This is a genomic window from Delftia tsuruhatensis NBRC 16741 (assembly GCF_001571325.1).
Taxonomy (GTDB): domain Bacteria; phylum Pseudomonadota; class Gammaproteobacteria; order Burkholderiales; family Burkholderiaceae_C; genus Comamonas; species Comamonas tsuruhatensis.
In genome coordinates, this window is the sequence record NZ_BCTO01000041.1 from 1 (window position 1) to 40,720 (window position 40,720).

Sequence of the window (40,720 nt, forward strand, 5' to 3'; positions counted from 1 at the left end):
CCAGGCTTCTTCGTCGCACCCGGATGCAACATCCGGCGCAGTTTCCTGCGGACAATTCCGCTAGCATTGACGTTAACGTCAACGTCGCATTCCCATGGCCGCCGGCTGTGGATGCCGGCGGACTCTCCAGCCATGTCGACCACCTACACCATCAGCGATCTTGCCAAGGAGTTCGATCTCACGACCCGGGCCATCCGCTTCTATGAGGACATGGGCCTGCTTGAGCCCGAGCGTGCCGGGCCTGGCGGACGCAATCGCGTCTACAGCGCGCGTGATCGCACACGTCTTCGCCTGACCTTGCGGGCCAAGCGGCTGGGACTGTCTCTGAACGAAGCCAAGGAGATCATCGATCTCTACGACAGCCCCCGTGACACGGGCGTGCAACTGCGCAAATTCCTGGAGGTGCTGGCTGTGCACCGCCGCCAGCTCGAGGACCGCCTGGCCGATCTGCAGGCCAACCTGGCCGAGGTGCGAGAGCAGGAATCCGAGGCCCGCACTTTGTTGAAACACCTGGATGGGAAAAATGCTTCATAATTGACGTTTACGTAAACGTAATTTGTGAGGCTTGCCTTGACCGTGCTCCGCCTGGAACCTGCCAACAGCGACTTTGCCCGCCGTGTGCAAGACAGTTTTGCACGCCAGGGCGCGATGCACACCCTGGGCGCCGAGCTGTCCTTGCTGGAGCCCGGTGCCGTCGATGTCTGCCTGGACTGGGCGCCCGGGCTGACGCAGCAGCATGGCTTTTTGCATGCCGGCATGGTTTCCACGGCGCTGGATTCCGCCTGCGGCTACGCAGGGCTGACCCTGATGCCGGCCGATGCTGCCGTGCTCACCATTGAATTCAAGATCAACTTGCTGGCCCCTGCCAAGGGCCAGCGCTTTCGCATGGAAGGCCGTGTGCTCAAGCCGGGCCGCACCATCACCGTGACCGAAGGGCGCGCCTACGCCATCGACGGAGGCCGCGAGAAGCTGATTGCCACCATGGGCTGCACGCTGATGTGCGTGCAGGGCCGCGATCTGGCCGATTGAGCCGGGCGGCGTTCTTTCCCCCAATTTCCACAGGAGACATGAGATGAGCCTTTCCAACCTGCCGGGCCTGAACTTCCAACTGGGCGAGGACATCGACGCGCTGCGCGATGCCGTGCGCGAGTTCGCACAGGCCGAGATTGCACCGCGCGCCGGCGAGATCGACCGCGACGACCAGTTCCCCATGGACCTGTGGCGCAAGTTCGGCGACCTGGGCGTGCTGGGCATCACCGTGTCCGAGCAGTACGGCGGTGCCGACATGGGCTACCTGGCCCACATGGTGGCGATGGAGGAAATCTCGCGTGCCAGCGCATCGGTGGGCCTGTCCTACGGCGCGCATAGCAATCTCTGCGTGAACCAGATCAACCGCAACGGCAATGAAGCGCAAAAGGCCAAGTACCTGCCCAAGCTGATCAGCGGCGAGCATGTGGGCGCGCTGGCCATGAGCGAGCCCGGCGCCGGCTCGGACGTGATCAGCATGAAGCTCAAGGCCGAGGACAAGGGCGGCTACTTCCTGCTCAACGGCACCAAGATGTGGATCACCAATGGTCCCGATGCCGACACCCTGGTGGTCTACGCCAAGACCGAGCCCGAGCTGAACGCCCGCGGCGTGACTGCCTTCCTGATCGAGAAGGGCATGAAGGGCTTTTCCATTGCCCAGAAGCTGGACAAGCTGGGCATGCGTGGCAGCCACACGGGCGAGCTGGTGTTCGAGAACGTCGAGGTGCCGGCCGAGAACGTGCTGGGCGGCTTGAACAACGGCGCCAAGGTGCTGATGAGCGGCCTGGACTATGAGCGCGCCGTGCTGACGGGCGGGCCGCTGGGCATCATGCAGTCGGTGATGGACAACGTAGTGCCCTACATCCATGACCGCAAGCAGTTCGGCCAGAGCATCGGCGAGTTCCAGCTCATCCAGGGCAAGGTGGCGGACATGTACACCGTGCTGCAAGCGGGCCGCTCCTTTGCCTATACGGTCGCCAAAAACCTCGATCTGCTGGGAACCGAGCATGTTCGCCAAGTTCGCAAGGATTGCGCCAGCGTCATCCTGTGGTGCGCCGAGAAGGCGACATGGATGGCCGGCGAAGGCGTTCAAATCTATGGGGGTAATGGGTATATCAACGAATACCCACTGGGTCGCCTCTGGCGGGATGCGAAACTCTATGAGATCGGCGCCGGCACCAGCGAGATCCGTCGCATGCTGATCGGCCGCGAGCTGTTCGCAGAGACCTGCTGATCTTTCGCCTGCCTGCTGCGCCGTTCTTGAGTTTGACCCCAACAAAAGGATTGTTTATGAGCACAACCTCCATCGAAGAGCTGTTTGTCCACAACCGCGAATGGGCCCAGCAGGTGGAGCGTGACCGGCCCGGTTTCTTCACTGGGCTGATGGCGCAGCAAAAACCCCGCTACATGTGGATCGGCTGTTCCGACAGCCGCGTGCCCGCGAACCAGATCACGGGCCTGGAGCCCGGCGAGGTGTTCGTGCACCGCAACGTGGCCAACGTGGTCGTGCCCAGCGACCTGAACTGCCTGTCCACCATCCAGTACGCGGTGGACCAGCTCAAGGTCGAGCACCTGATGGTCGTCGGCCACTATGGCTGCGGCGGCGTGCTGGCGGCACTGGAGGATGTGCGCGTGGGCCTGGCCGACAACTGGATCCGCCACGTGAAGGACGTGCGCGACAAGCACCAGGCGCTGCTGGCCAGCCTGTCGCCGCAATGGCGCCATGACGCGCTGTGCGAGCTCAATGCCATCGAGCAAGTGATCAATGTGGCGCAGAGCACGGTGATGCAGGATGCCTGGGCGCGCGGCCAGAAGGTCACGCTGCACGGCTGGTGCTATGGCCTGAAGGACGGCCTGATCACCAATCTGCAGATGACCGTGCCCGGTGTCGGCGGCATCGCCAACATCCATGCCGAGGCTGTCGAGCTGGTCGCCAGCCGCCAGCGCGACTGAGCGGCCATGGCAGGCGGGACCCCGGGAGACTTCATGCCGATGCCTGCCCAGGACACCCTGCTTGCCCATGACATCGCGCGGGCGATGATGGATGGCTTCAACCGCCATTACCGCCTGTTCCGCGCCGAATCGGCCCGCGCCAAGCACCGCTTCGAGACGGCCGACTGGCTGGGCCAGCAGCGCGCGCAGCGCGAGCGCATCGAGTTCTACGACCTGCGCGTGCGCGAATGCGTGCGCCGGCTTGAAAAGGAATTTGCGGCCGGCGCCCAGCCCATGCCGGTCTGGCAGCAGATCAAGCGCCACTACATCGGGCTCATGGTCAACCACCTGCAGCCGGAGCTGGCCGAGACCTTCTTCAACTCGGTCACCACCAAGATCCTGCACCGTACGCACTTCCACAACGACTTCATCTTCGTGCGGCCGGCCGTCAGTACGGAATACATAGAGAACCAGGAGCCGGCCGCACGCCCGGCCTACCTAGCCTTCTATCCCACGCGCGAGACACTGTCGCAGACGCTGCGCGAAGTCGTGGAGCAGTTCGCGCTGCAGCGCCCCTTTGAAGACCTGGAGCGCGACATCGCCCGCCTGGCCGAGCGCCTGGAGCCCCAGCTGCAGGCCATGCGCCTGTACGCCAACTTCCAGATCCAGGTGCTGTCCAGCCTGTTTTTCCGCAACAAAGGCGCCTACATCGTCGGCAAGATCATCAACGGCTTTGCCGAGCTGTCCTGGGCCGTGCCCATCCTGCATGGGGACAACGGCCGGCTGGTGCTGCATGCGGCCCTGTTCGGCGAGAAGGACCTGCACGGCCTCTTCAGCTTTGCGCGTGCCTACTTCATGGTCGATACCGACGTGCCCAGCGCCTACGTGCAGTTCCTGCGCAGCCTCATGCCGCGCAAGCCGCGCGCCGAGCTGTACAACGCCCTGGGCCTGGCCAAGCAGGGCAAGACGCTGTTCTACCGCGACTTCCTGCACCACCTGCGCCATTCGCGCGACCAGTTCCGCATCGCACCCGGCATCAAGGGCATGGTCATGCTGGTGTTCGACCTGCCCAGCTTTCCCTATGTGTTCAAGCTCATCAAGGACCGGTTCGCCGCGCCCAAGGAGATCACCCGCGAGCAGGTCAAGGCCAAGTACCGCCTGGTCAAGCAGCACGACCGCGTGGGGCGCATGGCCGACACGCTGGAGTACAGCCTGGTGGCCTTCCCGCGCGAGCGCTTCTCGGAGGCGCTGATCGCCGAGATCCTGGAGCACGCGCCCAGCCAGGTCGAGATCAGCGACCGCGACGGCGATGGCCGGCAGGAGGTCATCATCTCCCACCTCTACATAGAGCGGCGCATGGTGCCGCTGAACCTGCTGCTGCAGGAGTGCTTCGATGACGGGCTGGACCTGCCGGGACCGCGGCAGCGGCTGGAGAGCGCCGTGATCGAATACGGAAATGCCATCAAGGACCTGGTGGCCGCCAACATCTTCCCGGGCGACATGCTGTGGAAGAACTTCGGCATCACGCGCGGCGGCAAGGTGGTGTTCTACGACTACGACGAGATCGAATACCTGACCGACTGCCATTTCCGCCAGGTGCCTGCGCCGCGCAACGAGGAAGACGAGCTCAGCGGCGAGGTCTGGTATCCCGTGGGCCCGCGCGATGTGTTCCCGGAAACCTTCGCGCCCTTTTTGCTGGGCAATCCGGCCGTGCGCGAAGTTTTCATGCGCCACCATGCCGACCTGCTCGATCCCGCCTTCTGGCAGGGGCACCAGCAGCGCATCCGCGAAGGCCACGTGCACGACGTCTATCCCTACGAGCGCAGCCGCTGGCTGGCCTGACCCGTTTGTTTTCCCCTCACCATCACCACATCCAGGAGATAAGCATGCAAGACCCCATCGTCATCGTCGGCGCAGCCCGCACCCCCATGGGCGCATTCCAGGGCGACTTCGCCGATCTCGCGGCCCACGATCTGGGCGGCGCCGCCATCAAGGCCGCCGTGCAGCGTGCCGGCGTGGCGCCGGAGAAGGTGGACGAAGTGCTGTTCGGCAACTGCCTGATGGCGGGCCAGGGACAGGCGCCTGCGCGCCAGGCAGGCTTCAAGGGCGGCCTGCCGCGCAGCACGGGCGCCGTGACCCTGTCCAAGATGTGCGGCGCCGGCATGGAGGCCACCATCCTGGCCCATGACCAGCTGGTGGCGGGCAGCCGCGATGTGGTGGTCTCCGGCGGCATGGAGAGCATGACCAATGCGCCCTACCTGCTCAAGAAGGGCCGTGGCGGCTACCGCATGGGCCACGACAAGGTCTATGACCACATGATGCTCGACGGTCTGGAGGACGCCTACGAGCCGGGCCGCTCCATGGGCACCTTTGGCGAGGATTGCGCCGCCAAATACCACTTCACGCGCGAGCAGCAGGACGCCTACGCCATCGAAAGCGTCAAGCGCGCCCAGGCCGCCACGGAAAGCGGCGCCTTCGCGGCCGAGATCACGCCCGTCACCGTCTCCACGCGCAAGGGCGATGTCACGGTCAGCATCGACGAAGGCCCGGCCAAGGCCAAGCTGGACAAGATCGCCAGCCTCAAGCCCGCCTTCAAGAAGGACGGCACGATCACGGCGGCATCGAGCTCCAGCATCAACGACGGCGCCGCCGCCCTGGTGCTGATGCGCGAGTCCACGGCCAAGGAGCTGGGCTGCAAGCCGCTGGCGCGCATCGTCGCCCATGCCACGCATGCCCAGGAGCCCGAATGGTTCACCACGGCCCCCGTGGGCGCCACGCAGAAGGCCCTCAAGAAGGCCGGCTGGACGGCGGCGGATGTGGACCTGTGGGAAGTCAACGAAGCCTTTGCCGTCGTGCCCATGGCCCTGATGGCCGAACTGGGCGTGCCGCGCGACAAGGTCAACGTCAACGGCGGCGCCTGCGCGCTGGGCCACCCCATCGGCGCCAGCGGTGCGCGCATCCTGGTCACGCTGCTGCACGCCCTGCAGGCGCGTGGCGGCAAGCGCGGCCTGGCCACGCTGTGCATAGGCGGCGGCGAAGGAACAGCCATGGCGATAGAAATGGTCACCCCCTGAGGCGCTGCGCGCCCTCCCCCTGAAAGGGGGACGACACCCTCGGTGCGGGGCGGCGCGGCCGGCGTAGGCCCTTCCTCGGTGTCTCTGATTTGCATTGCGCCAGTTTTATGGGCAGCGCCACAGACGTCCAGAGAGCTAGACTTGGATCGGCCGATCCGCTATTACTTTGACCTCTCGACCATGATCACCAGCGAAGAACAGTTGCGCAGCCTGTATGCCATGCCGGCCGAAAGGGCCTTGCTCAAGCAGCAGGTGGACCTGGACCGGCATTGCCTGCGCTTCATCGCGCTGTCGCCGCTGTGCATCGTGGCCACGGGGGGCGCGGCGGGCTCGCTGATGGATGCCTCGCCGCGCGGCGGAAAGCCGGGCTTCATCAAGGCGCCCGACAACCAGACGCTGCTGATCCCCGACTCGGGCGGCAACAACCGCCTGGACAGCTTCAGCAACCTGATCGCCGATCCGCGCATCGGCCTGCTGTTCATGGTGCCGGGCTTCGACGAGACGCTGCGCGTCAACGGCGTGGCCAGGCTGCGTGACGAGGCCCACTACACGGCGCTGTTCGCCAACGAAGGCTTCCGGCCCAAGATCGTTCTGGAGATCCAGGTGCAGGAGGCCTATCTGCACTGCGCCAAGGCCCTCATGCGCGCCCGGCTCTGGAAGCCCGAGTCCCAGGTGCCGCGCAACGTCATGCCGTCGGTGAACCAGATGGTCCACCAGCAGATCGGCCTGCCTGCGCCCACCGAGACGCAGGAGGCCATGGTCGAGCGCTACGAAAAACAGATCGCGGGCGAGCAGGGCCGCTGACCGCATTCCATTTGAAAGGTCGAAAGACATGGCAGTCACTCTGGTGTTGGGAGCCTCGCGCGGGCTCGGTTTTGCCTTGGTAGAGGCCTATGCGGCCCAGGACCGCAGCGTGGTCGCCACGGTGCGCAGCGAGGCCGATCGCGAGCGCGTCGAAGCCACGGGCGCCAAGGTGCTGCTGGTGGATGTGGCCGACCCGGCCAGCGTCAGCGGCCTGGCCTGGCAGCTCGATGGCGAGAAGATCGAGCTGGCGCTGTACGTGGCCGGAGTGTGGGATGCCCACAGCTCGGCCACGCCGCCCACGCGCGAGCAGTTCGACCGCGTCATGCACACCAATGTGCTGGGCGCCATGCAGGTGCTGCCCCAGGTGGCGCCGATGGTCGAGGCGGCGGGCGGCGTGTTCGGCCTGTTCTCCAGCGAGATGTCGCTGCTGGCCGGCGCCGAATCCGACGCCTGGCTCTACCGCGTCAGCAAGGCCGCGCTCAACATGGTCGTGGCCAGCGCCCAGCCGCAATGGCCCGGCGCCACCGTGGTCGCGCTGGACCCGGGCTGGGTGCAGACCGACATGGGCGGCGAGTCCGCCACCTTCACCGTGGAGCAAAGCGTGCAGGGTCTGGTCCGCACCCTGGCCGGCGTCACGCCGGCTGATCGGGGCCGCATGCTGCGCCACGACGGACAGCGCATCGCCTGGTAGCTGCGGCCAGGACAACGAACAACGAAACAAGGAATCAGGAGACAAGACATGCTGCTCAACGCAGACCAGGAAATGATCCGTGACGCGGTGCGCGACTTCGTGCGCACCGAAATCACGCCCCATGCCGCACGCTGGGACAAGGAGCACCACTTTCCCAAGAACGTGCACCAGGGCCTGGCGGCGCTGGGTGCCTACGGCATCTGCGTGCCCGAGGAATACGGCGGCGCCGGCCTTGACTACCTGAGCCTGGCCCTGGTGCTGGAGGAAATCGCAGCCGGCGACGGCGGCACCAGCACGGTGATCAGCGTCACCAACTGCCCCGTCAACGCCATCCTCATGCGCTACGGCAGCGAGGCGCAAAAGCAGCAATGGCTGGCGCCGCTGGCGCGCGGCGAGATGCTGGGCGCCTTCTGCCTGACCGAGCCGCATGTGGGCTCGGACGCCTCGGCGCTGCGCACCACGGCCACCCGCGACGGCAACGACTACGTGATCAACGGCGTCAAGCAGTTCATCACCAGCGGCAAGAACGGCGACGTGGCCATCGTCATCGCCGTCACCGACAAGGCGGCCGGCAAGCGCGGCATGAGCGCCTTCATCGTGCCCACCTCCGCGCCCGGCTACCAGGTGCTGCGGCTGGAGGACAAGCTGGGCCAGCACAGCTCGGACACGGCCCAGATCCAGTTCGAGGGCTGCCGCATCCCCGCCGCCAACCTCATCGGTGCCGAGGGCGAGGGCTACAAGATTGCGCTGTCGGCGCTGGAGGGCGGGCGCATCGGCATTGCCGCGCAAAGCGTGGGCATGGCGCGTTCGGCCTTCGATTGCGCGCTGCAGTACTCCAAGGAGCGCGAGAGCTTCGGCCAGCCCATCTTCAACCACCAGGCCGTGGGCTTTCGCCTGGCCGACTGCGCCACGCAGATCGAGGCCGCGCGCCAGCTGATCTGGCATGCGGCCAGCCTGCGCGATGCCGGCCTGCCCTGCCTGAAGGAAGCGGCCATGGCCAAGCTGTTCGCCAGCGAAATGGCCGAGCGCGTGTGCAGCGCCGCCATCCAGACCCTGGGCGGCTATGGCGTGGTCAACGATTTTCCCGTCGAGCGCATCTACCGCGACGTGCGCGTGTGCCAGATCTACGAGGGAACGAGCGACGTGCAGAAAATTCTCATCCAGCGCGCCCTGGCCTGAGGCCCATCACTATGCTGCGGGTCGGGCCGGATGGCCCCGTCACCCGCAGGGCTTAGCATGGAGCGTCGCCGGGACGGCGCCCGGGAGAGGCGGGCACCGGACTCCGGCAGGTTTGTGACCACCTTCGCAGGAGATCCCGACATGCCCATTGCTTCCGTCAACGGCCAGAACCTTTACTACGAGGACACGGGCGGGCGCGGCCCGGTCCTGGTGTTTTCGCATGGACTGCTCATGGACCACACCATGTTCGCTCCCCAGGTCCAGGCGCTGCAGGATCGCTATCGCTGCATCAGCTGGGACGAGCGTGGCCATGGCCAGACGGCAGACCCCGAGCATTGCGCTCCCTTCGACTACTACGACTCGGCCGACGACCTGGCCGCCCTGCTCGAGCACCTGGGCGTGGGGCGCGCGGTGCTGGTGGGCATGTCGCAGGGCGGCTACCTGTCGCTGCGCTGCGCGCTCATCCACCCCGAGATCGTGCGCGCGCTGGTGCTGATCGACACCCAGGCCATGCTGGAAGACCCCGAGCAGATGCCCCACCACGAGGCGTTGCTGCGCGCCTGGATGGAGCATGGCCTCAGCGACGACATGGCGGCCACGGTGGAGCGCACCATCCTGGGCCAGGGCTGGAGCGGCGCGGCCGCCTGGCGCGCCAAATGGAAGAAGGCCACGCCCATCAACCTGGGGCAGAGCTTTCTGGCGCTGGCCCAGCGCGATGACATCAGCCCGCGACTGCCCGACATCCACGTACCGGCACTGGTCATCCATGGCACGGACGACATCGCCATCACGCTCGACCGTGCACGCGCCATGGCCAAGGCCTTGCCCAGGGCGCAGTGGGTGGAGGTGCCGGGGGCCGGCCATGCGGCCAACCTCACGCATCCGCAGCCCGTGAACCTGGCCATCGAGCGCTTCCTGGAGCAGCTCGACTAGGCTCAGACCGGCGGATCGCCGTCGTTCTCGCTGTCGCGGCGGCGCAGGACGACGGTGATGCTGCCGTCGGTCTCCAGCGTGGCGCGCTCCACCTCTCTGAGGTGCAGGCAGCCGCCCGCACGCAGCGCGGCCTCGATATCGTCGCGCGTGATGCGTTCCTCGCGCATCAGATCCTTGTTCAGGTGGCCGTCCGTGATCAGGGCCTGGGCCTTGCCGTCGATGAGCCGCTCCAGCGCGGGAAAACGGAAAGTCAGCCAGGACAGCAGCAGATGGCACAGGATCAGCGTGGAAGCCGAGATCATGCCGCCGATCAGCGAGTTGTCCCCGGCATTCATGGAGTTCTGAACGGCATTCGACAGGATGAGCAGCAGCACCAGGTCAAAGGGCGCGTACTGCCCCGTCTGGCGCCGCCCCGTCAGCCGAAGGAACACCAGCAAGAACAGGTAGACGGCCACGCCGCGCACCACGAACTCCCACCACGGGACCGACATTGAAAACATGGGCTCTCCTTACAGGCCCGAAGGCCCGCGGTCAGTATCATGGCCCGCCTGTCCTCCATCAAGAACCCGGTCGCAGCAAGGCGGCCGTGACTGACATGCACTCCTGCTCCCCCGCCGTCCTCTCCCAGGTTCCGCAAGTTCCGCAGGGCCAGCCGCTATGAGCGCTGCCGCCACCTCCCCGGCCTGTCCCTGTGGCCAGCACGATGCCAAGGGCCGGTCCCTGGCCTTTGATGCCTGCTGCGGCCGCTACCTGGACCATTTCGACGACTGCCCCGCACCCGATGCCCAGGCCTTGATGCGCTCGCGCTACAGCGCCTTCGTGCGTGAGGACGCCGCCTACCTGCTGGCCACCTGGCACGCCAGCCAGCGGCCCGCCACGCTGGACTTCGAGCCCTCGGCGCGCTGGCTGGGGCTGGCGGTCAGGGACTTCCGAAGCACCGGCGAGGACCGCGCCGAGGTGGAATTCGTCGCGCGCTACCGCGTGGCGGGCCGCGCCGTGCGCCTGCATGAGCGCAGCCGCTTCGTGCGCGAAGGCGGGCGCTGGTTCTACGTGGATGGCGACCAGTTCTGAACACGACGGCGGCCCTGCGGAGCCGCTGTGGAAGCTGCAGCAGCGCCAGCGGCTGCTGCTGTCCATCGCATCGCGGGGCTCGTCCGAGGCGGCGGCCCTCATCATCCCCGGCATCGTGGTCTGGCTGCAGCGGCACGAAACGGGTGCCTTCCAGGCGCCGCTGCTGCTGTGGTGGCTGGGCATGGCGCTCATGGCCTGCGTCTTCGTTGGTTTGCGGCGCCAGTTGCGTCGGGACCTGGGCGCTGCCGTGCCCTCGGCCGAGTTGCCAACGCGGCTGCAGCGCTGGGAGCGCGTGATGGGCCGCATGGCCTTGCTCAACGCCGGTTCCTGGGCGCTGGCCATACCGCTGACCCATGGCAGCGGCCATGAATTCCGGCTTTTCATCTACCTGGTGCTGTGCGGCGTCGTGGCCTCGGCCGCCACCTTCCTGGCGCCGGCGGCTGCCGTGTTCAAGCGCTTTTTCGGCGTGCTGTACGGCGCCATGCTGCTGGCCGTGGTCTGGTACTTCCCGAACAGGGGCCTGTACCTGCTGCCTCTGCTCATGCTGTATGGCGCCACCATCGCGCGCCATGCCTGGGGGGCGCGCCAGCTCATGCAGCAGCAATGGGCGCAGGAGCGTGACCGCCAGCTGCTGGCCGAGCGCTACCTGGCGGCCAAGGAGCAGGCCGAACAGGCGCTGGAGGCCAAGAGCCGCTTCCTGTCGGCCGCCAGCCATGACCTGCGCCAGCCCCTGCATGCCCTGGGCCTGCTGGTGGAGACCGCCCGCCAGCGCAATGCCGACGGCGCGCTGGCAGGCGTGCTTGACGATGCCCAGGCCTGTGCCCAGTCGCTGGGCACCATGTGCAACGACCTGCTGGACCTGTCGCGGCTGGAGAACGGCACCTGGGAGCTGCGCGCCCAGGTGATGGACCTGCGCATTCTGCTGGGCGATGCCACGCGCCTGTTTGCGGCCGAGGCCCGCCAGCGTGGGCTGGTGCTGCGCTGGCGCGTGGCGCGCGGCATGGATAGCCTGGTGCGTGCCGACGAGGCCCTGCTGCGCCAGATGGTGTTCAACCTGCTGCACAACGCCCTGCGCTACACCCAGCGCGGCGGCGTGCTGCTGGCCGCCCGCGTGCACGGCGGGGGCTGGCGCATCGAGGTCTGGGATACCGGCCTGGGCATTGCGGCCGAAGACCGGCCCCATGTCTTCGCACCGCACTTTCGCGCGCGTTCCGGCCAGGCGGCCCGGCGCGCGGCCCAGCCTGGGGCCGAGCACCTGCCCGGCGTGAGCAGCCAGGGCCTGGGCCTGGCCGTGGTGGCCGCAGCGGCGCGCCGCATGGGCGTGGAGCATGGTCTGCTGTCCACGCCGGGACGGGGTTCGTGCTTCTGGCTGCAGCTGTCGCCCAGCCTGAACGTGCAAGCGGACCTGCCTCTGGGGCACGCGCAGGCGCAGGCAGGGGCAGGGGCCGAGGCTGCCGCGAATCCGCCAGGCCGCCCCCTGCTGCAGGGCAGGTGCTGGGTGGTCGATGACGATGTGCAGGTGGCACAGGCCCTGGCCGGCCTGCTGCGCGGCTGGGGGCTGACCGTGGACGTGGCGGCTGCGGGCCGCGAGGCGCAAGCCTGGCTGGCGGCGGGGCAGCATCCCGATTTCGTGCTGTGCGACCACCAGCTGGCCCATGGCGAGAACGGCTTTGCGCTGCTGCAGAACGTGCTGGCGCAATCGCCGCAGGCGGCGGGCGCCCTGCTCAGCGGCGACCCTTCCGCTGCGCTGGAGCAGCAGGCGCAGGAACTGGGCTATCTGCTGCTGCGCAAGCCCGTGGATCCGCTGGCGCTGCGGGCCCTGCTTCAGCGCAGGCTGGCCGTGGCCGGCGCCTGAACCGTATCGGTCGGCGGTACGGAGGGCGGCAGCTCCAGCGCAATGCCCTGCATGCGCGTGATGGCGTCGATGCGGCTGTGCACGCCCAGGCGCTGCAGGGCGCCTGCCACATGCTCCTTGACCGTGTGCGGCGACAGGTGCAGCAACCGGGCAATGCTGGGATTGGGCAGGCCGCGCAGCACCAGGTCCAGCACCTGGGCCTGGCGCGGGGTGAGGCCCAGCTCGGCCGCCGTCATGCGGATGGCATGGGCGCCGCCCGGCGGCTGCGGCGCCAGCGGGGCGGCGGGGAACCAGGTCTCGCCGCGCAGCAGGGCCGCCACGGCCTGCTGCAGCACCTGCGGCGGCTGCGACTTGAGCACAAAGCCATGGGCCCCGGCCGCGCGTGCCTTCAGGGCAATCGCGCCATGCGTGTCGCCGCTGGTCATGAGCACGCGGCAGGCGGGCGCCAGCGTGCGGATTTCGCGCACCACGTCCGTGCCTGCGCTGGCACCCAGCCAGAAATCCACGATGGCCAGATGCGGCGATCCCCTGGCGGCCATGCACTGCAGGCCTTCGCCCGCATCGGCCACGGCATGGACTTCGGACAGGCCGAATTGTTTCAGGAACTCGGACACGCCCATGGCCGTCAGCGGGTGGTCGTCGATCACCAGGGCATAGCGCCCCGATTGGAGACAGGAGGAATCGGTCAGGAGGGAATGGCTGTGCATGGTCCGCGCGAAGGCATGTCGAAAGGGCTGGAGCGCCAGGGCGCGCCCGGATACACCTTGCGCACATCGTAACGATTACCCCCCGGCCGGGGGGTGACCGGATGTCGGCCAACTCCCCAAAATCGCCGCCGATGCCCTGAGATTCCGCATGGAACGGGCATGTATTCAACGAGAAGGGGAGATAGTCATGAAGATGGTACAGCTCACGCGCCGCAGCGCGGCATTGATGCTTCTGGGAACCCTGGCCGCCTGTGGCGGCGGCGGTGGTGGTGGATCGGGAGAACCGGGCGGCGGAGATCCCGGCAATGGCGGAAATCCTGGCAACCCCGGTACGCCCGGCAACCCCGGCGGCACGCCCACGCCGGTGACCGGCCAGTACCGCATGGAGACCGGTGCGGAGAACTTCGACGCGGCCCTTTCCGCCATGAACGCGCTGGGGGCGCAGGGCTATGCCTTCACCTACAGCCTGGCCTCGGGCGGTACCGCCTTCCCCGTTCCCATCGGTGACTTCTACGTCACCGACACGGCCCACACCGGCACGCGCCTGGACTACCGCATGGTGCCGGACGTGGCGGGCGTCTCGGCCCTGGTGGCCCAGCTCAACGCACAGGGTGCGCAAGGCTACCTGTACAAGTCGGGCATGGCGTTCCCCAGCAGCACGCAGGACCTGCGCAACCTCTATGTGCGCAGCAGCAGCGCCGCCGCCACCTACAGCTACGAGACGCGCCCCGCCGTGGGTGCGCTGGACACGTCCGGCTTCACGCAGCAACTGGCCGAGATGAGCGGCCGGGGTTTCCGCTACATGGGCCCGCTGATCTCGGGCAACGAGATGTTCAACCTCTACGTCAAGGACTCCAAGGCGCCGGCCTTCGAGTACGCGGTGTTCGCATTGGCCGCGCCCTTCGGCATGGCCAACGGCACGGCGCTGAAGCAGCGCCTGGACGAGATGGGGGCCAAGGGCCACCTGCTGCGCGGCGCCCTGGTGCTGCGCGGCAATACCGAAGGCGTGCAGCTGTACGAAAAGAGCGGCGACCAGCAGGGCGCCATCGAGTACCGCGTCGAACCGGTGTCCCAAAGCGCCAGCCTCGCGCAGCGCCTGGAGCAGTTCAACCGCAATGCGGCCGAAGGCTTCTTCGCCTTCGGCGACGTGGTCACCGACGATGGCCGGTTCCATTCCATCTCGGTGCGCAACGTCCGCCGCATGGTGCATCCGCTGGCCGGTGCCTCCTTCCCCTGAGCAGGGCACAGGCATGCGCGGCCGGCGCATAATCCGGCCATTTTCCGCAGCAAGGGCGCCCCAGGGCGCCCTTGCTCAGTTTGTTTCGAGAATCCATCCATGACTGCTTTCGAGGCCGTGCTCTTCGACTGTGACGGCGTGCTCGTCGACAGTGAATCCATCACCAACCGCGTGCTGTGCACCATGCTCAATGAATCGGGCTGGCCCATCAGCACCGAGGAATGCCTGCGCGAATTCATCGGCAAGACCGTGCGCAGCCAGGCCGCGCTGATCGAGGCGCGCACCGGCAAGCCGCTGACCGACGCATGGATGGCCGCCTTCTACGAGCGCCGCAACGCCGCGCTGCGCGCCGAGCTGGTGGCCATTGACGGCGCGCTGTCCGCCGTCAGCCAATCCCATGCGCTGTGCGCTGGCCGCATCGCCTGCGCCTCGGGCGCGGACCGCGCCAAGGTGGAGATGCAGCTGGCCCAGGTCGGCATGGCCCCGTATTTCGAGGGCCGCGTCTTCAGCGGCCATGAGCTGCCGCGCAGCAAGCCCTTTCCCGATGTGTACCTGGCAGCCGCCGCCGCACTGGGCGTGGAGCCGGCGCGCTGCCTGGTCATCGAGGACACGGTGACCGGCGTCACCGCCGGCGTGGCCGCAGGCGCCACGGTCTGGGGCTACTTCCCGGCCGACCAGGGCCACGCATCGGCCGAGCAACTGCTCGAGGCCGGCGCCAGCTGCGTATTCGGCGACATGGGCGAGCTGCCGGCCATGCTGCGCGCCATCGGGCAGGCCAGCGCCAGCGCTTGAGCCTGAGCCGGCCCTAGCGCAGCTGCGGCGAAGGCGTCTCGTCCACGGCCTGCGCACGCGCGGCCTGCTGCTCGGCCTGCAGTGCCCGCTGGAAGGCGGGCCGCTGCTGCAGGCGCTGCCAGTAGGCCTGGGTGGCGGGCCCCCATTGCGGCTCCATCTCCAGGTGCGCCGACAGCATCAGCGCATAGCCCACGGCCACGTCGGCAGCGGTGAAGCGGTCTGCCGCGAGCCAGTGGCGCTGTTCCACGGCCTGCTCCACCGCGCGCAGCCGCGCAAGGAACCAGCGCTGGTAGTCCTGGGCCACCTGGGGCTGGCGCCGTTCGGCTGGCTCGAAGTGGGTGTAGCGCAGCACCAGGGTCTGCGGGAAGGTCAGCGTGGCATCGCTCATGTGCAGCCAGTTGAGGTAGGCGGCGAAGTCTGCCTCCTGCGGCTGCACGGACAGGCCCGCCCCGGGGTGCAGGGCGGCCAGGTATTCGCAGATGGCGGCTGACTCGGTCAGCCTGGCCTCGCCGTGGCGCAGCAGCGGCACCGTGCCCAGCGGGTTGAGTTCCAAGTAGCTGCGCTGCAGCACGCGCGGCGGAAACGGCAGCATGTGCAGCGTGTAGGGAAGCTGCAGTTCTTCGAGCATCCACAGCGCGCGGAAGGAGCGCGCGCTGACGCAATGGTGGAGATGGTGCATGCGCAAAGCCTAGGCCAGATGCGCGGACGGCGGCAGTCGCGCAGGATGCAAATCGCGCCAGGATGCGCGCGGCCCTCACTCGGGCCGGGCTCGTGCGCTCTTGCGGAATTCGGAAGGCGACAGCCCCGTCCACAGCCGGAAGGCGCGGATGAAGCTCTTGTCGTTGAGAAACCCGCAGGACTGGGCGATGCGCTTGATGGGCCGGCTGGTGCGCAGCAGCAGGGCCACGGCCCGCTCGCGCCGCACCTCGTCCTTGAGCGCCTGCAGCGAGGCGCCTTCTTCCTTGAGCTGGCGATGCAGGCTGCGCTGGGACAGGTGCAGCTGGCGCGCCAGCGTGTCGGCCGTCTGCAGGCATTCGGCGTCGGCCGCCAGCAGCTGGCGCACGCGCTGCACCAGCTGGCGCTCGCGCCGGTAGGGGCGCACCTGCAGCGGCAGGGCGCGCTGCAGCATGCGCTGCAGCGCGGGCTCGTCGCGCGTCAGCGGCATATCCAGAAAACGCGCGTCGAACTGGAGGCAGGCCCGGGCCGCGCCAAACTCCACCTCGCCCGGCGGGAACAGCAGCGCATACACGCCCGCATGCGGCGGGGGATCGAAGGGAAAGCAGGCACGCCGCAGCGGCAGCGGCTCATCGATGAACCAGCTGGCCAGGCCGTGGATATTGCGCAGCACCGACAGCAGGCAGAACTCGCGCATGGCGCCCAGCGTGGACAGCTCCTCGATGGCCAGCGTGGCCAAGCCGTCTTCCTGCGTCAGCGTGAGGCGGATGTCGTCGGCCAGCAGGCCATGGTGGCGGCACCAGCGCGCCAGTGCCAGGCCCAGTTGCTCGCTGCCCATGCTGGCGCGCGCCAGCATGCCGTAGCTGCCCCAGGGCAGGCGCCGGGAGAACCAGCCCAGGGCCTCGTCGTCGAGTTCGCGCATGGCGGCATCGGACAGTGCCTCCATCTGCAGCGCCGTGATGCACTCGTTGCGCTCTTTGACGGAGTCTGGCGCGATTTGTGCCTTCTCCAGGGCGGACAGGGCGCTGATGCCCCGGCGTTCGTAGGCCAGCATAATGGCCTGCACAAAGGCCATGGGCGTGACTGCAGGGTGTGCGGAGGCCATGGTGGCGGCCGCCTGGGGCAGGGGGGTCTTGACCAGCGAGGGGGTGAACATGCTGGCAATTATTGCAACCTTCGTGGCCTGTTCTGCTCGGGGTTGGCCCTTATGCTGCCACGCAATAGCTGCCGTGACGGGGCAGGCCACTGCATTTGCCCGTCCCAGGCGCCGCCGACGACACAGGAGACAACGCATGCCCGCCCAGAACGCCCCGCTCGCTTCCAGCCATGCCCAAGGCCGCACCGATGTGCCGCTGATCGAGCAGACCATCGGCGATTTCTTTGCCGACATGGCGGCCCGCCAGCCCGATCGCGAGGCCCTGGTCAGCCGCCACCAGGGCCTGCGCTACAGCTATGCCGGCCTGCACACCGAGGCGCGCCGCCTGGCCAGCGCGCTGCTGGGCCTGGGGCTGGAAAAGGGCGACCGCGTCGGCATCTGGTCGCACAACAACGCCGAATGGGTGCTGATGCAGCTGGCCACGGCCCAGGTCGGCCTGGTGCTGGTCAACATCAACCCGGCCTACCGCACCTCCGAGGTGGAGTACGCGCTCAACAAGGTCGGCTGCAAGGCCCTGGTGACCATGGCGCAGTTCAAGACCAGCGACTACCTGGGCATGCTGCGCGAACTGGCCCCCGAGCTGGCCACGGCCGAGCCCGGCCGCCTGCATTGCGCGCGCCTGCCCCAGCTGCGCAGCGTGGTCTGGATCGACGTGGCAGGGCAGGGCGAAGAGCAGCCCGGCATGCTGCGCTTTTCCAGCCTGCTGGCGCGCGGTGATGCGCAGGATGCGCGCATCGACGCCGTGGCCGCCACGCTCAAGAACACCGACCCCATCAACATCCAGTTCACCAGCGGCACCACGGGCTTTCCCAAGGGCGCCACGCTGACCCACCGCAACATCCTGAACAACGGCTTTTTCATCGGCGAGTGCATGCGGCTGACGCCCGAGGACCGGCTGTGCATTCCCGTGCCGCTGTACCACTGCTTCGGCATGGTGCTGGGCAACCTGGCCTGCTTCACGCATGGCTCGGCCATCGTCTACCCGAATGACGGATTCGATCCGCTGCTGGTGCTGGAGACCGTGCAGGCCGAGCGCTGCACGGGCCTGCACGGCGTGCCCACGATGTTCATCGCCGAGCTGGACCACCCGCGCTTCAAGGAGTTCGACCTGAGCACGCTGCGCACCGGCATCATGGCCGGCTCGCCCTGCCCCATCGAGGTGATGAAGCGCGTGGTCAGCGACATGCACCTGTCCGAGATCACCATCGCCTACGGCATGACCGAGACCAGTCCCGTCAGCTGCCAGAGCGATGCCGACACGCCGCTTCAGCGCCGCGTGTCCACCGTGGGCAAGGTGCAGCCGCACCTGGAGGTGAAGATCGTCGACCCGGCCACGGGCGAGGTGGTGGCGCCCGGTGTCTCGGGCGAGCTGTGCACGCGCGGCTACTCGGTCATGCACGGCTACTGGGGGGACGAGGCCCGCACGCGCGAGGCCATCGACGACGATGCCTGGATGCACACGGGCGACCTGGCCACCATGGATGAGCAGGGCTATGTGAACATCGTCGGCCGCATCAAGGACATGGTGATCCGCGGCGGCGAGAACATCTACCCGCGCGAGATCGAGGAATTCCTCTACCGCCACCCGCAGGTGCAGGACGTGCAGGTCGTCGGCGTGCCCGATGTGCGCTACGGCGAGGAGCTGTGCGCCTGGATCATCGTCAAGCCCGGCCAGGCGCTGACCGAAGACGGCGTGCGCGACTTCTGCAAGGGCCAGATCGCCCACTACAAGGTGCCGCGCTACATCCGCTTCGTCGAGGCCTTCCCGATGACGGTGACCGGCAAGATCCAGAAATTCAAGATCCGCGACGAGATGATCGCCATGCTGGATCTGCGCCCGGCCAGGACCGCCTGAGGGCTGCTTTCATGCGCTGCCGCCAGCTGTCCACCGCGTGCCGCCTAGGGCGTGCCGCCCTCGGGCGCGGCCATGGCCGAGGCTGCAGCGCGGCGCGCCACGACCAGGCGCTTGCGCAGCGAGATCTCCTGCATGTCCAGCTCGCTGACCAGGCGGCGCAGCGACTCGTCGTTGATGCGGTGGGCCTGGCGCTCGGCGTAGAGCGCGTCGCGCTCCTGGTGGATGCAGCGCAGGCGCAGCTCGATCTCCAGCAGGTAGCGCAGCTTGCGCTGGCGCACGACTTCGGGCGCCTCGCGCTGGATCTCGATGCTGGAGGCCGTGCCGCTGCCGTCGTCCAGCAGCTGGACGCGGTTGCGGTACTCCTGCGTCAGGTGGCCCATGACCTCCTGGTGCATGGCCACCCATTCGGGCGTGTGGCCCTGGATCTCTTCCTCGCTCAGCGTCAGCCCGCCAATGGCGGACTGGCAGGCGGCCACGCGCGCCAGGCGCTCCTCGCGCACCGTGGGCGATTCGCCGGGCTGGGGCATGCGGCGCAGGATCAGCGGCAGGGCGATGCTGCCCAGCACCAGGGTGAACAAGATGGTGCCCGTGGCCAGGAAGACCAGCATCTCGCGGCCGGGGAAGGGCTGTCCGTTGTTCAGCAGCATGGGCACGGACAGCGCGCCGGCCAGCGTCACGGCGCCGCGTATGCCGGCCATGGTGGTGGCCAGGTTCAGCAGGTGCGAGGGGCGCTCGGCCATCTTTCCCTGGAAGTGGGCGCGAGCCAGGCTGCGCTGCACGCCCAGGGTCAGCCAGATCCAGCGCATCAGCAGCAGCGCGCTGGAGATGATCACCACATAGCCCACCAGCACCCACCATTCGCTGCCCGCATCGTGCAGCGTCACGCCGATGATGGACGGCAGCTGCAGGCCCAGCAGCAGGAAGATGGCGCCGTTGAACGAGGCTTCCACCATGCTCCAGGTGCCCTCGGTCTGCAGCCGCTCGCTGATGTAGCTGCTGCGCTCCAGGTCGGCGAAGTTGGTGGCAATGCCCGCGGCCACGGCCGACAGGATGCCCGACACGCCGATCTTCTCGCCCACGATGTAGGCGGCGAAGGGCAGCAGGATCAGCAGCAGCACCATTTGCGTGGCCGCCACGTCGCCCAGGCGGCGCGTGATGGTGCTGCGCGCATAGGAAAAGCCCCAGCCGATCAGCGTGCCCACGCCCAGGCCGCCCAGGGCCATCCACATGAAATCCTTGGCCACCTCGGTCCACGAGAACAGGCCGGTCAGCGTGGCCGCGATGGCGAATTTCAGCGCCACCAGGCCCGAGGCGTCGTTGAGCAGGGACTCGCCCTCGAGGATGTGCATGGTCTTCTCGGGCATGCCCAGGTTGCGCGTGATGGCCGAGACGGCCACGGCATCGGTGGGCGAGACCACGGCGGCCAGCGCAAAGGCCACGGTCAGCGGCATGCCGGGCACCAGCCAGTGGATCAGCCAGCCCAGCCCCACCACCGTGAACAGCACCAGGCCCAGCGCCAGGCGCAGGATGGGGCGGTACAGCGCAAAGAACTCGCGCTTGGGAATGCGCCATCCGTCGGCGAACAGCAGCGGCGGGATGAACAGCAGCAGGAACAGCTCGGGATCGAAGGCGATGTGCAGGCCCTTTTGCGGCCAGGCCATCAGCGCTCCCAGGGTGATCTGGATCAGCGGCAGCGGGATGGCGCGCACGTAGCGCGCGGCAATGCCCGTCAACGCTCCCAGCAGCAGGACGAGCAAGACGATTTCAACGGTGTGCATACGGCATTTTCCCCAGGCCGGACCGCCGTTCTTTGCAGGACATTCGGAAAAACCAAGCGCCCGCATCGGGCAAACACAAGAAGAGGCCACACATGAGCATTCTGGGCACCCAACTCAATCCGCGTTCGGCGGACTTCCTGGCCAATGCCGCGGCCATGCGCGCCGTGGTCGAGGACCTGCAGGCCCAGGTGGCCAAGGTCGCCGAGGGCGGCGGCGAGGCCGCGCGCGCCAAGCACGTGGCGCGCGGCAAGCTGCTGCCGCGCGACCGCGTGGCCATGCTGCTGGACCCGGGCACGCCCTTCCTGGAGATCGCCCCGCTGGCTGCGCTCAACATGTACCGCAACGATGCACCCGGCGCGGGCCTGATCGCCGGCATCGGGCGCGTCAGTGGCGTGGACTGCATGATCGTCTGCAACGACGCCACGGTGAAGGGCGGCACCTACTACCCGATGACGGTGAAGAAGCACCTGCGCGCCCAGGAGATCGCCGCGCAGAACCGCCTGCCCTGCATCTACCTGGTGGACTCGGGCGGCGCCAACCTGCCCAACCAGGACGATGTGTTCCCCGACCGCGAGCACTTCGGCCGCATCTTCTTCAACCAGGCCAACATGAGCGCCGAGGGCATTGCCCAGATCGCCGTGGTCATGGGCTCGTGCACGGCCGGCGGCGCCTATGTGCCGGCCATGAGCGACGAGTCCATCATCGTCAAGAACCAGGGCACCATCTTCCTGGGCGGCCCGCCGCTGGTGAAGGCCGCCACGGGCGAGGTGGTCAGCGCCGAGGACCTGGGCGGCGGCGACGTGCACACGCGCCTGTCGGGCGTGGCCGACCACCTGGCCCACAACGACACCCACGCGCTGGCGCTGGCGCGCCAGGCCGTGGCCAACCTCAACCATGCCAAGCAGCCTTCGGCTGGCGACCTGCCGCCCGAGGCGCCGCTGTTCGACGGCGGCGAGCTGTACGGCGTGATCCCCGTGGACACGCGCAAGCCCTTCGACGTGCGCGAGATCATCGCCCGCGTGGTGGACGGCAGCCGCTTCGATGAGTTCAAGGCCCGCTTCGGCGCCACCCTGGTCTGCGGCTTTGCGCGCATCGAGGGCATGCAGGTGGGCATCATCGCCAACAACGGCATCCTGTTCAGCGAATCGGCCGTCAAGGGCGCGCACTTCATCGAGCTGTGCTGCCAGCGCAAGATCCCGCTGGTCTTCCTGCAGAACATCACGGGTTTCATGGTGGGCCGCAAGTACGAGAACGAAGGCATTGCCCGCCACGGCGCCAAGCTGGTCACGGCCGTGGCCACGGCGGCCGTGCCGAAGTTCACCATCATCATCGGCGGCTCCTTCGGCGCGGGCAACTACGGCATGTGCGGCCGCGCCTACTCGCCGCGCTTCCTGTGGATGTGGCCCAACGCGCGCATCTCGGTCATGGGCGGCGAGCAGGCGGCCAGCGTGCTGGCCACCGTCAAGCGCGACGGCATCGAGGCCAAGGGCGGCCAGTGGACGGCCGAGGAGGAAGAGGCCTTCAAGGCCCCCATCCGCCAGCAGTACGAGGATCAGGGCCACCCCTATTACGCGACGGCGCGCCTGTGGGACGATGGCGTCATCGACCCCGCCGACACGCGCCGCGTGCTGGCGCTGGGCTTGGCGGCCACGCGCAACGCGCCCATAGCGGACACGCGCTTCGGCGTGTTCCGCATGTGACGGCGGCTTCCCTTTCCTTGCAGCGAGGTACTTCATGAAAACCACCGCACTGACCCTCGAATTCCAGGGCCCCCTGGCCACCATCACGCTGACCCAGCCCGAAGTGCGCAATGCCTTCAGCGACGAGGTCATTGCCGACATCACCCACGCCTTCCACGCCGTGGGCAAGCGCAGCGACGTGCGCGCCGTGGTGCTGGCCGCCGAGGGCCCGGCCTTTTGCGCAGGCGCCAACCTCAACTGGATGCGCCGCATGGCCGACTACTCGCGCGACGAGAACCGCGAGGACGCCGGCCTGCTGGCCGAGATGCTGCGCGTGATCTACGAATGCCCGCAACCCACCATCGCGCGCGTGCAGGGCGATGTCTATGCGGGCGGCATGGGCTTGGTCGCGGCCTGCGACATGGCCGTGGCCGCCGAGGGCGCGGGCTTTTGCCTGTCCGAAGTGAAGATCGGCCTCATCCCCGCCACCATCAGCCCCTACGTGATCCGCGCCATGGGCGCGCGCGCCGCCCACCGCTACTTCCTGACCGGTGAGCGCTTCGACGCGGCCGAGGCGCTGCGCATCGGCTTCGTGCACCGCGTCGTGCCCGCCGAAGAGCTGGACAACGCCGTGGACGGCCTGCTCAAGCACCTGGTCAGCGCCGGTCCCGCCGCCGCCCGCGCCTGCAAGCGCCTGGTGATCGACGTGGCCGAGCGCGAGATCAACGAGCAGCTGATCGCCGCCACCGTCGAAGGCATCGCCGACATCCGGGCCAGCGCCGAGGGCAAGGAGGGCGTGCAGGCCTTCCTCCAAAAGCGCAAGCCGGCCTGGCTGGCCTGACACGCGCAGGCTGCCCATTCATCGCGCCACCACCGAGCAACGCCGAGCCAACGCCGAGCCAACACCATGAGCACCCTGACCGACTCCCTCGTCCAGTGGCTGCAGTCCGTGGGCCTGTACCCGGGCCCGGCCGTGCACCACACGGTCAGCGAGGCGGCTGGCGAAGTGGCCGAGCGCGTGGGCCAGGCCACCAGCGGCATGGACATGGCCGGCCTGCTGGCGCTGGCCGCCGCACTGGGCTGGGCCAGCGGTTTCCGGCTCTACGCCGTGGTGTTCGTGACCGGGCTGCTGGGGGCGCTGGGCTGGGTGGTGCTGCCGGGCGGGCTGCATGTGCTGGAGCATCCGGCCCTGCTGTTCGCCAGCGGAGCGCTGCTGTTCGTGGAGTTCTTCGCCGACAAGATCCCCGGGGTGGACTCGGTCTGGGACCTGCTGCAAAGCGTGATCCGCATCCCGGCGGGCGCGGCGCTGGCGGCCGGCGTCTTCGGCGCCGACAGCGCGACCATGGCCACCATGGCGGCCCTGATGGGCGGCTCGCTGGCCCTGTCCAGCCAGGTGGCCAAGAGCACGACGCGCGCGGCCATCAACACCTCGCCCGAGCCGTTTTCCAACGTGGGCGCCAGCCTGGTGGAGGACGGCGCCTCGGTGGGCGCGATCTGGCTGGCGCTCACGCACCCGCTGGCCTTCGCCGCCGTGCTGCTGGTCGTGGTCATCGCGCTGTGGCTGCTGACCTGGGCGCTGTGGCGCTTTCTCAAGGCCGTGGTGCAGCGCCTGCGCGCGCTGTTCGGCGGGTCTCCCGCGATGAATCAAAAACCATAGCCGCCGGTCGCCGAATGACCGGGGCTGCAGAGAAAATACTGGAGATAACGCATGTTCAAGAAGATCCTGATCGCCAACCGCGGTGAAATCGCCTGCCGCGTCGCGGCTTCCGCCCGCCGCATGGGCGTGCGCACCGTGGCCGTGTACTCGGACGCCGATGCCCGCGCCAAGCATGTGCAGGCCTGCGACGAGGCCGTGCACATCGGCGGCAGCGCCCCCAAGGACAGCTATCTGCGCTGGGAACGCATCCTGGAGGCCGCCAAGGCCACGGGCGCCCAGGCCATCCACCCCGGCTACGGTTTTCTCAGCGAGAACGAGGAATTCGCCCAGGCCTGCGCCGATGCCGGCCTGGTCTTCATCGGCCCGCCGCCCTCGGCCATCCGCGCCATGGGCCTGAAGGCGGCCTCCAAGCAGCTCATGGAAAAGGCCGGCGTGCCCCTGGTGCCCGGCTACCACGGGGCCGACCAGGACCCGCAGCTGCTGCAGCGCGAGGCCGACCGCATCGGCTACCCGGTGCTGATCAAGGCCAGCGCCGGCGGCGGTGGCAAGGGCATGCGCCTGGTCGAGCGCAGCGAGGACTTTGCCGCCGCCCTGGCCAGCTGCCAGCGCGAGGCCATCAACAGCTTCGGCGACGATGCCGTGCTGGTCGAGAAATACGTGCTGCGCCCGCGCCACATCGAGATCCAGGTCTTTGGCGACACCCAGGGCAACTGCGTCTACCTGTTCGAGCGCGACTGCTCGGTGCAGCGCCGCCACCAGAAGGTGCTGGAGGAGTCCCCCGCGCCCGGCATGACGCCTGCGCTGCGCCAGAAGATGGGCGAGGCCGCCGTGGCCGCCGCCCAGGCCGTGAACTACGTGGGCGCGGGCACGGTGGAATTCATCGTCGAGCAGCCCGGCGGCTACGACCAGCCCGAGGCCATGAAGTTCTACTTCATGGAAATGAACACCCGCCTGCAGGTCGAGCACCCGGTGACCGAGGCCATCACGGGCGAGGACCTGGTGGACTGGCAGCTGCGCGTGGCCAGCGGCCTGCCCCTGCCCAAGCGCCAGGACGAGCTGCGCATCACCGGCCATGCCATCGAGGCGCGCATCTGCGCAGAAAACCCCGACAACGGCTTCCTGCCCGCCACCGGCACCCTGCATGTCTACCGCAAGCCCGACTGCGCCAGCTTCCGTGTCGGCGACGTGCGCGTGGACGACGGCGTGCGCGAGGGCGATGCCATCAGCCCCTTCTACGACTCCATGATCGCCAAGCTCATCGTGCATGGCGACACGCGCGAACAGGCGCTGGCGCGGCTCGATGCCGCCCTGGCCGAGACACGCATCGTGGGCCTGGCCACCAATGTGCAGTTCCTGCGCCAGGTCATCGCCAGCGATGCCTTTGCAACCGCCAAGCTGGACACGGCGCTGATCGAGCGCGAGAAGCAGCATCTGTTCCACCAGCAGCGCCTGCCGCAGGCCCAGGCCGTGGCCGCCGCCGTGGCCCAGGTACTGCAGGCCGAGCGCGCGCAGGAAACCGCCGACCCCTTCAGCCGCCGCGACGGCTGGCGCTCGCACGGCGTGGCCGAGCGGCGCTGGGACTTCCGCCAGGGCGAGGCCGCCGTGCCCGCGCGCCTGCGCTACCTGCATGACGGCGCGCTGCAACTGGCCGTGGGCGAGGGCGAGTCCCTCGCCGAGGGCCTGCTGTCCTGGCAACAGGCCGGGGACGGCGCCTTCGACGTGCAATTCGCGGGCCAGCGCCTGCGCGCCCAGGTCCATGTGCTGGGCGAGCAATGCCATGTGTTCGCTCCCCAGGGCGCGGCCGTGCTGGGCCTGGCCGATCCGCTGGCCCATGCGGGCGATGTGCATTCGGAAGGCGGCCGCCTGACGGCGCCCATGCCGGGCAAGGTGGTCTCCTTTGCCGTCAAGGCCGGCGACAAGGTCAGCAAGGGCCAGCCGCTGGCCGTGATGGAGGCCATGAAGATGGAGCACACCATCGCCGCGCCCGGCGACGGCGTGGTGGCCGAACTGCTGTATGCGCCCGGCGACCAGGTGACCGAAGGCTCCGAGCTGCTGCGCCTGGAAAGCTGAGCCCGCAGGCAAGACAGTTTTGCGCAAAAGTCGCGCGTGGGCGTCGCCAGGCCGTTAGGCTTGGCCACCTATGCGAGTGACTTTCTGCTGCGAAGACACCAGGCCCGACGCCTGGCTGCAAGGACTGCGCGCGGCCCTGCCGGGCGCCGAGGTGGACATCTGGTCGCCGGGCGCGCCGCAGGCCGACTACGCCCTGGTCTGGGCGCCACCCCAGCGCTTCATCGACGAGCAGCCGGGCCTCAAGGCCCTGTTCAACATCGGTGCCGGCGTCGATGCGCTGCTGCCGCTGCGCCTGCCGCCCGACCTTCCCGTCTACCGCCTGGAGGACGCCGGCATGGCCGTGCAGATGGCCGAATACGTCAGCCAGGCCGTGATCCGCTTCTTCCGGGGCCTGGACGGCTACGAGGCCGACATGGCCGCCGGCCTGTGGCAGCACCGGCCCAATCCCCGGCGTGCCGACTACCCCGTGGGCGTCATGGGACTGGGCCGCATGGGCGAGCGCGTGGCGCGCGCGCTGGCGGTGTTCGATTTCCCCGTCAACGGCTGGAGCCGTACGCCGCATGCCATCGACGGCGTGCGTGGCTTCTGCGGCCCGCAGGACTTCGACGTCTTTCTGCGCGCCACCCGCATCCTCGTCAACCTGCTGCCGCTGACCCCCGAGACCGACAGCATCATCGACGCGCGCAGCCTGGCCCTGCTGCAGCCGGGCGCCTATGTCATCAACGTGGGACGCGGCGGCCATGTGGCGGACGAGGACCTCGTCGCTGCCATCGACGGGGGCCATGTGTCCGGCGCGTTGCTCGATGTGTTCCGCACCGAGCCGCTGCCCGACGGCCATGCCTTCTGGCGGCATCCGCGCATCACGCTCACGCCCCACACTTCGGCGCGCACCCTGGCGCGCGACAGCGTGGAGCAGATCGTGGGCAAGGTCGCGGCGCTGAGCCGGGGCGAGGCCGTGAGCGGCCGCGTGGACCTGCAGCGCGGCTACTGACGGGCGCGCTCAGTCCAGCGTCACGCCGGTGCTGCGCACCAGTGCACCCAGGCGCTGGGAGTCGCTCTTGATCAAGGCACCGAATTCGGCCGCCGTGCCGCCCACGGCCGGCGTGCCTATGGCCTCCCAGCGCGTGCGAAAGGCCGGGTCCTTGAAGATGGCGTTGACCGTGGCATTGAGTTTGTCGATGGCGGCTGGTGGCGTGCCCGCGCGCACGGCAATGCCATGCCAGCCGGTGATCTGGTAGCCGGGCACGCCGGCCTGGGCCATGGTGGGCACGTCGGGCAGCACCTTGGTGCGCTCGGCCGAGGTGACGGCCAGCGGGATCAGGCGCCCGCCCTGGATGTGCTGCAGCGAGCTGCCCACGATGTCGAACATCACGCCCACCTGGCCGCCGATCAGGTCGTTGAGCGCCGGTCCCGCACCCCGGTAGGGCACATGGCCCAGCTTGACCTGCTCCATGGAGTTGAACAGCTCGCCCGCCAGGTGCTGGGGCGTGCCGTTGCCGGCCGAGGCAAAGCTCAGTGTCTTGCCCGTTTTGGCCAGGGCCAGCAGCTCGGCCACGGTCTTGACGCCCAGCGAGGGATGGACCTCCAGCACCAGCGGGAAAGCCGACACCTGCACCACGGGCTCCAGGTCCTTGAGCGGGTTGAAGGGCATGCTCTTGTACAGCGAGGAATTCACGGCCATGGGGCCGCTGGCGGCCAGCGCCTGCGGGGTGACCGGCAGGGCTCGGTGGTCGGCCGGCTGCTTGTAGGCGCCGTTGGGGGCCACGGTGATGATCAGTGGGTCGTTCCACTGCGAGGTGGGTGACGTGGGTGACGTGGGCGATGTGGGGACCGGCGTGCTCATGGCGTGTCCTGTGCCTGCTCCGGCACCGGCAGCTCGCTGGCCAGCAGGGCCAGGCCCTGGCGCAGCAGCGCGTCGTAGCGGGCACGCTCGGCCAGGCGGCGGTCCTCGGGCCAGTCGAAGAAGCCCTTGCCGGTCTTCATGCCCAGATCGCCCCGCGCCACGCGATCGCGCAGGGCCTGGGCCGGCACATCGGTGTTGGACAGTGTGGGGTACATGGTGGCGGCGGCCGCGCAATGCACCTCGATGCCTGCATGGTCGCGCTGCAGCACGGGGCCGGCCGCCAGGAAGCGGAAGCCGAAGCCGAAGCGCACGGCGGCATCCACGTCCTCGGGCGAGGCAATACCCTCGTCGATGAGGGCGAAGGCCTCGCGCGACAGCGCATGCTGCATGCGGTTGGCCAGAAAGCCGGGCTTGTCCTTCTTCACCAGTACCGGCACGCTGCCGCAGCCGCGCATGAAGGCGTGCAGCCACTGGCCCAGGGCCGGGTCGCTGCGCTCTCCCAGCACCACCTCCACCAGCGGCACCAGGTGGGCGGGCATGAAGAAGTGCAGGCCCAGCATGCGCTGCGCCGTGGGCAGGCCGCTGGCGATGGCGCTGATGGGAAAGCCCGAGCTGTTGCTGGCCAGCACGGCGTCGGCCGGCGCATGCGCCTCCAGTTCGGCGAACAGCGCCTGCTTGGCGTCCAGCCGCTCGGTGATGCATTCCACCACCAGGGCGACGCCGTCCCAGGCCACATCCTCCAGCGCCGCGCAGACCGAGACCTGGGACGCGCACCGGGCAAAGCCGGCCGTGGCCAGCTCGATGGCAATGTGCTGCAGCAGCAGCTCGCGCCGTGCCGCGCCGGGGTCGACCACGATCACCAGGGCGCCGCCCCGGGCCAGGACCACGGCCACATCGGCACCCATGGTGCCTCCCCCGACGACCACCGTGCGCGCGTTGCGCGGCGAACTGCTGTGCATGCTGTCTCCTGCTGATTTCATGGATTTGAGGCGCAGTCTAGGCAGCCGTTATTGAACGGTAAAGACGCATTTTTTGATAAACTGATCGGCCATGAAGATCAATTGGTCGGCCCGCGAGGTCGATGTCTTTCTGGCGCTGGCCGATTCGCTGAGCTTTCGGCGCACGGCGCTGCAGATGCACCTGTCGCAGTCGGCCGTCTCGGGCACGCTGGCGCGGCTGGAAGAGATGCTGGGCGCGCGCCTGTTCGAGCGCACCACGCGCGCCGTGGAACTGACCCAGGCCGGCGAGGTCTTCGCCGAGCAGGCGCGCATCCTGCGCCACCAGATGGACGAGACCGTGCGCCGCGTGCAGGAGGTGGCCCAGGTGCAGGTGGGCCGGCTGGCGCTGGCGGCCCTGCCTTCGCTGGCTGCGGGCCTGCTGCCCCGCGTGCTGGCGCGCTTTGCGGCCGAGCATCCTGGCGTGCACCTGGAGCTGTTCGACAGCCTGGCCGGGCCGGCCTTCGACATGGTGCGCGCGGGCCGCGTGGACTTTGCGCTCACGGCGGCCAACCCCGCCTATGCCGACCTGGACTACCTGCCGCTGGCCTCCGACCGCTTCGTGCTGCTGCTGGGCCGCGGCCATGCGCTGGCGCGCGGGCGCGGCGATCTGGGCTGGGCCGACGTGGCCCATCTGCCCCACATCTCCATGCCGGCCGGCACCAGCGTGCGGCAGTACGCCGACGAGGCCCTGCTGACCCACGGCATACGCTTTGCGCCCCAGTACGCCGTGGAGCACCTGGCCACCATCGCGGCCATGGTGGCTGCCGATCTGGGCGTGAGCGCGCTGCCGCTGCTGGCCGCGCAGGTGGTGCAGCGGCCGGAGGTGGTGGCGCGCCCGCTGGCACGGCCGGTGCTGCGCCGCCCCATCGGCCTGGTGCGCCTGAGCGGCCGCCGCCTGTCGCCGGCTGCCGCGCGCATGGTGGAGATGCTGCGCGAGGAAATGGCGGCCCTGTCGGGCTGAACGGGGCGCTGGCAGCCGTTGTGCATGGCCCGGCAGGATATGGGGTGGTGCCCGGGCCTGCAAGACTGGACAATAGGGGCCGTACCCGTCATCCCGGTGAGAACACCCCATGAGCATTCCTTCCCGCGTCAAACTCGTCGATGTAGGCCCCCGCGACGGCCTGCAGAATGAAAAACAGCCCGTGCCCGCCGCCGTCAAGATCGAGCTGGTGCACCGCCTGCAGGAAGCCGGCCTCAAGGAAATCGAGGTCACCAGCTACGTCAGCCCCAAATGGGTGCCGCAGATGGCCGACAACGCCGAAGTCATGGCCGGCATCGTCCGCCGCCCCGGCGTGCGCTACAGCGTGCTCACGCCCAACATGAAGGGCCTGGAGGCCGCGCTGTCGGCGCCGCGCGAACTGTGGCCCGACGAGATCGTGGTCTTCGGCGCAGCCAGCGAGGCCTTCAGCCAGAAGAACATCAACTGCTCCATTGCCGAAAGCATCGACCGCTTCGCCCCCGTGGCCGAGGCCGCACGCGCCCAGGGCATCTACGTGCGCGGCGCCATGAGCTGCATCGTGGGCTGCCCCTACGAAGGCGAGATCGCCCCCGAGCGCGTGGCCTACCTGGCCGGCCTCATGAAGGGCATCGGCGTGCAGCATGTGGGCGTGGCCGACACCATCGGCGTGGGCACGCCCGTCAAGGTGCGCAAGGCCATCGAGGCCACGCTGCAGCACTTCGCCATCGACGATGTCTCGGGCCACTTCCACGACACCTACGGCCAGGCCGTGTCCAACACGCTGGCCGCGCTGTCGCTGGGCGTGTGGCAGTTCGACACCTCGGTGGCGGGCCTGGGCGGCTGCCCCTACGCCAAGGGCGCCACGGGCAATGTGGCCACCGAGGACGTGGTCTACATGCTGCAGGGCATGGGCATCGAGACCGGTATCGACCTGGACAAGCTGATTGACGCCGGCCAGTTCATCAGCGACCACCTGGGCCGCCCCACGCAATCGCGCGTGGCCAAGGCACTGCTCACCAAGCGCGCCAGCGCGTCTGCATGCGAGGCGGTGTGAGCATGTGCGGATCTGAACTCCACCATCTTCCCGAAGGCGTGCAGCGCGTGGCGGCCTTCCTGCAGCAGGCCGGCCATGGCGAGGGGCCGCGCATGCTGGACGGCGCGGCGCGCACGGCCCAGGAAGCGGCCGACCAGCTGGGCATCCTCGTGGGCCAGGTGGCCAAGAGCATCATCTTCCGCCGCCGCAGCGACGGCGTGGCCGTGCTGGTCGTGGCCTCGGGCGACCGCCGCGTGGACGAGAAGAAGGTCGCCGCCCTGGTCGGCCCCGTGGGCCGTGCCGATGCCGACTTCGTCAAGGCGCAGACGGGCTTTTCCATCGGCGGCGTCAGCCCCGTGGCCCATGCCAACACGCCCGTGACCCTGGTGGACCGGGAACTGCAGCGTTTCGACACGGTCTGGGCGGCCGCCGGCCATCCGCATGCGGTGTTCGCGGCCACGCCGGCCGCGCTGCAGGCCCTGGCCGGTGCGCCCTGGGCCGACGTGGTGCAGGAGGTGGCGGCATGATGGGCCCCAAGGAAATGCTGGCCCACAAGGCCGGCGCAGCCTTCGCTGCGCGCGCTGACGACGAGCCCGTGCCATCGCCCTGCATCTCGGTCTGCCGCATGACGCCGGACCGCAGCCATTGCGAAGGGTGCTTTCGCACCATCGACGAGATCCGTGCCTGGTCCAAGTCCGATGCGTCGCAGCGCCTGGTCATCTGGAACGCGCTGCTCGAGCGTGCGGGCATCACGGTCGCCGTCCCCTAGACCCCCTGGACTGCACTGCAGGAGCCTGCCGCCATGAAGCAGATCACCTTCCATCTCGACTTCGTCTCGCCCTATGCCTGGCTGGCCTTCGAGCAACTGCCTCAGGCCCTGCAGGGCATCAGCCACCACATGCAGTACCGCCCCGTGCTGCTGGGCGCGCTGCTGCAGCGCCATGCCAACCCGGGGCCGGCCGGCATCGCGGGCAAGCGCGAGTGGACCTACCGCCATGTGAGCTGGCTGGGCCATGCCATGGGCGTGGGGCTGGACATGCCGGCCCGCCATCCGTTCAACCCGCTGCCGCTGCTGCGCCTGGCGCTGGAATGCAGCGACGACGGCACGGTCAACCGCTTTGTCGCGGGCACGGTGCTGCGCCATGTCTGGCTGGGCGGCGCCGACGCGCTGGACCCGGCGCGGCTCGACGCCCTGCGCGCCACGCTGGCGCCACAGCTGCGCACGGATGCGGCGGACAACGCCAAGCGCCTGCTGCGCGAGAACACCGACGCCGCGGCCGCGCAAGGCCTGTTCGGCGTGCCGGCCTGGGAAGTCGACGGCCGCCTCTTCTGGGGCCTGGACAGCCTGCCCATGCTGCGCGCCTACCTGGAAGGCGACAGCTGGTTCGACAGCGGCTGGGATGCGGCTGCAAGCGTGGAGCAAGGCCTGAAGGTTTGAATGGCGGGGCTGGAACAACGGCCCCGCCCCATGCCCAACGCCTTCAACTTCGCCGCCTCGCCCTTCGACTGCCTCACGCCCGACGAACAGGCGCTGGTGCGCGATGGCGTGGACATCGCCTACTTCCCCGAGGGCGCCGTGGTGCTGGACGCCGGCTCGGCGCCCACCCACCTCTTCGTCATCATCAAGGGCCATGTGGTGCAGACCGAGGGCGACGAGGTCCTGGCCAGCTACGGCCCCGACGACAGCTTCGACGGCCGCGCCCTGGTGGCCGGCCGCACAGGCAGCCGCTTCACCGTGGCCGAGGAGCTCATCGCCTACCAGCTTGCGCGCGAAACCGTGGGCGAGCTGATCGCGCGCAACACGGCCTTTGGCGCCCTGCTGTTCTCCGACCTGGGCCACAAGCTGGGCACATTGGCCCAGCGCGCCGACCGGCACGAATTGCAGTCGCTGACGCTGGCGCGCGTGGACCAGGCCTATCTGCGCGCCGCCCATGTGGTGGATGCGGCCACCGACATTGTCTCCGTGGTGCGCCTGTTCCATGCAGAGCGCACGACCAGCGTGCTGGTCTCGGGACTGCCGCAGGGCGGCCTGGGCATCTTCACGGGCACCACGCTGCAGCGCGCCATCCTTGACGGCCGCCCGCTGGAGCGGCTGGCCGTGGGCGAGTTCGCCAGCCAGCCTGTGTTCACCGTGCGCGCCGACGACCAGCTGGGCGATGCCCTGGTCGTGCTGCTGCGTGCGCGCGTGCACCGGCTGGCCGTGCTCGATGCACAGGGCCAGGTGCTGGGCATCCTGGAGGCGCTGGACCTGTTCAGCTTCCTGGCCAACCACTCCCACCTGATCACCGTGCAGATCGAGCAGGCTGCCGACCTGCAGGCGCTGGAGCAGGCCGCCGCCCAGATCACGCGCCTGGTGGCCGCCCTGCACCGGGGCGGCACGCGCATTGCCCTCATGGCGCGCCTGGTGCAGCAGCTCAATGCCCGTTTGTTCGAGCGTGCCTGGCAGATGCTGGCGCCGCCGGACCTGGTGGCCCACAGCTGCCTCTTCGTCATGGGCAGCGAGGGGCGCGGCGAGCAATTGCTCAAGACCGACCAGGACAACGGCCTGCTGCTGCGCGACGGCTATGCGCCGCCCCAGGACCTCGATGCCATCTGCGCGCGCTTTTCCGCGCAGCTGCAGCGCTTCGGCTACCCCGAATGCCCGGGCGGCATCATGCTCAGCAATCCGCTGTGGCGCGGCACGGTGGCCGACTTTGGCCGTCGTGTGCGCGAATGGCTGATCCTGCCCAGCCCGCAAGGGCTGATGCACCTGGCCATCTTTCTGGACGCCCACGCCGTGGCAGGCGATGCAGCCTTGCTGGCGCAGGTTCGGCGGGACCTGATGGCGCTGGCCCTGGACAGCGACGCCCAGGTGGCGCGCTTTGCCTCGGCCGTCGACGCCTTCGCGCACGAGCCGGGCAGCTGGTGGGAGCGGCTGCTGGGCCGTGGTGACGAGGGGGCGCCCGTGCACCTCAAGAAGGCCGGCATCTTTCCCATCGTCCACGGCGTGCGCAGCCTGGCGCTGGCCCACCACATCGCCGCCACGGGAACGGCCGAGCGCCTGGCGGCCCTGGTGGCCGAAGGCGTGCTCGATGAAGTCCAGGGCCGCGAACTGCTTGAAGGACTGCACTTTCTCATGGGCCTGCGCCTGCAGGCGGGCCTGGCCGAGATCGACCTGGGCCGGCCCGTCACCGGCCATGTGGACCCGGCGCGCCTGAGCAGCCTGGAGCGTGATCTGCTCAAGGACACGCTGGCCGTGGTGCGGCGCTTTCGGGAACTGCTGCGCCAGCGCCTGCGGCTGGACGCGGTATGAGCGCGGCACCCCTGTCGAAATGGGTGGCGGGCCTGCGGCGCAACTGGCAGCGGCGCAGGCTGGCGGACCCCGCCTATGACTTCCTTTTCGGTGCGCCGCCGCCCGGCGAATGGGTGGCGCTGGACTGCGAGACCACGGGCCTGGACGTGCGCTGCGACCAGATCGTCTCCATCGGCGCCGTGCGCATCGTGGGAGAGCGCATCCTGTCCAGCGAGCGCCTGGAGCTGCTGGTGCGCCCCTCGCGCAGCGTGCCAGCGGACAGCGTGCGCATCCACCGCCTGCGCGAGCGCGACCTGGCCCGGGGCCTGGCCATCGAGGACGCGCTCGCGCAGCTGCTGCGCTTCATCGGCAGCCGGCCGCTGGTCGGCTACTACCTGGAATTCGACGTGGCCATGATCGAGCGCGTGCTGCGCCCCTGGCTGGGCACGGGCCTGCCCAACGAGCGCATCGAGGTCTCGGCCCTGTACTACGACCACCGCTTCCGGCAGCTGCTGCCCTGGCAGCAGCAGGCGCCCGAGATCGACCTGCGCTTTGCCACGCTGATGGCCGATCTGGGCCTGCCCCGGCGCGAGGCCCACGACGCGCTCAACGACGCCGTGATGGCAGCGCTGGCCTTCATCAAGCTGCGCAGGCTGGCCGGCGGGACGCCGGCCCCGCTGCATCAGCGCAAGGCGGACGGCGAATAGCCGAAGCGCGCACGGAAGCGCTCCGAAAAGCGCGCACGCGACTGGTAGCCACAGGCCTGGGCGATGTGTTGCAGGCTCCAGCCGGTGGTCTGCACCAGCAGCATGGCGTGGTGCATGCGCGTGTCCACCAGCAGTTCCTCGAAGCGGACGCCCTCGCCGGCCAGGCGCCGGCGCAGCGTGGCCTCGCTCATGGCCAGCGCGCTGCCGGCGCTGTGCGCTGTCCAGTGCTGCTGGGGCGCCTGGGCAATGAGGGTGCGCAGGCGCGAGGCCGTGCCGGGCGGGCCCGCGCGGCGCAGGATGTGGCCGCGCTCCGCGAGCGCGGCGAGCAGGTCCATCAGCCGGTAGCGCAGCCGTTCGTCGCTGAGAGTCGGCGACGGTACGCTGGCCAGCACCTGCCGCAGAGCGTCTTGCAGGTCGTCGTCCAGCGGCAGTTGCCGAAAGGCCTGCTCGTCCAGCGGCAGCGCTGCGGGCTGGGCGCGTGTGCGGTGGAACGCCTCCAGCAGCTCGGGCGACAGTGCCAGCAGCACGGAGCGAAAGGGCTGTCCGCCGCTGCCCGGTGTCTTCATCAGATCGGCGCTGGTATGCGCCTGCACCAGCAGCAGGCAAGAGGGCGTGTCCACCGTGGTCTGGTGGCTGCCGTCGTGCAGGTCCAGCCTGCCTGCCGCCACCAGCAGCAGGCAGGCTTCATGGAACAGGAAGCGCGGCGTATGCCGGGCCTGGCGCAGGCTGGGCTGCGCCAGGCTGCACAGGCCGGCCCGCACCACGGGGGCGGCAGAAGGCAGCAGCCAGTGGCTGCCGGGCACCGGGTCGCCGTTCAGGTTCAAGCGGCGCAGACCGCAGGGTTCAGGCTGTACAGGCCGGTGATGCTGGCCTTGCCCAGCACCTGGCCGGCTTGCAGCGCCGCGCGCACATTGGCGCCGGTCAGTTCGCCGGAGACCGCCAGCGTGGGCGTGGCCAGCGCATAGACGGTGAAGACGTAGTGGTGGACGATGCTGTCGTTCCACGGGGGGCAGGGGCCGTCGTAGCCGTAGTAGTCGCCCTTCATCTGCTCATCGCCCGCGAACCAGCCCGTGTAGTCGTTGACGCCGTGGCGCAGGCCGCCGGGGGCGGCCGGGCCGCTCTTGCCGCGCGGCGTGACGCCGTCGGACTGGGCACCTGCCGCGATCTCGGTGGTGGCGGCCGGAATGTCCAGCAGCAGCCAGTGGAAGAAGTCCACGCGCGGCAGGCTGGCCGGCACTTCGCGGCCTTCCTGGTTCACATCGTCGCCGCGGCTGGGCACGTCGGGATCGTGGCAGACCACGACGAAGGACTGCGTGCCCGCCGGTGCGCCGCTCCAGGCAAGGTGCGGATTGCGGTTGGACGACAGCGCCACGTGGGATGCCGCATCGGGCACGGCGAACGCGAATTCGCCGGGGATGGCCTGGCCGTCCTGGAAGCTTTGGCTGGTGAGTTGCATGTCGGATGGATCCTGTGCGTTGAAGAGAGAAGTCATGCTGCACGAAGCGCTCGGCAGACCCCCGAGTCTAGGGGCGGGGAAAACGCAGGACATCGCCCATCCGCTCAAAAGGCTTCTCCAGCCGATCAAACTGAGTGTCTCTGGTGTGGCGAGGGATGAAAAAAGCCGGGCGCATGGCCCGGCTTGTGCGTGGTTGCCGCTTCGGCAGCTCAGTGGCCGGAGGCGCCCGAAGCTCCCAGACCCGTTTCCGAACGCACCTGCTGCGCGGGGAACACGGCGCGTTCCCTGGTGGCCTGGGCACTCTTGTCGAGCACCGAGAACAGCCACACGCCCACGAAGCCGATGGTCATGGAGAACAGCGCGGGTGATGCATAGGGGAACCATGCCGAGCCTGCAGGGTTGCCCAGCGTGGCTTCCCAGACCGGGGGCGAGACGATGGTCAGGCCCACCGAGGACGCCAGGCCCATGAAGCCGCCGATCACGGCGCCCTTGGTCGTGCAGTCCTTCCACAGCACCGACAGCAGCAGCGGGGGGAAGTTGGCCGAGGCCGCGACCGCGAAGGCCAGCGACACCATGAAGGCAATGTTCTGCTTCTCGAACACGATGCCCAGCAGCACGGCGATGGCGCCCAGCGTCAGCGTGGTGATGCGCGAGACGCGCAGCTCGGCGGCGCTGTCGGCCTTGCCCTTCTTGATCACGGTGGCGTACAGGTCATGCGATACGGCCGAGGCGCCCGACAGCGTCAGGCCCGCGACCACGGCCAGGATGGTGGCGAAGGCCACGGCCGAGATGAAGCCGTAGAACACGTCGCCGCCCACGCTCTTGGCCACCAGCACGGCCGCCATGTTGGCCGTGCCCGCGCCGCCGTGGATCACGCCCTTGACCGTGTCGGCCATCTCGGGGTTGGTCAGCACCAGGGTGATGGCGCCGAAGCCGATGATGAAGATCAGCACGTAGAAGTAGCCGATCCAGGTCGTGGCCCAGAACACGCTCTTGCGCGCTTCCTTGGCGTCGGGCACGGTGAAGAAGCGCATCAGGATGTGGGGCAGGCCCAGCGTGCCGAACATCAGCGCCATGCCGAAGCTGATGGCCGAGATCGGGTCCTTGATGAAGCCGCCCGGGCCCATGATGGCCAGGCCCGCCTTGGCGGCGGCCGAGGGGTCGGCGCCGTTGTTGGCAGCGATCTCGGAGCGCACGCGCACGCCTTCGGCGAACAGCGCCTCGGGGCTGAAGCCGTACTTGGCCAGCACCATGAAGCCCATGAAGGTCACGCCGGCCAGCAGCATGCAGGCCTTGATGATCTGCACCCAGGTCGTGGCCGTCATGCCGCCGAACAGCACGTAGATCATCATCAGGCCGCCCACCAGCACCACGGCGATCCAGTAGTCCAGGCCGAACAGCAGCTTGATCAGCTGGCCCGCGCCCACCATCTGCGCGATCAGGTAGAAGGCCACCACCACCAGCGTGCCGCTGGCCGCGAAAGCGCGGAACGGCGTCTGGGAGAAGCGGTAGCCGGCCACGTCGGCGAAGGTGAACTTGCCCAGGTTGCGCAGGCGCTCGGCCAGCAGGAAGGTCAGGATGGGCCAGCCCACCAGGAAGCCGATGGAGTAGATGAGGCCGTCATAGCCGCTGGCCATGACCGAGGCCGAGATGCCCAGGAAGGAGGCGGCCGACATGTAGTCGCCCGCAATCGCCAAGCCGTTCTGGAAGCCCGTGATGCCGCCTCCGGCCGTGTAGAAATCGGCCGCCGACTTGGTGCGGCCCGCGGCCCATTTGGTGATCCACAGCGTGGCCACGACGAAGGCCGTGAAGAGAATGATGGCGGTCCAGTTGGTGGCCTGCTTGGCGGCCACGCCGACATCTCCGCCGGCGGCCAGCACGGGCCCCGTCAGGGCCAGCGCCACGGCGGGCGCCAGCAGCATGCGTTGTGCGGAATTCTTCATTTCGTGGCGTCCTTCAGGATGTCCTGGGTGAGCTTGTCGTACTCGCCATTGGCACGGCGCACGTAGAGGCCGGTGACGATCACCGAGAACACGATCACGCCCATGGCGATAGGAATGCCCAGCGAGGTCACGCCCGCGCCAATGGGCTGGGCCAGAAAGGATTTGTCGAAGGCAATCAGCGCGATATAGCCGTAATAAACGACCAGCATCAGCAGCGTCAGAAAAAGGCCCAGGCGATTGCGTCTGGACCGCAGCTCCTGGTATTTGGGATGGCGCTGTATCTTGTCTACCACCGGATCGGTCATGGTTTGTCTCCTGAAGTTGGAATCGCGGCGGCAGCCCCATGGATCTGCAGCCTTGCGGCGCATTCTGGAAAGCGCTTCTGACCGAGTGCTTACGCAGTGCAGCATGGTTTGCCAGGGTTTTTACGGTGCTTTTCACATGGAAAAAGACGGCATCAGGGTTGCTGCTGAGTTAGTAAGAAATCGTTCAGTTCGCCGTCAATTTCTGTAAGAGGTGAGTCAGATTCGCGTCAGCAGGCAGGCGGATAGTGAATCGGCGGGCCTATGGCAAGCCCGCTAAATATTCAATAAATCAAGGAGACAGACATGGCTATCAACGCATCGCAAGGCGCGGGGGTCAAGGCGACCCCGCGGCCCATGACTCCGGAAGAACGCAAGGTGATCTTTGCCTCGTCGCTAGGCACGGTATTCGAGTGGTACGACTTCTATCTCTACGGATCGCTGGCGGCCATCATCGCCAAGCAATTCTTCAGCGGGCTCGATGCGGGATCGGCCTTCATCTTCGCGCTGCTGGCCTTCGCGGCCGGCTTCATCGTACGGCCCTTCGGCGCACTGGTGTTCGGGCGGCTGGGCGACATGATCGGGCGCAAGTACACCTTCCTCGTGACCATCCTGATCATGGGCCTGTCGACCTTCATCGTCGGCATCCTGCCCACCTACGCCAGCATCGGCGTGGCGGCGCCGGTGATCCTCATCGGCCTGCGCATGCTGCAGGGCCTGGCCCTGGGCGGCGAGTACGGCGGTGCGGCCACCTATGTGGCCGAGCACGCGCCGCACGGCAAGCGCGGCGCCTACACCTCGTGGATACAGACCACGGCAACGCTGGGCCTGTTCCTGTCGCTGCTGGTGATCCTGGGCGTGCGCACCTCCATCGGCGAGCAGGCCTTCGCGGACTGGGGCTGGCGCATCCCCTTCCTGCTGTCCATCGTGCTGCTGGGCATCTCGGTGTGGATCCGCATGACGCTGTCCGAGTCGCCAGCCTTCCAGAAGATGAAGGCCGAGGGCAAGGTCTCCAAGGCTCCGCTGTCCGAGTCCTTCGGCCAGTGGCGCAACCTCAAGATCGTGATCCTGGCGCTGATCGGCCTGACCGCCGGCCAGGCTGTCGTCTGGTACACGGGCCAGTTCTATGCGCTGTTCTTCCTGACCCAGCAGCTCAAGGTCGATGCGGTGACGGCCAACCTGCTGATCGCGGCGGCACTGATCATCGGCACGCCGTTCTTCGTGATCTTCGGTTCGCTGTCCGACAAGATAGGCCGCAAGCCCATCATCATGCTGGGCTGCGTGCTGGCCGTGGTGACCTACTTTCCCGTGTTCAAGGCGCTGACCGAGGCGGCCAACCCCGACCTGGCCGCGGCCCAGGCCAAGAGCAAGGTGGTGATCGTTGCCGATCCCAAGGAATGCTCGTTCCAGTTCAATCCCACGGGCACTTCCAAGTTCACCAGTTCCTGCGACGTGGCCAAGCAGCTGCTGGCCGCCGGCTCGGTCAGCTATGACTCCGAGGACGCAGCGCCCGGCAAGACGGCCTTCATCCGCATCGGCAGCACCGAGATCCCCTCGTTCTCCGTCAAGGGCCTGAGCCCCGAGGAAGCCAAGGCCAAGGACGCCGAGTTCAAGAAGACCGTGGCCAAGGTGCTGGCCGAGGACGGCTATCCCACCAAGGCCGACCCCGCGAAGATGAACAAGGTGATGATGGTCGCCATCCTGACCTACCTGGTCATCCTCGTGACCATGGTCTACGGCCCCATCGCCGCCATGCTGGTGGAGCTGTTCCCCACCCGCATCCGCTATACCTCCATGAGCCTGCCGTACCACATCGGCAATGGCTGGTTCGGCGGCCTGCTGCCCACCATGTCGTTCGCCATCGTGGCCCAGACCGGCAACATGTACAGCGGCCTCTGGTATCCCATCGTCATCGCGGGCGCCACGGCCATCATCGGCACGCTGTTCCTGCGCGAGACCAAGGATGTGGATATCTACGCGAATGATTGAGGGCTCCCCCTGAGGCGCTGACGCGCCTACCCCCGTATGCACGGCGCCC

39 protein-coding genes are annotated in these 40,720 nt (G+C 68.4%); 28 read left to right on the forward strand and 11 right to left on the reverse strand.

The window, feature by feature from the left end; translation table 11 throughout:
- Positions 1–132 precede the first annotated feature (132 nt).
- The 10 genes from DTS01S_RS19780 to DTS01S_RS19825 all read left to right on the forward strand — a co-directional run bounded on the left by DTS01S_RS19780 (position 133) and on the right by DTS01S_RS19825 (position 9,639).
- Positions 133–534: a MerR family transcriptional regulator gene (locus tag DTS01S_RS19780; protein WP_013800379.1), complete on the forward strand. Its 402-nt coding sequence runs from the start codon at positions 133–135 to the stop codon at positions 532–534.
- Positions 535–570: 36 nt separating this feature from the next.
- On the forward strand, positions 571–1,029 hold the full coding sequence (locus DTS01S_RS19785; protein WP_017407823.1) for a PaaI family thioesterase: 459 nt from the start codon (positions 571–573) through the stop codon (positions 1,027–1,029).
- Between the two features lie 43 nt (positions 1,030–1,072).
- Positions 1,073–2,260 (forward strand): isovaleryl-CoA dehydrogenase, encoded by a 1,188-nt coding sequence (locus DTS01S_RS19790; RefSeq protein WP_013800381.1) that lies wholly within the window; start codon positions 1,073–1,075, stop codon positions 2,258–2,260.
- Positions 2,261–2,316: 56 nt separating this feature from the next.
- The gene (can, locus tag DTS01S_RS19795; RefSeq protein WP_016450015.1) at positions 2,317–2,979 is read left to right on the forward strand and encodes a carbonate dehydratase; all 663 of its coding nucleotides are present in this window, start codon (positions 2,317–2,319) and stop codon (positions 2,977–2,979) included.
- 33 nt (positions 2,980–3,012) lie between these two features.
- Positions 3,013–4,800, forward strand: coding sequence for a bifunctional isocitrate dehydrogenase kinase/phosphatase (gene aceK / locus DTS01S_RS19800; RefSeq protein ID WP_046240056.1), 1,788 nt, complete (start codon positions 3,013–3,015; stop codon positions 4,798–4,800).
- Between the two features lie 44 nt (positions 4,801–4,844).
- Complete coding sequence (locus DTS01S_RS19805; RefSeq protein ID WP_016450017.1) at positions 4,845–6,032, forward strand: acetyl-CoA C-acyltransferase; 1,188 nt, start codon at positions 4,845–4,847, stop codon at positions 6,030–6,032.
- Positions 6,033–6,212: 180 nt separating this feature from the next.
- The gene (locus tag DTS01S_RS19810) at positions 6,213–6,836 is read left to right on the forward strand and encodes a pyridoxamine 5'-phosphate oxidase family protein (RefSeq protein WP_016450018.1); all 624 of its coding nucleotides are present in this window, start codon (positions 6,213–6,215) and stop codon (positions 6,834–6,836) included.
- A 28-nt stretch (positions 6,837–6,864) separates the two neighbouring features.
- On the forward strand, positions 6,865–7,527 hold the full coding sequence (locus DTS01S_RS19815; protein ID WP_061288570.1) for an SDR family oxidoreductase: 663 nt from the start codon (positions 6,865–6,867) through the stop codon (positions 7,525–7,527).
- Positions 7,528–7,575: 48 nt separating this feature from the next.
- Positions 7,576–8,706, forward strand: a complete 1,131-nt coding sequence (locus DTS01S_RS19820) for an acyl-CoA dehydrogenase family protein (RefSeq protein WP_016452797.1) — start codon at positions 7,576–7,578, stop codon at positions 8,704–8,706.
- A 141-nt stretch (positions 8,707–8,847) separates the two neighbouring features.
- Positions 8,848–9,639 (forward strand): alpha/beta fold hydrolase, encoded by a 792-nt coding sequence (locus DTS01S_RS19825; RefSeq protein ID WP_061288572.1) that lies wholly within the window; start codon positions 8,848–8,850, stop codon positions 9,637–9,639.
- A 2-nt stretch (positions 9,640–9,641) separates the two neighbouring features.
- Here DTS01S_RS19825 and DTS01S_RS19830 read toward each other — a convergent pair whose 3' ends face one another.
- Complete coding sequence (locus tag DTS01S_RS19830; RefSeq protein WP_016450022.1) at positions 9,642–10,139, reverse strand: DUF421 domain-containing protein; 498 nt, start codon at positions 10,137–10,139, stop codon at positions 9,642–9,644.
- A 157-nt stretch (positions 10,140–10,296) separates the two neighbouring features.
- Between DTS01S_RS19830 and DTS01S_RS19835 the strand changes: the two genes are divergently transcribed.
- Positions 10,297–10,710, forward strand: coding sequence for a YchJ family protein (locus tag DTS01S_RS19835; protein WP_043790439.1), 414 nt, complete (start codon positions 10,297–10,299; stop codon positions 10,708–10,710).
- The gene (locus DTS01S_RS19840; protein WP_061288574.1) at positions 10,694–12,565 is read left to right on the forward strand and encodes an ATP-binding response regulator; all 1,872 of its coding nucleotides are present in this window, start codon (positions 10,694–10,696) and stop codon (positions 12,563–12,565) included. Before DTS01S_RS19835 ends, DTS01S_RS19840 begins: the two co-directional genes overlap by 17 nt.
- On the opposite strand, the gene DTS01S_RS19845 is transcribed toward DTS01S_RS19840, so the two are convergent.
- The gene (locus DTS01S_RS19845; RefSeq protein ID WP_016450025.1) at positions 12,535–13,272 is read right to left on the reverse strand and encodes a response regulator; all 738 of its coding nucleotides are present in this window, start codon (positions 13,270–13,272) and stop codon (positions 12,535–12,537) included. The two genes, DTS01S_RS19840 and DTS01S_RS19845, sit on opposite strands and share 31 nt — an antisense overlap.
- A gap of 187 nt (positions 13,273–13,459) precedes the next feature.
- Between DTS01S_RS19845 and DTS01S_RS19850 the strand changes: the two genes are divergently transcribed.
- Complete coding sequence (locus DTS01S_RS19850; protein ID WP_016450026.1) at positions 13,460–14,509, forward strand: hypothetical protein; 1,050 nt, start codon at positions 13,460–13,462, stop codon at positions 14,507–14,509.
- A 99-nt stretch (positions 14,510–14,608) separates the two neighbouring features.
- The gene (locus tag DTS01S_RS19855) at positions 14,609–15,301 is read left to right on the forward strand and encodes an HAD family hydrolase (RefSeq protein WP_016450027.1); all 693 of its coding nucleotides are present in this window, start codon (positions 14,609–14,611) and stop codon (positions 15,299–15,301) included.
- 13 nt (positions 15,302–15,314) lie between these two features.
- On the opposite strand, the gene DTS01S_RS19860 is transcribed toward DTS01S_RS19855, so the two are convergent.
- Both DTS01S_RS19860 and DTS01S_RS19865 read right to left on the reverse strand, forming a co-directional pair.
- A complete protein-coding gene (locus tag DTS01S_RS19860; protein WP_016452790.1) occupies positions 15,315–15,980 on the reverse strand; it encodes a glutathione S-transferase family protein in 666 nt (221 codons plus the stop codon).
- A 75-nt stretch (positions 15,981–16,055) separates the two neighbouring features.
- Entirely contained in the window at positions 16,056–17,132 is a 1,077-nt protein-coding gene (locus tag DTS01S_RS19865; RefSeq protein ID WP_016450029.1) for an AraC family transcriptional regulator, read from the reverse strand.
- A 136-nt stretch (positions 17,133–17,268) separates the two neighbouring features.
- Between DTS01S_RS19865 and DTS01S_RS19870 the strand changes: the two genes are divergently transcribed.
- Positions 17,269–18,987, forward strand: a complete 1,719-nt coding sequence (locus DTS01S_RS19870; protein WP_061288576.1) for an AMP-binding protein — start codon at positions 17,269–17,271, stop codon at positions 18,985–18,987.
- A 44-nt stretch (positions 18,988–19,031) separates the two neighbouring features.
- On the opposite strand, the gene DTS01S_RS19875 is transcribed toward DTS01S_RS19870, so the two are convergent.
- A complete protein-coding gene (locus tag DTS01S_RS19875; RefSeq protein ID WP_016450031.1) occupies positions 19,032–20,765 on the reverse strand; it encodes a Na+/H+ antiporter in 1,734 nt (577 codons plus the stop codon).
- Positions 20,766–20,857: 92 nt separating this feature from the next.
- Between DTS01S_RS19875 and DTS01S_RS19880 the strand changes: the two genes are divergently transcribed.
- The 5 genes from DTS01S_RS19880 to DTS01S_RS19900 all read left to right on the forward strand — a co-directional run bounded on the left by DTS01S_RS19880 (position 20,858) and on the right by DTS01S_RS19900 (position 27,162).
- On the forward strand, positions 20,858–22,465 hold the full coding sequence (locus tag DTS01S_RS19880) for a carboxyl transferase domain-containing protein (protein WP_016450032.1): 1,608 nt from the start codon (positions 20,858–20,860) through the stop codon (positions 22,463–22,465).
- A gap of 34 nt (positions 22,466–22,499) precedes the next feature.
- Positions 22,500–23,285 (forward strand): enoyl-CoA hydratase/isomerase family protein, encoded by a 786-nt coding sequence (locus DTS01S_RS19885; RefSeq protein WP_034363212.1) that lies wholly within the window; start codon positions 22,500–22,502, stop codon positions 23,283–23,285.
- 66 nt (positions 23,286–23,351) lie between these two features.
- Complete coding sequence (locus tag DTS01S_RS19890) at positions 23,352–24,101, forward strand: DUF4126 domain-containing protein (RefSeq protein ID WP_034363214.1); 750 nt, start codon at positions 23,352–23,354, stop codon at positions 24,099–24,101.
- A 51-nt stretch (positions 24,102–24,152) separates the two neighbouring features.
- Entirely contained in the window at positions 24,153–26,171 is a 2,019-nt protein-coding gene (locus DTS01S_RS19895) for an acetyl/propionyl/methylcrotonyl-CoA carboxylase subunit alpha (protein ID WP_034363217.1), read from the forward strand.
- 70 nt (positions 26,172–26,241) lie between these two features.
- Positions 26,242–27,162, forward strand: coding sequence for a 2-hydroxyacid dehydrogenase (locus tag DTS01S_RS19900; protein ID WP_026062080.1), 921 nt, complete (start codon positions 26,242–26,244; stop codon positions 27,160–27,162).
- A 9-nt stretch (positions 27,163–27,171) separates the two neighbouring features.
- Here the strand turns inward: DTS01S_RS19900 and DTS01S_RS19905 are convergent, their stop codons facing one another.
- The gene (locus tag DTS01S_RS19905; RefSeq protein WP_017404199.1) at positions 27,172–28,014 is read right to left on the reverse strand and encodes a Bug family tripartite tricarboxylate transporter substrate binding protein; all 843 of its coding nucleotides are present in this window, start codon (positions 28,012–28,014) and stop codon (positions 27,172–27,174) included.
- Complete coding sequence (locus DTS01S_RS19910) at positions 28,011–28,973, reverse strand: 3-hydroxyacyl-CoA dehydrogenase family protein (protein WP_017404200.1); 963 nt, start codon at positions 28,971–28,973, stop codon at positions 28,011–28,013. Before DTS01S_RS19910 ends, DTS01S_RS19905 begins: the two co-directional genes overlap by 4 nt.
- 91 nt (positions 28,974–29,064) lie before the next feature.
- Here DTS01S_RS19910 and DTS01S_RS19915 point away from each other — a divergent pair, with 91 nt between their 5' ends.
- The 7 genes from DTS01S_RS19915 to DTS01S_RS19945 all read left to right on the forward strand — a co-directional run bounded on the left by DTS01S_RS19915 (position 29,065) and on the right by DTS01S_RS19945 (position 34,981).
- Positions 29,065–29,973 carry a LysR family transcriptional regulator gene (locus tag DTS01S_RS19915; RefSeq protein ID WP_017404201.1) on the forward strand — a complete coding sequence of 303 codons (909 nt, stop codon included), beginning with the start codon at positions 29,065–29,067 and terminating at the stop codon, positions 29,971–29,973.
- Between the two features lie 109 nt (positions 29,974–30,082).
- Positions 30,083–31,024, forward strand: a complete 942-nt coding sequence (locus tag DTS01S_RS19920) for a hydroxymethylglutaryl-CoA lyase (protein WP_061288578.1) — start codon at positions 30,083–30,085, stop codon at positions 31,022–31,024.
- A 2-nt stretch (positions 31,025–31,026) separates the two neighbouring features.
- Positions 31,027–31,530, forward strand: coding sequence for a YbaK/EbsC family protein (locus DTS01S_RS19925; RefSeq protein ID WP_016452780.1), 504 nt, complete (start codon positions 31,027–31,029; stop codon positions 31,528–31,530).
- Entirely contained in the window at positions 31,527–31,772 is a 246-nt protein-coding gene (locus DTS01S_RS19930; RefSeq protein WP_016450040.1) for a DUF1289 domain-containing protein, read from the forward strand. Before DTS01S_RS19925 ends, DTS01S_RS19930 begins: the two co-directional genes overlap by 4 nt.
- Before the next feature lie 33 nt (positions 31,773–31,805).
- Positions 31,806–32,441: a DsbA family protein gene (locus tag DTS01S_RS19935; RefSeq protein ID WP_017404205.1), complete on the forward strand. Its 636-nt coding sequence runs from the start codon at positions 31,806–31,808 to the stop codon at positions 32,439–32,441.
- A complete protein-coding gene (locus DTS01S_RS19940) occupies positions 32,442–34,295 on the forward strand; it encodes a putative nucleotidyltransferase substrate binding domain-containing protein (RefSeq protein WP_016450042.1) in 1,854 nt (617 codons plus the stop codon).
- The gene (locus tag DTS01S_RS19945) at positions 34,292–34,981 is read left to right on the forward strand and encodes a 3'-5' exonuclease (protein ID WP_061288581.1); all 690 of its coding nucleotides are present in this window, start codon (positions 34,292–34,294) and stop codon (positions 34,979–34,981) included. The genes DTS01S_RS19940 and DTS01S_RS19945 overlap by 4 nt, the downstream gene beginning before the upstream one ends.
- Here DTS01S_RS19945 and DTS01S_RS19950 read toward each other — a convergent pair.
- From DTS01S_RS19950 to DTS01S_RS19965, 4 genes are all read right to left on the reverse strand, one after another.
- Positions 34,957–35,805 (reverse strand): AraC family transcriptional regulator, encoded by an 849-nt coding sequence (locus DTS01S_RS19950; protein WP_017407741.1) that lies wholly within the window; start codon positions 35,803–35,805, stop codon positions 34,957–34,959. The genes DTS01S_RS19945 and DTS01S_RS19950 overlap by 25 nt on opposite strands.
- The gene (locus DTS01S_RS19955; RefSeq protein ID WP_017407742.1) at positions 35,802–36,437 is read right to left on the reverse strand and encodes a YbhB/YbcL family Raf kinase inhibitor-like protein; all 636 of its coding nucleotides are present in this window, start codon (positions 36,435–36,437) and stop codon (positions 35,802–35,804) included. Before DTS01S_RS19955 ends, DTS01S_RS19950 begins: the two co-directional genes overlap by 4 nt.
- Positions 36,438–36,646: 209 nt before the next feature.
- A complete protein-coding gene (locus DTS01S_RS19960) occupies positions 36,647–38,380 on the reverse strand; it encodes a cation acetate symporter (RefSeq protein ID WP_017407743.1) in 1,734 nt (577 codons plus the stop codon).
- Positions 38,377–38,685 (reverse strand): DUF485 domain-containing protein, encoded by a 309-nt coding sequence (locus DTS01S_RS19965; RefSeq protein WP_012207753.1) that lies wholly within the window; start codon positions 38,683–38,685, stop codon positions 38,377–38,379. The genes DTS01S_RS19960 and DTS01S_RS19965 overlap by 4 nt, the downstream gene beginning before the upstream one ends.
- Before the next feature lie 303 nt (positions 38,686–38,988).
- On the opposite strand from DTS01S_RS19965, the gene DTS01S_RS19970 reads away from it, so the two are divergent.
- On the forward strand, positions 38,989–40,671 hold the full coding sequence (locus DTS01S_RS19970; protein WP_016450047.1) for an MFS transporter: 1,683 nt from the start codon (positions 38,989–38,991) through the stop codon (positions 40,669–40,671).
- Positions 40,672–40,720 lie beyond the last annotated feature (49 nt).

Bases quoted from the DNA above. Each gene is read 5' to 3' on its own strand.
- DTS01S_RS19780 (WP_013800379.1), top strand. From the start codon at position 133: ATGTCGACCACCTACACCATCAGCGATCTTGCCAAGGAGTTCGATCTC.
- DTS01S_RS19790 (WP_013800381.1), top strand. From the start codon at position 1,073: ATGAGCCTTTCCAACCTGCCGGGCCTGAACTTCCAACTGGGCGAGGAC.
- can (WP_016450015.1), top strand. From the start codon at position 2,317: ATGAGCACAACCTCCATCGAAGAGCTGTTTGTCCACAACCGCGAATGG.
- aceK (WP_046240056.1), top strand. From the start codon at position 3,013: ATGCCGATGCCTGCCCAGGACACCCTGCTTGCCCATGACATCGCGCGG.
- DTS01S_RS19805 (WP_016450017.1), top strand. From the start codon at position 4,845: ATGCAAGACCCCATCGTCATCGTCGGCGCAGCCCGCACCCCCATGGGC.
- DTS01S_RS19810 (WP_016450018.1), top strand. From the start codon at position 6,213: ATGATCACCAGCGAAGAACAGTTGCGCAGCCTGTATGCCATGCCGGCC.
- DTS01S_RS19815 (WP_061288570.1), top strand. From the start codon at position 6,865: ATGGCAGTCACTCTGGTGTTGGGAGCCTCGCGCGGGCTCGGTTTTGCC.
- DTS01S_RS19820 (WP_016452797.1), top strand. From the start codon at position 7,576: ATGCTGCTCAACGCAGACCAGGAAATGATCCGTGACGCGGTGCGCGAC.
- DTS01S_RS19825 (WP_061288572.1), top strand. From the start codon at position 8,848: ATGCCCATTGCTTCCGTCAACGGCCAGAACCTTTACTACGAGGACACG.
- DTS01S_RS19830 (WP_016450022.1), bottom strand. From the start codon at position 10,139: ATGTTTTCAATGTCGGTCCCGTGGTGGGAGTTCGTGGTGCGCGGCGTG.
- DTS01S_RS19835 (WP_043790439.1), top strand. From the start codon at position 10,297: ATGAGCGCTGCCGCCACCTCCCCGGCCTGTCCCTGTGGCCAGCACGAT.
- DTS01S_RS19840 (WP_061288574.1), top strand. From the start codon at position 10,694: ATGGCGACCAGTTCTGAACACGACGGCGGCCCTGCGGAGCCGCTGTGG.
- DTS01S_RS19845 (WP_016450025.1), bottom strand. From the start codon at position 13,272: ATGCACAGCCATTCCCTCCTGACCGATTCCTCCTGTCTCCAATCGGGG.
- DTS01S_RS19850 (WP_016450026.1), top strand. From the start codon at position 13,460: ATGAAGATGGTACAGCTCACGCGCCGCAGCGCGGCATTGATGCTTCTG.
- DTS01S_RS19855 (WP_016450027.1), top strand. From the start codon at position 14,609: ATGACTGCTTTCGAGGCCGTGCTCTTCGACTGTGACGGCGTGCTCGTC.
- DTS01S_RS19860 (WP_016452790.1), bottom strand. From the start codon at position 15,980: ATGCACCATCTCCACCATTGCGTCAGCGCGCGCTCCTTCCGCGCGCTG.
- DTS01S_RS19865 (WP_016450029.1), bottom strand. From the start codon at position 17,132: ATGTTCACCCCCTCGCTGGTCAAGACCCCCCTGCCCCAGGCGGCCGCC.
- DTS01S_RS19870 (WP_061288576.1), top strand. From the start codon at position 17,269: ATGCCCGCCCAGAACGCCCCGCTCGCTTCCAGCCATGCCCAAGGCCGC.
- DTS01S_RS19875 (WP_016450031.1), bottom strand. From the start codon at position 20,765: ATGCACACCGTTGAAATCGTCTTGCTCGTCCTGCTGCTGGGAGCGTTG.
- DTS01S_RS19880 (WP_016450032.1), top strand. From the start codon at position 20,858: ATGAGCATTCTGGGCACCCAACTCAATCCGCGTTCGGCGGACTTCCTG.
- DTS01S_RS19885 (WP_034363212.1), top strand. From the start codon at position 22,500: ATGAAAACCACCGCACTGACCCTCGAATTCCAGGGCCCCCTGGCCACC.
- DTS01S_RS19890 (WP_034363214.1), top strand. From the start codon at position 23,352: ATGAGCACCCTGACCGACTCCCTCGTCCAGTGGCTGCAGTCCGTGGGC.
- DTS01S_RS19895 (WP_034363217.1), top strand. From the start codon at position 24,153: ATGTTCAAGAAGATCCTGATCGCCAACCGCGGTGAAATCGCCTGCCGC.
- DTS01S_RS19900 (WP_026062080.1), top strand. From the start codon at position 26,242: ATGCGAGTGACTTTCTGCTGCGAAGACACCAGGCCCGACGCCTGGCTG.
- DTS01S_RS19905 (WP_017404199.1), bottom strand. From the start codon at position 28,014: ATGAGCACGCCGGTCCCCACATCGCCCACGTCACCCACGTCACCCACC.
- DTS01S_RS19910 (WP_017404200.1), bottom strand. From the start codon at position 28,973: ATGCACAGCAGTTCGCCGCGCAACGCGCGCACGGTGGTCGTCGGGGGA.
- DTS01S_RS19915 (WP_017404201.1), top strand. From the start codon at position 29,065: ATGAAGATCAATTGGTCGGCCCGCGAGGTCGATGTCTTTCTGGCGCTG.
- DTS01S_RS19920 (WP_061288578.1), top strand. From the start codon at position 30,083: ATGAGCATTCCTTCCCGCGTCAAACTCGTCGATGTAGGCCCCCGCGAC.
- DTS01S_RS19925 (WP_016452780.1), top strand. From the start codon at position 31,027: ATGTGCGGATCTGAACTCCACCATCTTCCCGAAGGCGTGCAGCGCGTG.
- DTS01S_RS19930 (WP_016450040.1), top strand. From the start codon at position 31,527: ATGATGGGCCCCAAGGAAATGCTGGCCCACAAGGCCGGCGCAGCCTTC.
- DTS01S_RS19935 (WP_017404205.1), top strand. From the start codon at position 31,806: ATGAAGCAGATCACCTTCCATCTCGACTTCGTCTCGCCCTATGCCTGG.
- DTS01S_RS19940 (WP_016450042.1), top strand. From the start codon at position 32,442: ATGGCGGGGCTGGAACAACGGCCCCGCCCCATGCCCAACGCCTTCAAC.
- DTS01S_RS19945 (WP_061288581.1), top strand. From the start codon at position 34,292: ATGAGCGCGGCACCCCTGTCGAAATGGGTGGCGGGCCTGCGGCGCAAC.
- DTS01S_RS19955 (WP_017407742.1), bottom strand. From the start codon at position 36,437: ATGCAACTCACCAGCCAAAGCTTCCAGGACGGCCAGGCCATCCCCGGC.
- DTS01S_RS19960 (WP_017407743.1), bottom strand. From the start codon at position 38,380: ATGAAGAATTCCGCACAACGCATGCTGCTGGCGCCCGCCGTGGCGCTG.
- DTS01S_RS19965 (WP_012207753.1), bottom strand. From the start codon at position 38,685: ATGACCGATCCGGTGGTAGACAAGATACAGCGCCATCCCAAATACCAG.
- DTS01S_RS19970 (WP_016450047.1), top strand. From the start codon at position 38,989: ATGGCTATCAACGCATCGCAAGGCGCGGGGGTCAAGGCGACCCCGCGG.